Raw genomic sequence first — 42,739 nt, 5'->3', positions numbered from 1 at the left:
GGCAAATTCACTTTTTCGCCGTTTGCCAGGGGTGGTTGGGGTGTGACTGACCCTGGCAAATGCTCTTTTTCGCCGTTTGCCAGGGGTGGTTGGGGTGTGACTGACCCTGGCAAATGCTCTTTTTCGCCGTTTGCCAGGGGTGGTTGGGGTCTACCCGACCCTATCAAACGACAATTTCAACATCTATCTAAAATGCCTACATAATGCAAAGCAAACTGCGCCGCCAACGCCAAATCATGCGGCGCTCCGCCTGCAAACCGCGCCGCCAGCTTCACACCAAGCGGCGCTCCACCTCAATAGATAGCCAACAGAATGATAAACGGTGCTGCACCTATAAGGAACAAAAAGAGCCCGCCAACGGCGTGTGCCGTTGGCGGTCTCTTTTCTCTGGCTTTGCAAGCCTCGTTTTGTTAGTCGATGTTGTATTTCTTCTTAAAGCGTTCGACACGACCGCCACGTTCTGCTGTCTTCTGTTTGCCCGTGTAAAACGGATGGCACGCCGAACAAACGTCTACACGCAGCTCTTTCTTGGTTGAACCGGTCGTAAACGCGTTACCGCAAGCGCAGGTAACCGTCGCGTTGTCGTAATACTCCGGGTGAATGCCTTGTTTCATATAATCACCTCTCTTTGTACAAATTCCAGTGCATAGCTTTATGAGTATAGCATACGGGAAATGGTCAAGCAACACCTTGATTTACTTTGCTTCCTTTTTTCTTCTCTTCAGCAGGAAGAACAAGAACCCTGCTGTGCAGAGAAGAACAATCCGAACAAGGAGATTTACGACATCTCCTGTTTTGCTCTCCGCACTCTGCCCGTTGCGTGCCGCATTGTCCTTTGACGACGTTGCCCCGTTCGGATTGCCGGCATCAGAGGAATGAGCAGATCCAGACGGCGTGCTTTCCTCCGGCGGATTCTCTGTCCCGTTGGCATCCGTACCTGCTCCGGCGTTCTTGGAGTCTCCGGCTGAAGAAGGGAGCAAGGTTCTCCCCTTCCTTATGTCATAGTCTGAACGAATACGCCCGTAAGCTTTTTCGGCGATTTTTGGATGGAGAATGTCCTACCGAGCTGACCGAAGTAGTTCGCAATTCCTTCGACGGTAACAAGCACCCGTGTTTCCGGCGAAGGCGGTACATCGGTATCCAGCATAATCTCGAATACGGAGCGTGCACTGTGATCCTCGGCTTCCAAAATCAGCCGAACCACACCGTTGTACGGTGGAAGAATCGTCACGGCAGCATTGCCTTTTCCCTGGACATTTTCCAATTCCGCAACCAAAGCCGGCGTTTTATATTGCTTGCTGTTCAACACCGCTTCGCTTAGCGCTTCGCCATTTACGGTCAACGATTCGAGACCATCCGTCGAGAAAAGATCAATGAAACGCGCAAAGGATGGTGTCAAACAAAACTTTTGCTTCTCGTACGAGGGAAAAATGACGCATCTCACGCAAATTGATACGCATTTTATCCGGCAGAATTTCTTCTATATAGACCTTTTCGGGGTCCTCAACGCCTTCTAACTTGTCGTTTTCGTTGCGATAGGCAATGCTGCAGCGCGAGGTGAGCCCAGCTGGCAACAGCAAAGTCGCCCACATTTCAGGCGTATATCGAGCAACAAATTTCGGTACTTCCGGACGAACGCCAACAAAGGTCATGTCGCCCCGAAGGACATTAAAGAGTTGTGAAAATTCATCAAAATGCAGCCGGCGAAGCACCTTGCCGACACGGGTAATGCGCACATCGTCACTTTTGGTGACGGCGGCTCCGATTTTATCCGCATTGGCAACCATGGTGCGAAATTTATAGATATAAAAATGGCGACCGTACTGTGTCACGCGCTCCTGTCGGTACAGCACAGGTCCCGGCGAATCCAGTTTGATTGCTAAAGCGGTAACCAGCAGGAATGGCGAAAGCAGCAAGCAAAGAACCAGCGCCATCAGCACATCCAAAATGCGCTTCAGCACCAGCTGGAATTGTTTTTTCGCTAAAAGGTCATAATAGGGGCGCACTTCTTCCTGTTGAAATACCGGAGGAAGCGCCGCAAAAGGTTTTACTCTCATGGTCTCGTTTCTTACTGTTATTTACGCATGGTGTCGTTTACCCGACGAAACACATCGATCACGTATTCCACATCCGCATCTGTCAGCACGGTGTTCAGTGGAATAGTAATCTCATTCTGATAAAGGGTGTCTGCATGAGGGAAATCCGCGATGGAAAAACCGAGATTGCGGTAGGCGCTCATGCGCGGAAGCGGCTTAAAGTGGACATTGGTTGCCACGCCATATTCCGCCATTTTCTGGATAAAGGTGTTGCGCTCCTCTACGCCAAAGCCGGGCAAGCGCAACAGATAAAGATGTGCGCTGGAGCGATGATTCGCACCGGTATGTGCCAAATCAAGACAGCCCATTTCCGTGACAAAGGCTTCGTGATAACGGGAAACCAACTCGTGACGACGAGCCATCAATTCTTCATAACGAGCTAACTGAGAAACGCCTAACGCCGCTAAGGTATCCGGCATATTGCATTTATAGCCGGGCATAACAATGTCATATTCCCATGCGCCCAATTTTTCTTTTGCCAGCGCATCCTTGTTTTGCCCGTGAAGGCTCCACAGCTGAAGGTCGTGATACAGTTCTTCCGTGGCAAAGGGCAGACCTTTTCGCCAAACGAGCGCACCGCCTTCCGCCGTCGTTAAATTCTTGACCGCATGAAACGAAAAACACGTAAAATCCGCAATGGCTCCGGCACGTTTATCCCCCTGACGTGCGCCTAACGAATGCGCTGCGTCGGCGATGACCGCAATGCGTCCCAGCGCTTCCTGTCTCGGTGAAGAAGGCACAAACAACGCTTTCTTGTCTTCGACAATGCGATAGACCGCATCATAGTCTGCAATAATGCCTGCTAAATCGACGCTGATAATGGCTTTCGTGCGCGAAGTGACAGCAGCGGCAATGCCTTCCGGGTTCATAAAAATGGAATCCGGCAAACAATCCACCATCTTGATCGTTGCGCCGACATGCGCTACAACCGATGCCGTCGCCGTATAGGTGTAGGCAGGAACAATCACCTCGTCGCCGGAACCAATGCCTAACACGCGAAGCGTTAACTCTAAAGCCGCCGTCGCAGAATTTAACGCCACCGCACGCTCTGCACCGGTATAGGCTTCCAGCTTATGTTCAAAGTCTTTCGTCACCGGACCGGTGGTAATCCATCCCGATCGAAGCGCCTTGATGACCTCTTCGATGTCCTCTTCCCGAATATCCGGCGGAGAGAAAGGTATTTTCTTTGTTTGCTCCATATATTCCTCTTTTCTGCCCCTTACGTGGACAACGGTGAAATGTTGCCTCCCGGTGTTAAGAATGCTCGTTTCTTTCCCTATGTGGACAACAAACTACTCCTGTTCCGGCAGGTGATCGTACTTGTGTGTTTCTTCCCGCACTCGCTTTTCCAGCGCTTCTTTCCCCTCTTCTTGGTACTCCTTGTAGTCGATGGGGATGCCTTCGACGGGAACCTTAAACGTATCCACCATCTCTGCGACGGGATCGTAGACATTCGTTCGTTCATCCGCCATAAGCGCTTCGAGACCGTCCAATTGCTCCTCAAAACGGTCGCGGTCAAAACGCAACGGCTCTGCCACGCGGATGCGACGATTCTTGGTTTCGTGCAGTCCCTCTTCACTCATCAGCACTTCTTCATAGAGCTTCTCGCCCGGACGCAATCCGGTAAAGACAATTTCGATGTCTTCTCCGACTTTGTATCCCGATAAACGAATCAGTTTTTTCGCCATATCCAAAATGCGCACCGGTTCGCCCATATCCAATACAAAAATCTCACCGCCCTTTGCAAAACAGCTCGCCTGCAGAACCAGTGAAACCGCCTCCGGAATGGTCATAAAGAAACGGACAATGTCGGGATGCGTGACCGTAACCGGCCCGCCCTCCTGAATTTCTTTTTTGAACAACGGAATGACAGAGCCACTGGAGCCCAGAACGTTTCCGAAGCGAACGGCAACAAAATCTGTCTTCGAGCGATCCGCATAGGCTTGAATAATCATCTCGCAAATGCGCTTGCCTGCGCCGTAAATACTCGTCGGATTCACCGCCTTATCGGTAGAAATCAACACAAAACGCTTTACGCCGTATCGATCCGCCGCCCAAGCAACATTGCGCGTGCCGATAACATTGTTCTTGATGGATTCATGGGGCGAGGCTTCCATCAAATGTACGTGCTTATGCGCCGCCGCATGGAACACCATCTCCGGACGATACGTAGCGAAAATATCTTCCAGTCGTTTTTTGTCCCGAATAGAGCCAATCAGAATGCGTACATCGACTTCCGGATGATGGCGTTTAATCTCCATTTGCACATCATAGGAGCCGTTCTCGTTCACATCGAGAATAATAATCTGTTTCGGCTGAAAACGGGCAATCTGACGACAAAGCTCGCTGCCAATCGTTCCGCCACCGCCGGTAACCAAAACGCATTTTCCCTGGAGGTAGTTTGCCACTTCATACGTATTGATCTGAATGGCTTCTCGTCCCAACAAGTCATCCAAAGATACGTCTCGCACCTTGCTGACCGATACTTCACCAGTAATAATCTGGTAGATGCCCGGAACAATCTTCATTTTGGCTTCTGTACGCTGACATATTTCGAGAATCTCACGCTGCTGCTGGCGCGAAGCGGATGGCAGCGCCACAATAATTTCTTGAATACCGAACTGGTGAACGACCTCTTCAATCTGCTCCCGACCGCCATAAATTTTGACTCCCTCAATCGTGCGACCATGCTTTGTCGCATCATCGTCGATGAGCGCAACCACATTGTTTCGTACCTTCTCGGAGACATTCATTTCATGAATCAGCGTGCGTCCGGCTTCTCCGGCACCCACGATAAGCGTCGGTATGCTGTTGTCGTCATTGACTGTTTTTTGCAAGGTACGCTCCATGAGCTGCTGGAAACGGTACAAAAAGCGATGCGCGGTTACCCCGGTAAACAGCAGGAAAAACTCAATCAGATAGAAACCTTTCGGAATCCAAATCCCGTCGAGGGTGAGACGCATGGTGGCGAATTGCACGAAAACAAAAAGGAGATTCGCCAAAAAGCTGCGCACGATTTCCGGAAAGCCGACATACGCTGCCAACGATTGATACAGCTTGAACACCCAGTACAGAGCAAGCGCCAATACCGTAAAGAGCGGCGCCAACTTGATCAGCTCGGTACTCAGTTGATACGGAATGAGACTGTAGCGAAAATCAAAGCGTATCCACATCGAGCCAAAATAAGCGATATTAATAAACAAAATATCCAATACGATGGCTGCCAGCCGCCGCCAGGAAAAAGTACTTATCGGTTTCACTTTCATGCGTTCTCCTTGTTACGCGCGCTTGGCACGAATTTCCTTCGTCAGGCGAAGCAACGTAGAGGTAATCTGTTCAAATTCTTCGTCCGTCATATAGGCATGCATGGGAAGACTTAACACGCGCTGGCTTTGTGAATGGCACACCGGCAAATCTTCCGGCGCATATCCTAACTCCGTAAATGCGCGCTGTTCGTGCATGGGAATCTGGTAATACACCATCACCGGCACACCATTCTTCGGCATTTCCTGCAGCAAGAATTCCCGTTCTTCTGCACTTTCGGTCAGGATGGTATATTGGGCAAGCGAGGTGGTGCGTCCCTTGGGGATAATCGGCGTAGAGAAGGTATCTTTTAATACCTCGTCGTACCGTTCGCGCAGCTCGTTCTTCTTTTTGACTTCCTCGTCGAAAAGATCCAATTTGACCAGCAATATCGCCGCTTGCAGGGTATCTAAACGCGCATTGATTCCAATACGCACATTGTCGTATTTGGAAGCGCCATGTCCATGGACACGCAGCGAGTGCATCAGTGTATAGAGCTCTTCATCGTCGGTAAAGATGGCGCCGCCGTCGCCGTAGCATCCCAGCGGTTTTGCCGGAAAAAAGGATGTCGCCGACACGTCGCCGAACGCACAACTCTGTTTGCCATCCAACGTGCCGCCAAACGCCTGCGCATCGTCCGTTAACAAAAACAAGTCGTATTTTTGAGCAATCGCCTCGATGCGAGGGTAATCGCACGGCAAACCGAAGAGATCCACCGTCATGATACCGCGCGGACGCAATTTTCCCTCCGCGATTGTTTTTTGAATGGCTTCTTCCAGTTTATCCGGATCCATCAAATAGGTTTCATCCGAATCGATAAAGACGGGCGTAGCTCCGGCGAGACGAATGGTTTCCGCGGAAGCGAAATACGTAAAGCTCGAAACAAATACCGCATCCTCCGGTTGTACGTCATACGCAAGAAGGGGAATATAAAGGGCACTGGTTCCGCTGGAACACGTCAGACAGTACTTGCGTCCGACATAGGCGGCAAGACGTTTTTCCAGCTCTTCCACCTGCGGTCCCATAATAAAATGGCGTTCATTCACCACGTCGTGAATCGCCTTATCAATGCGTTCTTTTGCGGATTCGTATTGCCGCCCTAAATCAATGAATTGCATGGATTCCTCCTCATGCCTGTATTTCTTTTAATCCTTCGCCATCCTGCTCCAGAAGCCTTTCGCATTCCGGGCAACGGTACCTGGCCTGTTCATCCAAATCGGTATCGTAGAAAATATGTCCGCAGGTACACGCCCAGCCGATGCGTTTTGCCGGAACGCCTGCCACCAGCGCATGAGCAGGCACATCTTTGGTTACCACCGCACCTGCCGCAACCATGGCTTGGGTGTGCAAGGTATGACCGCAAACCACGGTACAATTCGCTCCCAACGTAACGCCCTTTTCGAGATGCGTCGGATGATAACCGGCGCTCCCCTTTGGATATGCCGCACGCGGATTCAAATCATTCGTAAACACGCAGGATGGGCCGCAAAATACATCGTCATCCAGCTGAAGTCCTTCGTAAAGCGAGACATTGTTTTGCACTTTTACACGATTTCCCACCTGCACGCGGTTTCCGACGTTGACATTCTGTCCGAAACTGCATTTTTCACCGATGCGCGCGCCGGACTGAATATGACAAAAGTGCCAAATTTTCGTCCCTTCGCCAATCTCGACGTCTTCGTCGATATAACTCGATTCGTGAACAAAATAGTCGGGCATACGCTCTCCTTAATTCGCTTCGACCACCGGCGCATTCGGATCGTATTGCAAAGAGCCTTCCCCGAACATGCCTTTCATGTCCGTGGAGGCAAAATCGGTAAGGGGCAGCTTGACCGCCTCTCCCGTTTTTTGGCTCTTATAGATTGCTAAGACCAATTCAAGCGCACGTCGTCCGGCATAAGCATCGACATAGGGCGCGCGATCTTCGCGAATGGCTTCGATAACATCCCGGAAGAGCATCGTATGCCCGTTTCCGTAAATATTGGACGTGGGCTCTTTCATACCGACCAGCCCGTCGTCCTCTTGACGGTGGTCAGCAAAATTCCACACCTCGATATCGGTAGTGGATTTACCACCCACCTTCACCGTACCGGTTTCGCCGAATAAAAAGAGGGATTCCTCTAAGTTCTGGGGATAAACATTGGTTGTTCCCTCAATCACGCCAATAGCGCCATTTTTGAAGGAGACGATTGCCGTTCCCAAATCTTCCGCTTCAAGGTAGTCGTGGAACTGTTGACGGGTGCGTCCGACGACTTCTACCACTTCGTCGCCCAGCATCCAGCGCAACAGGTCGATGCCATGAATGCACTGGTTCATCAATGCGCCGCCGTCTTCTTCCCATGTGCCGCGCCAAGGAGCTTGTTCATAATACCCGCGATTGCGATTCCAGCGCACATGAATAGTTCCATGGGAGAGACGTCCGAAGCGCCCTTCCTCCACCGCTTTTCGCACATGCTGAATGGCGACATTGAACCGGTTCTGGTGGCACGCTGCCACTTTAACGTGTTTTTCCTCTGCCAACGCAATGATGCGGTCGGCATCGGCAAGCGACATCGCCATAGGCTTTTCAATGATGACGTGGATACCCCGACGGATACATTCCAACGCAATTTCCGCATGATAGCCGCTTTCCGTCGCAATGGAAACCAGCTCAATTTCCGGATGTTCCTCCAGCATTTTCTTGTAGTCCGTATAATGCGCCACCGAGGCAGGATCCAATTCTCCGCGCGTTAAGAGCGCATCCATCTTCTCTTCGCGCACATCGCAAAGCGCAACAAAATGCAGACCATTATTCTTCACCGCGTACACGTGATTGATGGCAATCCGTCCGCAGCCGATTAAGGCGTAATTCATTTGATCCTTCCTCCGTTCGATACAATTTCTACAATACGATCGCCGGCATCTCCATTTCCGTAATAAGAGCGATATGCCTCCTCATTAACTTGCGTTTCTACTGTTTTTTGCACAATATCGGCAGCAATCGGTCGTGAAAGAATATTCAGGTTTCCGCCCAGCGTCTCCACCCATTCGGTCTGTTCTCGTACGGTCACGCAGGGCGTACGCAAGATGTACGCTTCTTTCTGTAAACCACCGGAATCCGTAACCACCTTGTCCGCATATTTTGTGAAAAATAGCATTTCCAAATACCCGACCGGCTCCACCAGCACAGTATTGCGAAAGCCTTCCTCTTCACTCAGTTTCACGGCAACTTCTCGCACCCGCGGATGTGCCGGAAATAGGACCGGAACCGGAAACGCCTCAAACGCTTTTAAAATCTCTCGCAGTTTTTCTGGCGTATCGGTATTTTCTGCGCGATGAATGGTGGCAAGAATCCAATGTCGCATTCCTGAAACGGAACCCCGAATCACGCGTAGGGAAGAAAAGATATCCTGTGCATTTTTCTTTTCCATGGAAGAGGTATAAAACAAGACCGCATCACACATCACATCTCCAACAGAAAAGACGCCCTCTGTCCGTCCTTCCCGAGCCAGATTATCTACAGCTGTTTGCGTTGGAGCAAATAAGAGTGTTGAGAGATGATCGGTTACTACACGATTTTGCTCTTCCGGCATGGAACGATTGAAGGAGCGTAAACCGGCCTCCACGTGATATACCGGCACCAATTGCTTCGAAGCGGCTAACGCTGCAGCGAGAGTGGAGTTAGTGTCTCCATAAACCAACATGGCATCCGGCTTTTCTTTCAAAATAAGATCTTCAATTCCTGTCAGCATAGCGGCAGTTTGGCGCGCATGGCTTCCGCTGCCTACGCCGAGATTGTAATCCGGCTTTGGAATTGAAAGCTCCGTAAAAAAAACATCCGACATATTGGCATCATAATGCTGCCCCGTATGCACCAGAATCTCTTGCTGTTGTTGGCGAATTTTACGGGACACGACGGCCGCTTTGATAAACTGCGGACGAGCTCCCACTACGGTCATGATCTTCATATTTCTCCTCCATCTGACCACCATTGCTGTCTTATTATACCTTATTCCACCTCATTCGTTCTGCAGCGACGTCGATAGATATAATACGCAACGTATGCTGTGCTCAATAAGCCGGATATAATGTAGATCGCTGTTGTGGCATAGGCGGCACCAATCGATCCATATTGTTTTATCCAAAAATAATCCAATATCACATTAAGCACGCCGGAAATAACTGCGACAACACTATTCACTTTAAGCCTATGCAACATTACAAGAACATTACCGGATAAAATGCGAAACGTTCCGGAAAAGAAAAATCCAATGGATAAAACCCTGAAAATCGGAATCGCATCGGTATAGCCCGAAAATAGAATGGCAAAAATCCAAGGCGCAAAAAAATAGAGACCGAGACTGATTACGCCATTGACCACTGCCATAATGCCATACAATTTGGTCACATTCTTCTTAAGCCATGGAATATCTTCGTGATGGCTTGCTACGTAGGGATACACATAGGTAATAATAGCGGAAGGAACAAAGGTCATCGCAAAAGGAATGAGCGTTGCCGTATGATAATCCGCTAATACCGTGGAGTCCGCAATAATGGAACCGATGAGCCAGCCGTCAATGATGTAAAGCAGGCTGGACACGCTGTTATTGAAAAGCGCGACAAAGCCAATAGAGAAAAAGTCTTTTTTCTCTGCCTTTGTCAGTAAGAGTTCTCCTCTTTCTTCCTGTTCTTTTCGTTTTTCCTTTCCACAAGAAAACGAATTATCAGGGAAAAGAAACGGTGGACGTGTCAACGCGACGGTAGCAAAAATCACCAAAAAATAGCCTACGTAACGAAGTCCCACCAAAACGGTCAATTGATTCGATAAAGCCCCAAGGATCAACATTACAGAATTGGCGAATGCAATTCCCGTGCTCAAATAAGAAAACCACTTGTTATAGAGATGGATGCGAAAATAGATTTGAATGGTTTCCACCGTAAAATAGACAAGCGGCATACACGATAAAAGAAGCAACACCTTTTTCGCTTCGGGGATGGGAAACGAAAAGAACTGGCAAAAAAGAAGGATGGCGAAAAACATCCCGAAATTAACGATCATGCCGAAACGATAACTGAATTTCGCGAATTTCTCCTTCTTTTCAATATCATTTAAATTTTCGCTGCCCAGCTGAATCAAAGCAGAAGAAGCACCAAAACCACTGAAAATTAAAAATGTACTCAAAATATTCATTGCATAGGAATACACGCCATACAATTCTTTCGAAAGAAAATTAACGACAATAATCCCACTGCAGGATACGATGATTTTGTTTAATACTTCCGAGGAAAAAATATGTAAAAAGCCCGTCGAGGCGAGCTTTTTAATGGCTTTGCGCATGTAATTTTCTCCTTTCGATCACATTTTCGTTTTCAAAAGGGGGTGCCATCGAAGCGAAAAAGGCAATCCATGTAAGCGGCGAAGCGAACGGATGATAGGAGGAAAAGAAAAGTAGGTAAACCGCGTAACACCCCAAAAAAGAGAGTACAACGATATTCTCAACTGATAAAGCGGAAAACCGTCTGATTCCTCGTAAAGATTTTTTTGCTATATTCCCCATTAACAATAAATAACCGACCATGCCAAAAACACCGGTAGAATACCATATCTGAAGAACCGCATTATGCAATAACATACGACGATGCTCATATGTCCTTACGTATACACGTTCATCCAAATGCCCAAAAACAGACATTTTTTTTATTCCCGCTTGCCAAATCCGTATTCTTCCGGAACTCACGTCCATATTATCCCCTGCGCCCTTCATACTCTTTTGCAGCAACAAAGATAAAGACTCCTCAAAAGTAATCTCTTTTCCGTCTTGCTTTTCCAATTGTTCTTTATACGCAGGATTGATCAACGGATAGATGGCGTGTGCGGAAATAGGCGTCCCATAGGAAAGAACGAGATATAAAATCAAATAGCATAGAACATTACCAGCGATGAATTTGGATATTCTTCTTACCACCACTTCTTTATGAACCAATAGATAAGCAATATACATCACATAGACCCAAAACATCATCACCATGCCCGTCCGAGAACGTGAAAATAAGATCAATGTTGTGGCGATAATAGAAAAAATCACATGTCGTTCTTTTTTCTTTGTTTTTTCTACATGATATAAAAACAAGTTACTAATGATGGCCATCACGCAAATCATTGCCAGATCGTTCGGATCACTGTAGATTCCTACATACTGACTTTCCGTTAAGGGAGACAACACTAGTGAAATAGCCAAAACGGCTATAAAAAAACGGCATAAAGTAATGCAAAATCGTTTCAGCCACAAGTAAAACACGTCACGCTTTAGCACACTTCGCGCAAAGGGAAAAAGAATCAACCAAACCAACGACAATAGTAGATACGCCTTCCCCCGAACCACGATGCAGGTGGCTAAACTTCCTATCCCCATAAGATAATAGGCAAAAGTCCAAAAGAGATCTGGTGAAGCCGGTTCAGGATTCGGTTCACAAAAGAGAGACAAGGCGAGAAGAAGCGTGATGCTATGCAACAGCAATCGTAAACCAAGAGAAAAACCATAAAAATTGGCGCCAACCGTGTAGAAGAGAAACAGAAAATAGAATGTGAGATCCAATATGGATTCGCGTTTTTCTCTCCATTTTGCCGGAATATATCTTGCGCAGAAAACCTGCAGTTTTCGATTTTGTCCTTCGTGAAACTGAATGATACGATTCACACATATCTCCTTACTACTTGTCCGTCCAACGGATTGTCGAGCACCATGGGGTTATTTTTACCGATTTTGAACCATGGCATAAAAGTCGCGATAGTTTTTCTCTGCGCTACAGTTCTTTTCCCAACTTTCACGGGCTTTTCTACACATTGTATTGCGCTCTTCGTCCGATCGCACCATCATATCTCGAATGGCATTCGAAAGCGCAGAGGGAGCAACATCCTTAGGCAAAAGGGTTCCATTCAAACCCGAAGTAACAATTTCTCCTGTTCCTCCCACTTTTGTTGCTATGACCGGAATGCCGAACGAAAGTGCCTCCATGATGGAAAGCGGTACGCCTTCCGTCTCGCTGACGTTAAGGAAAACATCAACATGATTTTCTTTGTAATATTGCAAAACCTCCTCGTTTGGCACATGTCCCTTAAATATATACTGCACGGACGTTTGCGACAAAGTGTCTTTGGCCTGATTTTGCAACGTCGACATCAACGGACCATCGCCAAAATGAACCCATTCCACCGGTTGTCCGATTTTCGATAAAGCGGCAATAAGAAGATGAATCCGCTTTAGAGGGATCATGCTCGAGCAGGAGACGAGGCGAAACGGCTCGCCTTTTCTTTTAGGGGGCGTAGCGCCCTTCTCCAACGTACCCAGACGATGCAAGGATATCTTTTGCTTCTCAAGGCTTTCCGCATAGGTTTGCTCGAGGTAGTGTACCCCATCTGCGCTGATGGGGCAAATCGCATCCATCGAACGGAAAATAAAGTCGCGAAAGGGAAGATATTCTCCCGGATAGCGATATTCGTAAATATCATAGCCATGGCATCGCGTTAAAATACGCATGTTTGGCACTTTTCGCTTAACCAGCGCACAGACCATCGCATGGGTGACCATCCAATAGGAGTACATGATGGTATCCTTGCGCAACAGATTTTCGCTCTTCATCCATCGATATATTTCACGATAGCATCGTTTGGCATAGGCGTAGTAGCCGAGCATCACCCCTATATTATGAAGAGAAAGCTTGCGATTTTTTCTCATCCAGCCCATTTCGTGCCATACCAAAGGATCTCCCAGACCACGCAATGCCCATATCGCCATAACAAAGACATTTCTTTTTTCTGCGATACGAATGCCGCGATGGCGACTTTGATTCTCCTCTTTTGATGGATGCAATGCCAAATAGATCAGTTCTTCCGGAGCATAAAGATCCTCGGAAATCAAAAATGGTTCCCCTCCAAACGGGTACCCTGCCGTTAACGTTAAAATCATATCCGCCCTCTTGTATTATTTCTCAATCCAAATAATTCTTATAGTAGGAAATAATGGAAAGAGCTAATCCGCGATCCACAAAGTGTGCGCCCTGCTCGAATAATTCACGCACAATGCCTTGCATCTCTTCCTCCTGTATCGCCGAAACAGAGTCTCGATAATATCGGATGAGTTCTTCTCGAATCTTGTCTTCTGTATTCCACCAATAATCCAACGGATTCATATCATTCGTTATCGGCTTTCCCTTCCTCTTCGCGCGTAGCAAAGATAACGCCGTATGGATTTTTCGTTCTATGACGTGCCATGGATAAAATTCACGGGATAACGGTAAACCCGTTCCGGAATGGGGATACCTTACGCTCATCGGGAATTCCCGTTTCAGCCAACGCATCTGTATTTTATCATAAACGCGCTGTTTCCACGGAATGTCGAACAAGACCTGTAAAAAAGCGGAATCCGCCAAAGGCATTAAAGGCTCGGTATAGTACTGCCGAATAAAATTAGTAGAGGCTGCCGCCAAAAAACCGCGCGTGAAAAACCAAAACCGGTCATTGGTAGAAAAGCGACCGATCTCTTCATTTTCCTTTGTCGGAAAAAGCGGAAAATGTCGGGATAAGCGGTATCGTTCCATGTCTTCCTGCGGAGCCTGCTCTGCATTTTCTGTCAACATGGCGCCTTCATGAATATCGCCTGCAATGCCCGTCCATTCCACGCCGTAATGGGATAACGCCAAATTTTGCAACATCTGTTTTCCGCCAGTTATTCCAAAATAATAACTGACGCCATTATTCATCAGCATCAGCGTGTCCACTTCGGTCAGAAACTGAGGCGAATCTAACGGCATAAAATGCCAAGGCGTGTTCGCATCCTGCGCAATTTGTTTGGCAATCGTATGATCTCGGCTCCCCTTTTGCGCATAGGTCAACGTCTCAAACGACTTCGGAGCGAGGTGTTGTAAAGCGAAAAAGATGATCCTCGTATCCGCTCCACCACTTAAATCAACCAAGCCCGTATACCCATGCCGTTGATTCCAAAATACACTATCCTCTAAGCTCGATAGGAATACTTCATGAAGAGAAGTGATCGCCTCATCGATATTTTTATCCGGAAGATTTTTTTCCGCAAACGTGATATACGACTTTGTTTCGACAAAGTCAGCACGTAAGCACAAATAGTCGCCGGGGTAAAGACGGCGAACGCCTTGCACACCCGTATGCGTATCGGTGAAAAAGCCGAAGTTAAGGAAGTTTTTAAGTCCCTGTTCATCGGGAACACGAGGAATTCCAAGACGTTTCATGGTGTCGGTGACAAAGTTCATTTGCGAGCCGACAATGACACGTTGCTTTTCGGGATCCAGCCAATAAAATACCGCACGATCCCCTGTGGGAGACGTATAAATCGTCCATTCTTTCGCTTTTCGATCCCATATAGCACCGGAAAAAGAACCGCAGAAGCGCTTAAAGAACAGAGGATCTGTCTCTCGTTGATCACGAATCCATCCACCCAACCCTTCCGGATGTTCCAAGACGCCTAAATGATGCGCGTTCGTTATGATGCCATCTGTCATCACAAGGATATCGGCGTCTTCAAAAAACACTTTGTGTTCGCCAAAACGATCCAACACATCGCGAGAAACAACCCAACCATCTACCATGGAATCATCATGAAGAAGGGGCATCGTCCCTAATTGGCGAAACACAGTGGATGCATTTTTTTCATTTGTTATAAAAAAGCCCGGCATTCGTTTCTTTCTCCCATTTACCTTGCTGTGTGTAGTAGTACAATTCTACAGGATGTTGTTTAATCTTCTCGGATTGCAGTACCTGCAGATGGAAATTCGCTTCTCCTTCCTGCTTTTCCATGTCATATACTTCGTTTCCCGAAACGAGATACGCATACCGAACGTTCTTGGTGTTCAGGGCAATGGAAAAGGAAGTAGAATGTTCTTGTTCCATCATACTATCGGAGACCACACGATTCTGCAGATCCGTTTTTTGATTGCGCAACGCCTGCGCCGTCATCGCCGGCGGAAAATCTACTTTCGTCATTTTTTCTTCCGGAAAATAATAATCCTCTACGGTGTATTCCGCCAGTTCAAAAACGACTGCTTCCGGTTGAAACAACATCATATAATAGGGAAGCCGAAAGACATTTTGATAATCGTGTATGCCCATACATTCTCGCGTATTGGCAATGATAAACTGATTCCAGCTATTCAGATAACTCCCCTGAAAAATCAGCGTTTTCGGTAACACCGCTGCGCGCTTGTTATCATTGATAAAATAATGGAAATAGGGAAAACGCGAATCCACTTCCACCTCAGGCTGATACGATTCTGTTAAATTGACAAAAGGTTCTTTTAAGTCGATGTCCGGAATCTCCTCCTGAATGGGAAAGTGCATCCCCTGAAGAGATGTCTCCTCATGTGACCCCAATAAAAAGAAATCTTTTGGCAAGGGTTTGACCGCCGGAAAGGCAGCGTTCATCTGTTCAAAAAGATGGTTCATCCCATAATAAGCGCCTAAGTCGTTCCAATGACCGGCGTTAAATTTCACATTAAATACGCGCTGCGTTTTTGCTTCCTGTTCCAGTACTTTTTTATTATCAACGACACAGATGCCTTTTTGCTTCATCTTTGATAATAATGTATCCACCCACTCATCTTGATAGTTCACACCGATGGGCAAATCTTCACAATAGGTAGAAATCTTCTCCGGATCAAACTGGAAATAAAAGGGAATACCTCTCTCTTCGCAATATCTTCGCATTTGATCGACAAAGGAAACGAAGTGGTCATGATACGCAGTATATTGGATATTGGGGTGCATTTTGAAAAACACCTCTCCCTTTTTTCCATACGTATACAAGGGATGCGTTAATTCATGGAACAGCCTATCATTCAACCACATATATCCCATGATCATTTGCTCACGCCCGCCGATGCGATCGTTGATATATTTGTACTTTGTCAGCCAATCCGCTCGATCGCCTATGCCGTTTGTCCAATTTGTCAATTTCCGATTATCGATCTCGGAAACATAATCCTTTTTGTGATTCATTGTCATCGCTGGCAGACACAATAACAGAAAGAAACAAAAGAGGAAGACAATTTTATGCCGTCTCATTCCACTTCCCTCCTTCTAAAATTGAAAATACAAAAACGGACGATAACTGGCGTTAATCATAAATAGTACGGAAACCACAAAAAGTGCCAGCAATACTATCGCCTCTGTCCAATAGCGTAAAGCCGATCCGTCCGCTCTCTTCCATCGCCGACAAATTTGTTCTCGCCACTGCATAGGCATAAACGATCCGATCATCGCGATGATAAGGAAAAACATTGTACGACCGGTGAGGAAAAACGACCATTGAAAGTTGATGTTCTCAGCAGAATAAGGAGAATGAAAGAGCAGGCGAAAATATTCCATCGCATTCCCAAAACTCGGTGCCATGAACAACATCCAGGAAAAGTACACAAAAATCATGGTCATCAGCCATGCGAAAAAGCGGGGTAGTTTCTCCCGTTGCTTTTTCCATTTCCGTTCTACGATAACAGCAAGACCGTTCAAAATCCCCCACGCCACCATATTCCAGTGCGCTCCATGCCAAATTCCCGTAGCGAAAAACACAACAAAGAGATGAAAATACACATTCCCTTTACGGCTTCCGCCAAGAGGGATATAGAGATACTCTCGAAACCAACTTCCTAAGGAAATATGCCATCTTCTCCAAAACTCTGTCACCGAAGTGGATAAATACGGATAAGAAAAATTCTCTTCCCATTGAACGCCCAACAAGTTGGAAATGCCCAAGGCGAAATCCGAATAGCCGGAAAAATCAAGATAAATCTGAAACATCATACAAAAGCCAAGCAATAGCATGGTCTGTGAATCTACGCCTTGCGGAATATTGCTGGTAATAAGAGCAATAGTAGCACCTAAGCTATCCGCTATGATGACTTTTTTCGCCATGCCGATAATCATGCGACGAATTCCTTGTTCGGCTAAATCAACCGACTCTTGACGGGCATTCCATTTTGCGTGAAATTCCTTCCATGTGATGATCGGACCGGATAAGATTTTTGGAAAAAAAAGCAGGTAAAGTCCAACGGATCGAAATGAGCCGGGGTCTTCACCACGATAGACATCCACCAAATAGGACACCACCGAAAAAGTGATAAAAGAAATTCCCAGTGGGGCAATAAGGGTTCCGGCAGAAAGTGAGCTATGAAACACTGTATTGATTGTCGCCAAAATAAAATTAAGGTATTTGAAAATAAAGAGCGGTAAGAAGGCTACGGCAACGAAGAATAATAGTTTGCTCTTCGTTTTATTTTTTAATCTCGCCAGAATTTTACCAACGAGCGCTGTCATTACGCATACGACACCTAAAGCGACTCCTGTTTTCCACCCTGCGCCCACCGCATATAAATTGAGCACATAAAAGAGAAAACTCATGGACAGCACAAAATAGTCCGAAAGAAGCGTGTTTTTTTTCGGAAAACAGCGCAATAAAAAGTATACGCCACAAAAAAGAGGAAAAAAGAAAAATAGAAAGACAACCGTTGTAAACGACATGAAAACTCCTATCTGTTTTTCCCGTTTAGATTTCCAAGTGTGAAAAGCACTTCTTGGGCACGCGCTTCCCATGTGTTCTCGGGCAAAAATCGTTTGATGTTCTCTTTTTTCTCGATAATAGACGGACGATCCACAATAATACTCTCTAATACTCTTGCCATATCTTCCGCGTTATCTTTGCAGACCCAGCCTAAACCATTCTCTTGAACGATTTGTGACATGGCTTCCAAGTCCGTACAAAGTACGGGTTTCCCGTATCCAGCATATTCAAACAGTTTGACGGAGATGGCAAAGTCCGTATAGGCGTTTTTTCGCAAAGGCAATACGGAAAAATCCACTTGTTGATACAGCTCTTCTAATCCGTCACCAAAAGACACATGGCGAATGGTCAGCCAATCCCATTTCTCAATCGCATAGTGTTGTTGAAAATCAAGCCATTCTTGCGCACGACAGGCAACCGTCAATCGTAGACGAAGTTGTTGTTGGTTAATGGTTTTGACGGCATCCAGCAAGATATCAAAACCATACCGCGGTGAAAGTCCGCCAACAAAAAACAGAGTGAGCACTTCCGCATTATGAATTCGATCCATTTCCGAAAAGTCCGAAGACCCCAATTCGCTCGCATCCGCACCGGGTGGCAGAATGGCAAATGGCACCTGAAAATCGGCAATGTTTACCATCTGCATCGTCGGAAAATAAAATAGCGATACCGTTTTTTTGAAAACGGCAAGATCCCGCCGTTGTAGGCACTGAATGAGAAAGAATTTCAGCGGATTGATTTTCGTATATTGGCTCTTAAATCGCCAGTAAATATCACGATAAAAAAGACCGATGGGTACGCCCATTTTATGAAGCTTTTTAAGCAGCATCAAATCTTCACGAACAAAAAAAGGTCCCGACGGTGGCTCGACATAACAATAACGAACTTGATGGGTATCCAACCATCGCATCACTTCTTTTACATGCGCACGACGTTCTTTTCGCTTATTATGCCAACCGTCCAATACCTTCATGCTACAGCCAATCTTCTGAAAAGCATGAAGCATTTGCTGCGGACGAACGCTGGAACCCGAATTCGCTGGTTCGTTCAGATCTACAAAAGCGATATATAGTAAATCCACCGTATCCATCCGCAACCTCTCTTATTTGCTCCCCGTAATGCCTTCTAAAAATTGCTTTGCTAAATGCGGATACAAAAAAAACTCCTGCATAGCATTTTTCCCGTTCGTTCCCATTTGTGCCCGCCGTTCCTTGGGCAACTGAATCAACTCGCAAAATCCTTTGGAAAGCGCCTTAGCATTTTCCGCCTCCACACTGATGCCACAATCATACTCTTCAATCCAGTTATTGGGTGCATCCACCGCATATAATACCGGCTTCTCCCCCATCATGGCATCCATGAGCTTATTCATGCCAATACCAAAGCGAAACATTTCATTGCGAATCGCTGCAACATAAGAAGCGTCCGAATGCTCTAACAACGTCGGAATGGATCGCTTCCCAATACGGGGTAAAAAACAATATGCATTGGAGTCCAAGCCCATTTCTTTTGCCTTTTGAATGAGCGTCTCTTTGTATCCACCTTCTCCTACAAAAGCCAAGAAAAATGTGGAAGGATCCAGCATCTTGGCCGAATCCAGCAGCGTGTCCAATCCGTAAGACGGTGTATGACTTCCAAAAAAAGAAAGAATAAATCTATTCTCCTCTTTGGCTCGCTTTAATGCGTGAGCATGTTCCTCCGGCAGCGGTTCAGGATGCTCCCAGTCCGATGAGGCGATTCCATTCGGAACATAGAGAAAATGATCCGCCGCCATGCCATGTTCCACAAAATAATCTTTAGCATTCGGTAATACGGATACGACAAAGTCTGCATTTCTACAGAACGAATCTTCTGCTCTTTGCAAATAGCGAATGACCGGATTACGATCCGAAAGGTGATAAAGCTGCTTCGGTGTAATCGGCCACATATCATGTACTTCATGCACCAAACAAGCATCGATCCCCATTTCCTGTGCTATTTTTTTCATTTTCTGCGCGGGATACGTGTCCAACGGATAGGTGGAGGAAGCGATGATGATGTCCGGCGAAAAGTCCCGAACGATTTCCGCGGCATGACGTCGCAACTGGAATAGAAATTGTGCAACATTCCACAAGCGTTTTATCCCGTTTTTCGGATACGGCGTTGTCTTGATCCATTGAAACTCCACCCCATCAATAGCTTGGCATTCCAAGGCGCCAGATACGGTAGGATTCGCTTTTCGCAGATGTGAATAATCTGCGGCAAGAATTCGAACGCGATGTCCCCACTTTTGCCATTCTTTAGCAAAATAATAAGGGCGAAACTCCATTCCCATGGAACTGGAGCCGGCATAATGATCGATATATAAAATATTCATCGGGCTGTTCCTTTTTCTTTTTCGAATTCGCCCCATAGTCAACGACCGGTCTTTCCGGATGCTATATCCTTAGAGCGTCTCGACGTTTTCGTACTTCTCCGGCTGCGGAATCGCGTTGCGGGCGTCGAAAATCGCCTTGGCATTCTGCAAAATCATTGGATAATCGTATGCTTGATGCGCCGTAGTAATGACCACCAAATCGGCTGCCGTCACATTGTCTGCGGTGAGAGAGGTCATTCCGGTATATGTTTTACCCTGATGGCGGAAGGAAGGAATATAGGGATCAAAAAACTGTACATCCGCACCACGTGCTTTGAGAATATCCAGCACATGGATTGCCGGACTTTCCCGATAATCATCAATATCATTTTTATACGCCACGCCAAGCACCAGGACTTTGGAACCGTTCAGCGGTTTCTTATGCCGATTGAGCACCTGCGCCGCGCGATCCACCGTGTACTCCGGCATCTTGTCGTTGACCATCATAGACGACTCGATCATGGAGGTATGGAAACCGTACTCACGCGCTTTCCACGACAGATAATACGGATCTAAAGGAATGCAGTGGCCGCCTAAGCCTGGTCCGGGATAAAACGCCTGGAAACCATAGGGTTTGGTTTTCGCCGCATCAATCACTTCCCAAATAGAAATACCCATGCGATGGCAGAGAATGGCAAGTTCATTCACCAAGCCAATGTTCACATTGCGATAGGTATTTTCCAAAATCTTTTCCATTTCGGCTACCGCCGGCGAAGAAACGGGATACACTTCCCCTTCCAGAACGGCGGAATACATTTTGGCAATCACCTCGGTCGCGTCTTTGCCGATCGCGCCGACAACCTTCGGCGTATTCTTTGTCTTAAACTGTTTATTGCCCGGATCTACCCGTTCCGGCGAAAAGCCGAGGTAAAAATCTTCACCGCAGCGAAGCCCGGATCCCTTCTCTAAAATCGGTTTGACCAGTTCTTCGGTGGTTCCCGGATACGTGGTGGACTCTAAAACAACCATCGTGCCTGCTTTTAGATGTTTGGCAATGTTTTCGGCAGAAGTTTGTACGTAGCTGATGTCCGGCTGCTGATGCGCATCCAGCGGTGTCGGTACGCAAATCGCGATAAAATCCACATCACGAATAAAGCTGAAATCCGTCGTCGCACGCAGCTTTTTCGCTTCGACTAACGCCTTCAGGTCATCATCGACAATATCACCAATGTAGTTGTGACCGGCGTTAACGAGGTTGACTTTTTCATCCTGCACATCAAAGCCGATGGTTTCGAATCCGGCGCGCGCTTTTTCTACTGCCAGCGGCAGACCGACATACCCCAAGCCGACCACGCCGACACGGATGCTGCGCGTCTCAATTTTTTGCAACAAATCTTCTTTTAATCCCATGATGGTTCTATGCTCCTTTTTCTCGACTTTCGGCGGTATTCGTCGTTATACATACTCTCTTACTTTGCAGTCTATTTTAACATAGGAAAAGGGCGAATGCCCGTCGCCTTCGCCCCAATCCGGTTTTTATTCTCTTTTCTTTTCGATGCCGATTAATAGCCGTTGAGTCCTGCATTGCGAATAATCGACGGATAGTCTACAAACATCCAGTTGGCATCAAGGTGATACGGAAAACCGTCCTTTTTATACTGAGACGTGAACTGCCACATGCCGTACTTTCCCGAATAGGATGGCTTGTTGACACCGTAGTGCGCCACCCAAACGTCATAATTCTTCAGGCGAGACATATCCAGTTTCTCATTCAACCAAGAAGAGGAAGCATAAATGCCTGTATAATAGCCCGCTTTTTCCATCTCCTTTAAGAATGCCAATGCCGTATCGGTCATTGTCTTTTTGTCTGTTTTGCGCTGATGATATTCATCCTCGGTATCCCAGTAAACCGGAAGCGAGAATTTCTTGCCGGCAATCGCCTTTTGGAAGGCCTTGGCTTCCGCTACGCCCTCCTTGACTTCGTTCGCGCAGGAATACCAGTACGCACCGATGGGAATTCCTCTGGCGTTGAACTCACGATAAAAACGCTCGAACTCCGCATCTTTATCATAATAGTCGCCTGTACCGTAACCGGTGTACCCGGCACGCAGGATGACGCCGGATACGCCCTTCGCAAACGTATCAAAGTCAAAGTTGTACGGCTTCTGGTGTGTGGAAAGGTCAATCACCAAAAGACGCGACGTTTTGTGCAGAATGCCCTTGCTGTCTGCATCGTATCCTTGGTCATCGACCAGCACGAATTGGTTGGTCAAAATAGCCGACTGCGAACCAATGTAATAGGAATTACCCTGCCAATGGAAAACACCCTCCACATTGCGCCGCTCGTTGTTCCGCGCCGGGTCGTAGAAATAATAGTTGTTCCCGACCTGATGAATGCCGGAAGTCGTCGCACCATCGCCGTCCATATAGTAGTAGACGTTGCCGAAACTAATCTGCTGATTCTTAAAATACGTGCCGTCCACTTTTTCGTAGTAGCGCCGACCATTCTTTTCCACCCAGTGCCCACTGTCCGAAATGGTACCGTCCGGACGAACATAATACCGTCTTCCATTAATGACATGGTAGCCCGGCGTATATTTCATCAATTTTCCCGACAGCGGATCCAGCGGATACAGTGCGCCTTTGAAGCGCGTCAAGCCCGTTTTTTTGATTCCGTCTTCGCCCATTAAATACGCCGTGTCACGCCCAAACGTAATGAAGCGGTTGCGATAGAGAATGCCTTGGGCATTGGGGAAAATCCATCCACGTTGGGTCTCCACCCATTTATTGTCGTTGGTACGAACCCCGTTTTTATGGAAATACATCAAGTTTCCATCCACTTCCTGAAAACCCGTAGCAAACGTACCGTCGTCCTTCATGTAATAGGCGACCTTCGTTCCAAATGTGATAATGCGATTGCGATAGAGAATGCCCTGCGCATTCGGGAAAATCCATCCGCGCTCAGTCTCCACCCATTTATTGTCGTTGGCGCGAACCCCGTTCTCGCGAAAATACATCAGGTTGCCGTCCACTTCCTGAAAGCCCGTGGCGTAGGTGCCATCACTCTTCATGTAATAGGCGACCTTCGATCCAAACGTGATGATGCGGTCATGATACAGCTTGCCTTCGGCATTCGGAAATACCCAGCCGCGTTCGGTCTTTACCCATGTATTATCGTTCGCGCGGATACCATCTTCCCGAAAATACATCAGCCATCCGCCAACCGTTTGGAACCCCGTGGCATACGTGCCTTCATGATTCATGTAGTAAGCTACCTTCGGACCGAACGTAATAATTTGATCTCGATATAATACGCCTTGGGCATTGGGAAAATAGTATTTTCCTTGATACTCCACCCACTTGTTATCTTTGCGCAGATTTCCCTGCTCGTCATACAGGTAGAGCTTGCCATTGATTTCCCGAATACCGCCCAAACTTCTGCGCGGTGCGCGCTGTGCTTTTGCCGGCGCAGGAGCTTCGCTCTTCTGCTCGGCGGAACTTTCCGGAGCATTTTCCGGAAGAATCGGCTTTTCTTCCAAACTATCGGAAGGATTCTGTTTCGATGCTTCCCCTGGCTGCGAGGTTTCCCCCTGCGAAGTCTGCCCTTTTTCCTCTTTAGAGGAGCCATCTTCTGCAGCGGCTTCACCGGACGAGGCCGATGGGCTTTCTTTCGTTTCTGCTGCACCTTGGCTATTTTCCACGGGAGCCGTTGTTTCTTCCGTCGCGCTTTCGGGCGCACTTTCCGGCTTCTGTTCCACAATCTGTTCGCCGGAGGTCTCCTGCGCGTACACCGTATTCGTAACCGGTTGTAACGTTAACGCCATCAGCAGGGCAGCCGAAAGAACGCCGAATTGCGTTTTTCTCTTCTTGTTCATGGCACTTCCTTTCTCTATTCCTTGAGGTCTCTTTATGGGGGCTTCTTGGCATCTTCTTTAATACACCGTAACCGCACTTCCTGTATAAAGGGCATCATACACACGAGGCATCACGGATGGCAGTACGTTCACACAGCCATGGCTGCCCACCCACGTATACGATTCACTGTCTTTGTAGAAATTATCTCGGTATTGCCACGGGGCATCATGAATGCCGTAGTCGCCATAAAACGGAACCCAGTAGTCTACCCATGAACGCCATGTCGGACCGGTTAAATAGGTTCCCTTCGTCATTCCTTGCACGTAAAAATTGCCGCGAACAGTCGGTGTGGATGGCTTGCCGGAAATAATCGGCGTGGCAACCGCCAGCTCTCCGCCACTGAAAACCCACATATATTGATGACGTAAACTGACGACGGCAAAATTCTCGCCCACAAAGCGATCGGAAACCGCCGGGCCAGTCAGATAGCCACCAGTATAACTCCATTCACCGGCAACTGAATAGGTCGCCTCTTGCGTTGCGCGCCCATAGGCATCGAACCGATATCCGCGTCCGTCAATCGTTCGTACCATATTTTTCAATGCGCTGGGATACTTCGCTTGCGTATCGAAATAGAATAAATCGCCGTTCACCTTCTTCCATCCTCTGGTCAGGGCGAACGTTGTTCCGCTGTGATATACTTCGTTGTTTATCTGGAATAAGCCGTAATTGCGCAAAAGATTGCCAGTATTGGTATCTGCGTAATAAGCGTTGTTCTTGCCTGCGCACAAGCCGTACTGCTTTGCGCCATCCTCGCCCATGTACATGGCATAGGAGGGACCAAAGGTCAGCACCTGGTCGCGATACGGCATTCCATCCGGTTTAGCGAAATAGGTTTTGCCATTGTAATCGTAGGATGAGGATTCTCGTACCAACTCGCCGCTTGCGTCTAAGCGGTACACCGTTCCCTGGAAAGGAACCATGCCGGTCTGACGACTGCCATCCTCGCCCATCAAATAGCGAACCTTCCCAAAAGAGATGAAGCGATTGCGGTACGGTTCACCCTTTTCATTCGCAAAGTACCATTTTCCCTGGTACACATAGCTGTGCGGATACATCTTAAGCAGGCCATTGGACTCCACATCATAGACCGTCCCATTGGCTTCGACCATGCCCGTCTGCAAGATGCCGTTCGGATTCAAATAATATTTTTTGTCTGCTCCGAAGGAAATGAACCGGTTGCGATACAAAACGCCCTGCGCGTTAGGAAATACCCAACCGTTCTTGGTGTTGACCCATTGATTGTCTTTCGCCAAAACACCGTTCTCGCGGAAATACATCAAATTGCCATTGATTTCCTGAAAATCCGTGACATATGTGCCGTCATGCTTCAGGTAATACGCAACCTTCGAACCAAAAGTAATAAACTGGTCGCGATAGACAACGCCCTGCGCATTCGGGAAAACCCATCCCCGATTGGTGTTCACCCATTGATTGTCTTTCACCAACAAACCGTTCTCGCGGAAATACATCAATTTTCCGTTGATTTCCTGAAAACCGGTTACATACGTACCGTCATGCTTCAGGTAATACGCAACCTTCGAACCAAAAGTAATAAACTGGTCGCGATAGACAACACCTTGCGCATTTGGGAAAACCCATCCTCGATCGGTACTAATCCATTTGTTGTCTTTCGCCAATACACCGTTCTCGCGGAAATATATCAATTTTCCGTTGATTTCCTGAAAACCGGTGCGCATTCGACCATTATGATCCAGGTAATACGCGACATGCGAACCAAAGGTAATCAGCTGGTCACGATACAGAACGCCTTCGGCATTCGGGAAATAATAGTTTCCTTCAAACGAAACCCAAGCGTTGTCCTGACGAAGCGTTCCGGTCTCGTCGTACAGATAGAGTTTCCCGTCCTTTTCCTGCACGCCGCGCGTATACGACGATTGCGCAGCCGGACTCCGATTGGGGGCTTTACGGTAAGAGGTGCCTTCTTCTTCGACCGAGGATTCTTCTGCCGAGGATGCTTTCTTTTCCGAAGAGCTTTCCTCTTTGTCCGTCTCCTCATTTGAGGAGGAAGTTGCTTCATTGCCCGTGTTTTCCGTAGAGTTCACCGTGCTTTGTGTCTCTACTTGCTCTTTTGATGGCTCTGCTGCACGTGCTGCTTCTGTTTGCAAAAAAAGCGCTAATACCAAGCTCGCTGAAAGCACGGTCAGGCGTGCCGTCAATCCCTTTCGTTTCATGGAACCGCCTTCCTCTCATCCTGCTCATACGTTGGACAATCCTTTTCACAGCCTGTCCAACACACTTGCTTTTCGGAACTCTCGTTCCTCTATGCCGATTTTCTCTATCTCGTATCAATGTAACAAGCCGGTTTGCATCTGTCAACGCTATGTCAAGTGATAAAAAAGCGGCGCAAGTCGCGTCGCTTTTCGCTTTCTCCTTACTGCAGAGGAAAATCAATAACTAAAGGTATAGGTCAACGGGTCGTGCGCTTCTTCCATGCTGCCGCCCGTGCGCACTTCAAAATGTAAGTGCGGACCGGTGGAATCGCCCGTCGATCCCATTAAAGCAATACGTTCTCCTTCGGCAACGTGCTGTCCTTCGGCGACGAGAATTTCACTGAGATGAAAGTAATTGGTGAAATAGCCGTCATCCCCACGCATCTTTACATAATTGCCGAGCGCGTCATTGTAGCCGGTTTCGACAACAACCGCATCATGTGCCGCCTGAATCGGCGTTCCCCAATCGCCCGGAATGTCAATTCCTTTGTGCATACATCCCCAGCGCCAACCGAACGGAGAAGAAATTTCGGTTTCTCCCTTTACAGGCCAAAGAAAATCGTAGTTTCGTACTTTTTCCACCGTACCCGCCTTCACATCGGCGATGTATTCTGCGCCGCCGACGGTTACGTGACCGTCCTGGCGGCTGCCGTCCTCACCCATCAGGTACTTCGTATCGCCAAACGAAATGACTTGACTGCGATACGGTTCTCCCTGCGAATTGGCGAAATACCACTTCCCTTTATACGTATACGATCCGCTTTTTTGAAGAAGCGCGCCGTTTTCTCCCGTCATGCGATACACCGTTCCCTGCGCCGGCACGATTCCCTTCTGAATCGTCCCGTCGGTGCCCAGGTAATACCGCACTTTTGTGCCGAAAGAAATGAACTGATCGTGATAGACTTCCCGCTGTTCATTCACAAAGAGCCAGCCTTTGCTGCTGGAAACCCAGCCGCTGTCGATGGCCATCTGATCCTTCTTTTCTCCGGATTCATAAAAATAGCGCAATGCGCCGTTCATCCGGACTAAACCATTTTGACGCTCGCCGTTTTCGTTAACATAGTACGAAGTCTGATCGTCAAAATGCAGAATCACATGTCGATAGGCTTTCCCCTCAAAATTGGCGAAATAGAACTTTTCCTGATAACGCACCCAAGAATTGTTGTGCATACGGCGACCCGAATTATCGTAGAGAATAATATCGTCTCCTTCTCGCTCGATACGCGTGGCAACCGGAATGGTCTGCTCTATTTTTTGAGGTCCTACCTCGACTGCATGGGCTTTCCCCGGAAGGGCGCACAACAGCAGTCCAATCAGTATGTATGCCGCCGCCAACAGGCGGCGACGGTGTATTCCGTCTTGCTTCATTCTTCTTCCTTTGCTCTTATTCGTTACGTACTCTACTTTGCCGGCTACTTGGTGTACACATCAAAATGATTGCCGGTGGTTCCACGGTCATAAACTTTTCCAAAATAGCCAAACGGCGTCGGAATGATGGTTCCCTTCGGTGCATCATTCGCCAGGACAATAAAGCCATCGCCGTCCGCAACATAACCGTCTTTATTGACATGACGACCCGGTATGCGAAGTCCCGGCCCGGGCAGAACGCTTTGCGAATAATACGTGAAGAGATAACCATTCCAGCGGATAACGCCCTGGAACTGCAAATCACGCAGCAGATAGAGCTTTGGCGCACCGTCGCCGACGGATTTCACCGTATTGGTCTCTTTCTTCTGAATCGCTCCTGTCGCCGGATCGACCGTATATTTATCTTGTCCGAGTGTAAAATTTTTATAGTAACGCGCACCATCTGCGCCATGATAATACTGTTTACCATTTATGGTAATCAGGCGATTGCGCACCGGTTCGCCGTAGCTGTCCGCATAAAATACTTTGCCTTCCGCAGAATATTCGCCTTCCTGCACCAGGCGCGCGCCATTCTTGCCGGTCATGCGGTACACCGTGCCATTCACGTTCACCATACCGGATACCGCAACACCATCATTTCCCATATAATATGCCACGCTCTTGCCGAAGGTAATGAATTGGTTTCGATAAACCTGTCCTTTTGCATTGGGGAAGATCCAGCCTCGTTCGGTCTTTACCCAGGCATTGCTGTTGTCGCGCAATCCGTTTTCTTTGAAATACATTAACATGCCGGAAACTTCGCGGAATCCGCTTCCCTTTGTACCGTCGTGATCCATGTAATATGCCACTTGCGAACCAAAGGTGATTACCTGATCGCGATATACAAGACCATTCGCATTTGGAAACACCCATCCGCGATCGGTCTTTACCCACGCATTGCTGTTGTTGCGAACGCCATTGTCGTTAAAATACATGAGCGCATCGCCGACTTCCCGAAAACCGGTGCCCCTGGTGCCATCATGATCCATATAGTACGCCACCTTTGAACCAAAGGTAATGACACGGTCGCGGTATACAAGACCATTCGCATTCGGGAAAACCCATCCGCGTTCGGTCTCTACCCACGCATTGCTGTTGTTGCGAACGCCATTGTCGTTAAAATACATGAGCGCATCGCCGACTTCCCGAAAACCCGTGCCCATCGAACCGTCATGATCCATGTAATACGCCACCTTTGAACCAAAGGTAATGACACGATTGCGATACAAAACACCTTCTGCGTTCGGAAAATAATACTTGCCTTGAAATTCCACCCAAGCATTGTCACGGCGCATCACGCCTTGCGCATCATAAAGATACAGTTTTCCGTCAATTTCCTGCACTCCGCTTTTCACCGGTGTGCGGCGTGGCGCACGCAGCGGTTGTCTTTTCTGTGCCGGTTGCTCTTCCGGTTGTTCTTCCGATTGGTCTTCGACAGAGGATTCTTCTGCGGACGATGCTTCTTCCGATTGAATTTCTTCCGCCGATTTCTCTACGGATTGCGCCTCTACGGCTTGCGCTTCTGCCGATTGTTCCTCTACCGCCCATGCAGGCTGTGTATAAAGGACGAACGCAAGCAGCACACTTAAGGAAAGCCATAACCAGCTTGTTCTCTTATTGCCCATTCTTTAAGCCGCCTTTCTTTGTCCCTTTGGTTCGCGCAAAGTTTCCTTAATTTGTTAGGAAGTCTTTTCGGAACAACAAAATGGACACCAAAAGATAGTTTTCATCATTTTGTAACGATTGACGGTCTAAATGTAACAAAGCGGTTACAAACTGTCAACTCTTTTCTTGTCTTTTTCTGTCCTTTGTATATCTATTTCGGTTTCTTTTTTGTTTTCCGAAGGTTTTATCCCGTCTTTAGACGCTTCGCACCCCTTCGTATTGTTTCGCGTCTCTCCGACACGGCGGCTTTATTCGCGCTTGAAAAATTGACCGGAGGCTTCCCCAATGCATTGCTCACCTATATAGATTGCGCCCTTGGTGACAACAATAGTTTTTCCGTTTTTCAACACTTCTCCGCGCGCATAAATTGTTTCGCCCAACCGCGCAGGATGGAAGAAACGATACTGCAAATCCATCGTAACGACCGCAGAACCATAGGAAGATGCTGCCGCGCCCATTGCCAAATCCATCATGGACAACAACACGCCACCATGTGCAATGGCCTGTGAATTAAGATGGTGTTTCTCCACCGTAAGCGATACCTCTGCCTTGCCTTCTTTTTGTTTAACGAGCTGCATTCCGATATATTGCCCAAATTCGGACGTATTGTTTTCCATCTTTCTGTTTCCTCTTTCCTCGCTTGCGCAAACCGTGATGTATTGTTCCTCTCCTGCGGCAACTGCTATAATCGAAAGACCGGAAAGGAGTACACATGAACCCCTATAAATTAAACCCAAGCGAAACGTTCGTTCTTTTTATTGATCTTCAGGAGCGGATGCTGCCCAGTATGGCAGATGCAGAGCGTATAGTCAAAAATGCCAAGGTGCTGTTGGAAGCCGCAAAGGCTTTCACCCTGCCTATGATCGTTACGGAACAATACCCTAAAGGTTTAGGTGCGACCGTTTCGGCGCTGCAATCTGCCCGTGAACAAGTGGATACCCAATACGCCGAAAAAACCGTATTTAACGCCATTACGCCAACTATTCACGAAGCGATGAAGAAAGCGCCCTTTGCAGGAAGAAAACAAGTCGTGGTAACGGGAATTGAAGCGCATATCTGCGTATTCCAAACCGTACGCACGCTTCTTGCCGAGGGGTATCAGGTATTTGTTCCTGCCGATGCCGTCAGCTCCCGTGATACGCAGAATAAAGAAATCGCTTTGGCGCTTTTCGCTCAAATGGGCGCAGTGGTCACATCTACGGAGTCCTTGCTGTTTGATCTTCTGGAAGATGCGAAAACCCCCCATTTTAAGGCTCTGCAGGCATTGATTAAGTAATAAGGATAAAAGAGAAGGCGCATTGGTTGCGGAAAACGTAATGCTTGCGCTATAGTGATGAGCAGAGGTAACGGCATTCGCCGAACAAAATAAATTTTGCCTTGTGCAATAGAAAGAGCATGTTATGTCCACAAAAACCAGATTTTCTCGTGAAGAGATGGGTCCGTCCCTTTCTGCGATGAGCGCTCTGCGCACGATCGTGGAAACCCCGTTTTACGGCAACAACGTTATCGAGGTGAAGACGCTTGCAGAGGCCTACGAGATGGCTAAAAATTCCATCGGTACGGTCGTTACGGATCTTCCCATTGAGCAGCCGGAAAAATTAGGTCTTCCTGCCGATGCAAAAGTGTTGCTGTTTAACGACGGCTCGGTGACCGGCAGAACTGCCGCTGCTCGCCGCATTGTCGGCGATGAAGGGGTTGACAGTGCCGACTTGAACCGCAAGGTGATGAGCGCCGTGTACGATACGCGTTGGAACACCATGTATCACGCACAAGTATTTGTCGGTCTGGATGAAGATTTTATGGTTCGCGCACACTTGCTCATCCCCGAAGGCGAGGAAAACATTCTGTATGATTGGATGTTAAACTTCCAGCCCTGCACGCCGGAATATGAAGCGTTGTATGCGAAATCTAAAGCCATCGACGGCGAAGGCGATATTTACGTCTTCTCTGATCCGCAATGGGCGCATGAGGAACATCCGCTGGGATTGACCTATTTTGATTCCGCACACAATTGTGCTGCCTTACTGGGCATGAAATACTTCGGTGAACATAAAAAGGGCACGCTGACTTTGGCATGGTCCATTGCCAACCGTCATGACTACGCCTGCTGCCACGGCGGATGCAAAACATTCAATCCGGACAGTGCATCACCATACACGCTGGCGGTATTTGGTCTTTCCGGTTCGGGAAAATCCACGTTGACCCATGCGAAACACGAAGGAAAATACGATATTCGCGTATTGCATGATGATGCGTTCATCATCTCGACAAAAGACTTCAGCTCGGTCGCTCTGGAACCGTCCTACTTCGATAAAACCGCGGATTACCCTGCCTCGTCTCCGGATAATAAATATCTGCTGACTGTGCAAAACTGTGGCGTCACGCTGGACGAAGACGGAAAAAAGATTATTGTTTCCGAAGATATTCGTAACGGCAATGGCCGCGCGGTGAAATCCCGCCTATGGTCGCCGAACCGCGTAGACGTGCTGCATCAGCCGATGACGGCGGTCGCTTGGATTATGAAGGATCCGGTTCTTCCACCGCTGGTTCGCGTACATGATCCGCAGGTTGCGGCACTCATGGGAGCAACCCTGTCTACAAAGCGCAGCAACGCTGAACGTTTGGCAAAGGGTGTTGACCCGAACAAGCTCGTCATTGAACCCTACGCCAACCCGTTCCGCACCTATCCGCTGAACGATGACTTCCGCAAATTCTTAGCGCTTTTTGAGCAGGGTGTGGACTGCTACATTCTGAACACCGGATTCTTCCTCGATAAAAAAGTGCCGAAAGAAGCCACCATCGCCGCTATCGAGAGCCTCGTAGACGGCACAACTGCCTGGAAACCGCTAAAAGCGATGAAGGGCTTGGAATATGCCGACATCGAAGGCTTTGATGTTCCGGATGATGAAGACTACCGCGCCAAAGTGCATCACAGCCTGGAAAACCGCACGACATTCCTCCGAGAACAAAAAGGATTAAATCGCCTTCCGGATGAAGCCATTGCTATGCTTTTAGACTTAGAAAAGTAAGAAATGTTCGGGTCGGCAAACCGCCGACCCGATTTTTCTCTTTTGCGTTTTCTATCGCCAGTGGAAAAGGCACGCTCGTTGCCGTTTGCCATTCGGTGCGCTTTATCGTACTGCGCACCGGTCTTACCAGATGATTTGAAAAGACGGATTCTTCTAAAGAAAGGAGGACAATGTGGATAAAAACACGTCAGAACATACGCCATCCCCATCGGTGTGCACTCAAAAAGAGTCTCTCCCCTTAAAAAAACGCGGGCGAAAGCGTACCAAAATCAAACGTGTCTTCATCGGACTCCTTCTGAACTTGCATAATCAGGATCTTCTTTATCGCGCGTCTTCGCTTTCCTATGACCTGTTGATGGCAAGTATTCCCTTGCTGCTGCTATTCATCGTCGTCGGATCGTTGTTTTTTGCCCAACCGACCGCTTCACTCTATGCGATTGTGCGCCTTTTGCCGCAGGTGGTAGCGGATATTCTTTCGGATGTCCTCAACGTTCTTTCCCAAAACGTCAATGCCGGCACCGTCGGATTCGGTTTGGTCAGTGCCGTTTGGCTCGGCTCGAACGGCTTTAATAAGCTCATCTTGGACGTGAACACCTCTTTAGGATTTCGTCTGCGGGGAAAAAGCATTGTGCGCCGTACCTTTGCTATTATCTATACCGTGCTGTTTTTAACCGCCATCGTCCTTCTGTTGGTTCTGGTCGTCTTTTCCCGCAGTCTGATTTTGGTAGCGGAGCGCGCCATACACGATTTCGGCGTTCGGGAGTTAGAAGCGCTTGTTCGCCTTCTTAATTCCTTCCTCGGACGCTATTTGCCCCTCTTCTTTTTTCTGTTCACTCTGGTGCTTTTCTATCGCACAGTACCATTGGTCAGTCACGGGCATATAAGCTGGCGAGAAGCCGCCTTCGGCGGAATTATTGCCGGTATTGGCATCTTTTTGCTGACGGTTATTTACGGTTACGTACTCGACCACGTTTCTCGTCTATCGCTTTACTTCGGCTCTCTTGCCGGTTTTCTCGGTATGTTCTTCTGGCTGAAATATACTTGCCTTATTCTCATCATCGGCGCAGAGGTCATTGCCGAAATTCGCAAAGTACCCATGAAAGAAGCCGCCCTCTCTCGTTAGCGTGGGCGGCTTTTCTTATTCTTTCCTTTCCCTATCTCACGTTATTCCGCGCGAAGGGACGGCGGTGTGAAGTTCGTAAAGGTCATTTTTTCCGTTTTCTTTTCTTTCCCATGGTAGTACGTCACATCCACCGTGTCGCCTTCTTTATACTTGAGAAGAAGGGTTTTTAAGGTGTTCATGGACTCTACCGGCTCGTTATTGATGGCGACAATAATGTCATACGCTTGAATGCCCATGGCAGCGGCAGGCGAACCGGCTACCACGTCGCGCACAACGACGCCACTTTCTGTCGGCAGTCCTTCCACGCCACTTGCCGCGACTAATTTGGTATTCGTGCCGTTGATGCCCATATAAAGCGGAGTGTATGTGCCGTCGGAAAGAATCTTCTCTACGATGGGTTTGACCGTCGAAACTGGAATGGCAAAACCGATGCCGTCCGCCGAGGCAGGCTTAGCCGTGTTAATGCCAATCAGCTCCCCTTTCGCATTCAAAAGAGCGCCGCCGGAGTTACCACCATTGATTGCCGCATCGGTCTGAATCAGTCCGTCCATGATGTTCCCGTCCTGGAGGGTGATCGAACGATTCAGACCGGAGATATAGCCGGATGTTAACGTAGACTGCAAATCCAAACCGAGCGGATTGCCGATAGCGACAGCTTTATCGCCTACCTGCACCTTGTCGGCATCCCCAAAAGTAATGGCGGGCAGGTTCTTCTTTTCCACTTTGATGACCGCTAAATCCAGCGTGGGGTCTGCCCAAAGGACATTGGCTTCTGCCTCTTCGCCATTCGACAAGCGAACTTTCACCGTTTTAGCATTCCCCCCGTTCACGACGTGAGCGTTGGTTAAAATATAGCCGTCGGGAGAGACAATAACGCCCGATCCCACCGATTCACTATATTTCGGTGTCCCATAAAGGAACGGATTTTCGCTGAAGCTCTTGGAAACGGTGGTTATGCCGACAATGGACGGAATAGTCTTCGCCGCGATGGCATTTTCCACCGTTGTACTTCCTTCTTTTAAGGAGATGTTGACGTTGCTCGTCGTTGTGGTACTCGCCTTCGGCTCTTCCTGTTTGGGCAGGGATACATTTCCGGAAGATACCAGCGCCGCACCGCCGCCAGCGCCAAGCAGCGCACTGCAAAGCACCAGCGCAAACGCTCTAGCAACGCTTCCTTTCGGACGATAATTGCGAGCAATTTCTTCGCGCACGATACGGCGCGTAGTCGCTTCTTCCCGTTCCGCATTTCGATTTCCTTCTCCGGTTTGTTCAAAACGATCTTGTTCGATCATGGTGTCCTCCTTCTATTGCGGTGGGCAGCGGAAGGCTTTGCCTTTCCTCTTCCTTCCCTTCGCTTTTCCTGTTTGTTTGGTAGCGTAACGGAGGGCTTTGAAGAAAATATGTTCCATAATCACTACATAACTTCGTCGTTTTGTCCGGTGCACCAGGCGGAATGAGGGTGGTAAAGACTCGTGCGGTCCTTCAGTCGTCTTGCCCGGTGCGTGCGAGGCGAAGCAATTCGCGACTCATGCGACGACGCAGACGATACAAACCGTCCAAAAGGCGATTGGTCTGTTCCAGCAATGGCATCATCGTGCGCGATACGGTATAGGCGTTATCCTCTTCGTCGGGAAGCGTCGCTTCCGGAATTTCCCACTCGCCCATGTCGGAAACGAGGTCACGAAAGACGGGATGCCGATGGATTTCCCCTAACACGGCTTCCAGCTTTGCCGAATGACGGAGCATCCGCTTGTGCAATAAACGTTGCCTTCCGGCATGGGTCAGAGGGGACAAATGCGAAAGATCTCCCCGACGCGGACGATCCAGACTTTCCTGTAGACTCTCTACCTCGCGACGCAATGCCGCGATAAGCGCGTCCACTTCATCCAGACGGTCGGCAAGCCAGACCTTCTCATCGCGCACTTCCGCATGAAAACGCATCAGATCCTGATGCCGTTCCTCTTCCTTAGCACGATTCGGGATACTGCGGACAATTTGTTGCCAACGCCGGTTCGGGCGATTCGTTGTTCGATTCATCGGTTCCTCCTTCTTCTTTTCCGCCTGGCAAATTTCTCTCGCAGACGGGTTTCTCTCCTCTCCCTGTCAAAATCAGCAGCCTGCGGCGGCTTCATCGACAATAAGCGTCACGTGTGGATGCATAAGGGCAAAGGTGACCGGACAGTCGGTCGTTAGGGTATGCCCATCCAGCAGACGGGAAACGGCGTCGCGCTTATCTTCACCATTCGCCAAAATCAAAAGATGACGCGCCTGTAAAATAGTTCCCATACCACTGGAAACCGCGTGCGTCGGCACTTCCTCTACCGAAGAGAAGAATCGCGCATTCGCTTCGCGCGTGGACGGTGTCAGCGTCACCCTCGACGTGAAAAAGGCAAGCTCTTCTGCCGGTTCATTGAAGGCAATATGTCCATTGCGTCCAATGCCCAAGACCTGCAAATCGATACCGCCAGCACGATGAATGCGTGCATCGTAGGCTTCGGCATTTTCCTCTATTGCGTCATAGTCCTCGTCGGGAAAATGAATGTGTTCCGGAGAAATATTGACATGCTGAAAGAGGTTCTCTTCCATGAACGTATGGTAGCTTTGCGGATGCTCTTTCGGCAGATCCAAATATTCGTCCAAATTAAAAGTCGTCACGTGCCGGAAATCCAGACCATGCTGCTGATGAGCTTTCACAAGATGCGCGTATAAACCAAGTGGCGTAGAGCCCGTCGCCAGTCCTAACACCGCATTCGGCTTTTGGCGAATCAGCCCTTCTGCAATGACACCGGCAACATGACTCATTTCGGCATACTCTTTGGTTTTAATGACCTGCATAGCATCCTCCTTATCCTGTCGTTTCTGCTTCGTTTACTCCATGCAATGCGTCAAAGGGGAAAGAACCTTGACAATGGTTCCTCCGCCCAGTACCGTATCCCCTTGATATGCCACCGCTGCCTGTCCGGGTGCAATGGCACGCTGCGGTTCATCGAAAAGAACCTCTACGACACGTTCCGCCGTTTCCTCACAAGCTATCTCCTTCGTGCGCAATACGGCAAGGTCATCCAAAGAGACATCGCTTTTCGCCGCCTCGTCCATAGAAAGCACACGCAAGGTCGCCGGCTGGTCTTTTGCGTTATAGCGAATTTTTACCGTAGCGCGAATCGGTTCTTTCGGCACTTCGCCAATCCAGTTCCAATCCATCGCAAGAAGCCCTTTCGCCAGCAAATGCTCCTTTGTGCCAACGCGCACAAGATTCTTGCTCATCTCCTTATCGACCACGTATAGCGGTTCTTTTGCTGCAATGCCCAAACCGCGTCGCTGACCGATGGTATACCCAATCGCACCGTGATGTTTGCCGATGACCTTTCCCTCGGTATTCACTAAATTGCCTTCGGCATACGTCTCGCCAGTATAACGGGAAAGAAAAGAGACATAATCTCCGTCCGGCACGAAACAAATATCCTGGGAGTCGTGTTTGCGTGCATTGATTAAGCCATGCGATTCGGCAATCTCCCGTACACGTTGCTTTTCATATACCCCCACCGGCAGCAACGTATGCGCCAACGTATCCGAATCGAAGGAATATAGCGCATAACTTTGATCTTTATGGGTATCCACGCCGCGTTTCAGGCGATAAACGCCGTTGTCTTTCACCACGCGCGCATAATGGCCTGTTGCCACCGCTTCACAATCGAGCTCACGGGCGCGTTTGAGAAGATGATCAAATTTGAGATAGCGGTTGCAGTCGATGCAGGGATTCGGCGTCCATCCCCGTTCATAATACCGAACGAATTTCTGAATGACCTTCTCCTCAAATTCCGGAGAAAAATCAAAAACGTAGTATTCCATCCCCAAGGTATGCGCGACATGGCGGGCGTCTTCTACGTCGTCCAGACTACAACAGGTATGACCGGAATACGCTACCAGCTCATTTTCATAGAGGCGCATGGTTACGCCCACGCATTCGTAGCCTGCTTCCTGCAACAGTACCGCCGCCACGCTGGAATCGACTCCACCGCTCATCGCGACCAAAACACGCTTTTTCATGCCTCTCTCCTTGTACAGCACGCACGAAGCGCTTCTACTACGTATTCGACTTCTTCCCTCGTGGTTTTTGCGCCAAGGGAAAACCGTAAGGCGCTGCGGCGAAGCGCAGGCGCTACGTCCAGAGCGGGAAGCACATGGCTTTCGACGTTCGCCCCTGCCTGACAAGCTGAGCCGGAAGAAACCGAGATGCCACGTCTCCCCAATTGAGCAAGCAAAACATCCTGTGAAAAACCCGAAACGGTCACATGGACAATGCTCGGCAGACAGTTTTCTGAAGGAACCGTCCGCGTCACGCCGGCAATGGACGTGAGCCCTTCTGCCAGAGCACTACCCAGCGTGTGAAGGCGCGCTTCTTCTTCACGACGATGAAGGCGGCTGATTTCCAAGGCTTTTGCCATACCAATGAGACCGGCAACATTCGTCGTACCTGCACGCAATCCGCGCTCCTGTGCTCCCCCACGCAAAATGGGCGTCGGAAGAACTGGTTGACGGACAATCAACAAGCCTACGCCTTTCGGACCGCCGAATTTATGCGCCGAAATCGACAGCATATCCACATCCCATTGTTTCGCATCGATGGCAAGATGCCCTGCCGCTTGAACGGCATCGGTGTGAAAAAGAATGCGCCTTTTTCCCGACCAATTGCGGAGGGTCTCGGCTAATTCGGCAATGGGCTGAATCGTACCCACTTCATTGTTCACCGCCATGATGGAAACCAAAACCGTTTCGGGATGCAGTGCTTCTTCTAACGCAGCAGGCGTAATCACCCCAGAGGAACCCGGATGCAAAAGCGTAACCTTCGCCAGTTTCTGTTTCTCCAGAAAACGGAGAGGCGCAAGAATCGCTTCGTGTTCCATTTCCGTAGCAATAATATGCGGTGTTTGGGTAGGCGAAAGAACGGTTTTGGCGTAACCCAGTCCCGTCCAAATTGCCTGATTGTTTGCCTCGGTTGCGCCGGAAGTCAGTATCAATTCCCTCGGTTCTACGTTAAAGAGAAATGCCAGTTGTTCCCGTGCTTTGACCGTATCCCATTGGATCGCGCCTCCCATGGGGTGCGTACTGCTGGGGTTGGCGAAACGCTCTCCAAAATAGGGGAACATCGCCTGCACCACCTCTTCTGCCATGGGAGTAGTCGCTGCGTAATCCATATATATGGAAGGTCTGCTCTGTTCTCGGCTCATGATTATCCTTTCGCGCCCATAGAAAAACGGAGGCGATTGCCCGCCTCCGTCCGCTTCCTGTCCATCGGTTCTGCTTATTCTTTATCAACCAATTGCTCTTGGTTGACCGATTCATCGTAATGCACCGATTATTCTTCTTCGGCTTCTTTCTCTTCTTCACCGACAACCGGAACATCCGCCGCATCGGTGGATTCTTCCTCTTCTTCCGCTGCTGTTTCTTCCTGCGGCTCGCTGAGGGAGGCTACCGGCTCGCTCTCGTCGATAAGTACGTTTACTTTGTCGTTCTTTGCCACATCCAAATCTGCTACAGTAATCACGTCGCCAATTTGCATGTTCTCGACATCGACTTCGGCCTGTGCCGGAATATCGCCCGGCAAGCACTCGATTTCAATTTCATCGATCATCTGCAGCAAGATAGAAGGCTGGACGCGAATTTCATCGCGGTGAAGCAATACGACCGGTACCATCAGGCGAACCGCTTCATCCATGCGAACCCCCTGAAAGTCCACATGCAGCACTTCGTTGCGATACGGATGTCTTTGTACTTCTTTAATCAGCACTTTTTTGGTCGCGCCATTGAGCGCCAAATCGACCAAACTGGACGTACCCGCTTTGCTATAAACATGAGCAAATTCCAGGTCTTTCACCTGAACCAGCTCATTTTCTTCCCCTTTTTGGTAAATGACCGCCGGGATTTCCCCCGCCGCGCGTAATTTATCCACCCGGTTTTTACCGGATCCTTCACGCTTCGTCGCGTTTAATTTATATTCCGTCATGCTTCCTCCTTAAAATACTACACATATAGCGTCATTATAATGCGAAAAACGGGATAGTTCAACATTTCTTCCTTTTCCCCGACAGATTGACTATCCGTATCGGCAAAAATCCTGCTGTATACGCTGTCCAACTCTTTGCTCACCTACCGGTCATTCCTGCGCACTGGTTTGGCTTGTTTCTTTCGCTGAGGGTTGTGAGGCATCGTCCTGTTTTATGGATTCTTCTCCTGTGGCTTGGGCAAGCGCCGCGCGCAGCGCATCGCGAAATCCTTCACTGGTTCGCGTCGCACCGGAGATGGTGTCCACCTCCGCCGTATTTTCTTTCGTCGCCTGCTCTACGAGTTTATCCAGCGCTTTTCCGCCAATTTGCGGCGTCTCCTGATGCTCCAGAATCTTCATCTCATAGATTTTGCCACTTTCATCAATAGTGACTGATAACCGAATGGGCGTTTCTTTTGCATTTCCCTGTCCGGTCGCTTCATACGTGCCTGCTTTACGTGTTTTTTCTGTACCGCAGGAGGAAAGAAGTACCGTAAGTGCCAGTAAAGTGAGACCAATGAACCGTTTTTTCATTCTTCTCCCCTTTCTGAGGACGTTATCGAGCGTGAAAAGGTATTTGCTTCCCGTGAAGCTGTATCACGCGGATTGCCTTCCCGACTTCCATCACGACTGAAGCCTTCCCGCGCCGGTCGTCTTGTTGCCGGTGTTATGCGTCTGCGCGTAGCGGATGCCGCTGCCGAGTTGCCAAGGATAACACGGCAAAATTCTTCATTGGTTTCCGTGTTTTTCATCAGGCGTACAAACTGTTCCATTACAGCGGTCTCGTCCGCATTGCGTCCTTGTTTTCGCACTTCCACCATGGCATTTTGCTCTTCTTTAGTAAGCAGCAAATCTTCTCGACGTGTGCCGGAAGAGAAAATATCAATGGCAGGGAAAATGCGCATTTCGGAGAGATTGCGGGAAAGATGCACTTCCATGTTGCCCGTTCCCTTAAATTCCTCATAAATCATGTCGTCCATCCGTGAACCGGTGTCTTTCAAACAAGTCGCCAGTATGGTCAGGCTTCCAGCATCCCGAATATTACGCGCTGCGCCGAAAAACTTTTTTGGTGGATACAGCGCCACCGGATCCAATCCGCCGGAAAGTGTGCGTCCGGAGGGCGTCGTCGTAATATTGTATGCACGCGAGAGGCGCGTCAAGGAGTCGAGCAGAATCATAACGTCCTGACCGCTCTCCACCAGGCGCTTTGCGCGATCCAGCAGTTCTTCTGCGGTACGGGTGTGATTCTGCGCTTGTTTATCAAAGGTGGAGGCGACCACTTCTGTACGGATGGCATCGTCCGCTTTACGCATTCGATTGACACTCTGCTCAAAATCCGTGACTTCTTCGGGACGCTCGTCAATGAGCAAAATGAACAAGTACACTTCGGGATAGGTGAGTTCTATCGCTTGCGCAATCGACTTGAGCAGCGTCGTTTTACCGGCTTTTGGCGGCGATACAATCAATCCACGCTGTCCGCGTCCCACCGGAGCAACTAAATCGACAATGCGATTGGAGATGCCTTCCGGCACGGTTTCCAGACGCAGTCTTTCGTTAGGATAAATCGGCGTAAGGTCGTCAAATTCCATGCGACGAACATAGCTCGTCGGGCTGGTTCCATTCACCGCATTGATGTAAATGATGGGCGCATATTTATCTTTATCATGGGCATCGCCAACGATGCCTTCAATAATATCTCCGCTTTTCAAGTTGAAGCGCTTGATTTGTACCGCCGGCACATAGTAGTCCGCACGGGTGCCATCCTCTTTTTCTCCGCGCAAAAAACCGTACCCGTCCGACATGACTTCCAACACGCCGGTATCCGCAGGAAGCTCACGACGTGGCTTCTTGCCGTTTCCTTCCGCCATGTACTGCGTAGTCTCTGTCGCCTCGTCCGCACAGGTACTTTCTGGCGACATCGTTTCGATGGTCGGTTCTTCTGTTTCCGTCGGTTCTTCTGTTTCCGTCGGTTTTTCTGTTTCCATCGTTTCGGCAGATGCCGTTTCGAACGGCGCTTCTACTATGAATGCCGTCTTGGGCATTATCTCTTCCCCATCCGAAGTCCTCGCAGAGATCTTTTTCGTCAATCGCTCTTGTGCCGTGCGCTTCTTCGATGAGGCTGTTTTCGTCGTTTCTTCTTCCTCTACGCCCGAAAACAGGGACGTTTCCGACGTTGTCTTCTTCGTGGGTTTTTCTAACGTGCGCTTTTCCCTTGTCGACTTTTTCTGCGGAGACTCTTCTTTCGTCGGCTTTTCCTTTGTCAGCTTTTCCTTCGTGCGCTTTTCCCTCGTAGGCTTTTCTTTCTTGGGCTTTTCTTTCGTTGCCGTCGCATCGGCTGACTTTCTCGTGCGTTTTTTCACAACGGTTGACTTCTGTTGGCTCGTTTTTGTCTCTGTGTTGTGCTCATCCTGTTCTTGAAGCCAGGAAATCAAATCAATCTTGCGAAAAGTATACACCCTTTTTAAGCCACGCGCTTCCGCCAGCTCCTTCAACTCTGTTCTCTTCATCGAATAATAGTGATCCAAAGGTTCCTCCGAAAAAAATGAATGAAATCAAAGCGTGCTGCATCCTCTGCACGCGAAATCTACCGTCCTAAGTATAGCACGAAAACCGCGCAGACAAGTGTTCGTTGTCGTTTTTTATTGCTATACTCCTATTCTTTTCTGTAGAAAGGCGCGTCGTTTTTTTTGTAGATGGCGCAGTCGTCCTTTTCTGGAGATGCCTGTACCGTAAGGTTTTTCTATGGATGGCAATGTCATAATCCTCTTTTGGAGATGAATGTGCCGTAATTCTTTTCTATGGATGTCGGTGTCGTAAGGAAGAGCGTTATTGGAAATGCGATGCGCTTTGGGGTAAGCGAGGTGCGGTGCTGAAAATGTGATGCGCTTGGGGCAAGCGAGGTGCGGTAAGCTATCGGATCGCACTAATATAGCAGAGAGAAAAAAGTGGTGCGGCGCCCAAAAAACTGTTGGCGGGGGGGATTTTTTTTGTTAGGTATTAAAGACCTTTCAATAAAAAAAGAAAGT

General features: G+C 48.5%; 35 protein-coding genes. 3 read left to right on the top strand and 32 right to left on the bottom strand.

Annotated elements, in window-relative coordinates:
* Positions 1-410: 410 nt before the first annotated feature.
* The 24 genes from rpmE to RDL68_RS01565 all read right to left on the bottom strand — a co-directional run bounded on the left by rpmE (position 411) and on the right by RDL68_RS01565 (position 30,135).
* Entirely contained in the window at positions 411-614 is a 204-nt protein-coding gene (gene rpmE, locus RDL68_RS01680; RefSeq protein ID WP_308539937.1) for a 50S ribosomal protein L31, read from the bottom strand.
* Positions 615-695: 81 nt separating this feature from the next.
* Positions 696-980 (bottom strand): hypothetical protein, encoded by a 285-nt coding sequence (locus RDL68_RS01675; protein WP_308539936.1) that lies wholly within the window; start codon positions 978-980, stop codon positions 696-698.
* A 14-nt stretch (positions 981-994) separates the two neighbouring features.
* On the bottom strand, positions 995-1,399 hold the full coding sequence (locus tag RDL68_RS01670; protein WP_308539935.1) for a hypothetical protein: 405 nt from the start codon (positions 1,397-1,399) through the stop codon (positions 995-997).
* Positions 1,371-2,057 carry a sugar transferase gene (locus RDL68_RS01665; RefSeq protein WP_308539934.1) on the bottom strand — a complete coding sequence of 229 codons (687 nt, stop codon included), beginning with the start codon at positions 2,055-2,057 and terminating at the stop codon, positions 1,371-1,373. The genes RDL68_RS01670 and RDL68_RS01665 overlap by 29 nt, the downstream gene beginning before the upstream one ends.
* A gap of 17 nt (positions 2,058-2,074) precedes the next feature.
* Positions 2,075-3,295 carry a DegT/DnrJ/EryC1/StrS aminotransferase family protein gene (locus RDL68_RS01660; RefSeq protein ID WP_308539933.1) on the bottom strand — a complete coding sequence of 407 codons (1,221 nt, stop codon included), beginning with the start codon at positions 3,293-3,295 and terminating at the stop codon, positions 2,075-2,077.
* A 93-nt stretch (positions 3,296-3,388) separates the two neighbouring features.
* A complete protein-coding gene (locus tag RDL68_RS01655) occupies positions 3,389-5,362 on the bottom strand; it encodes a nucleoside-diphosphate sugar epimerase/dehydratase (protein WP_308539932.1) in 1,974 nt (657 codons plus the stop codon).
* A gap of 12 nt (positions 5,363-5,374) precedes the next feature.
* Entirely contained in the window at positions 5,375-6,517 is a 1,143-nt protein-coding gene (locus tag RDL68_RS01650) for a DegT/DnrJ/EryC1/StrS family aminotransferase (protein ID WP_308539931.1), read from the bottom strand.
* A gap of 10 nt (positions 6,518-6,527) precedes the next feature.
* Positions 6,528-7,118: a DapH/DapD/GlmU-related protein gene (locus RDL68_RS01645; protein ID WP_308539930.1), complete on the bottom strand. Its 591-nt coding sequence runs from the start codon at positions 7,116-7,118 to the stop codon at positions 6,528-6,530.
* Positions 7,119-7,127: 9 nt separating this feature from the next.
* Positions 7,128-8,252, bottom strand: a complete 1,125-nt coding sequence (locus RDL68_RS01640) for a Gfo/Idh/MocA family oxidoreductase (RefSeq protein ID WP_308539929.1) — start codon at positions 8,250-8,252, stop codon at positions 7,128-7,130.
* On the bottom strand, positions 8,249-9,346 hold the full coding sequence (gene wecB, locus RDL68_RS01635; protein WP_308539928.1) for a non-hydrolyzing UDP-N-acetylglucosamine 2-epimerase: 1,098 nt from the start codon (positions 9,344-9,346) through the stop codon (positions 8,249-8,251). The genes RDL68_RS01640 and wecB overlap by 4 nt, the downstream gene beginning before the upstream one ends.
* A gap of 41 nt (positions 9,347-9,387) precedes the next feature.
* Positions 9,388-10,716 carry an oligosaccharide flippase family protein gene (locus RDL68_RS01630; protein WP_308539927.1) on the bottom strand — a complete coding sequence of 443 codons (1,329 nt, stop codon included), beginning with the start codon at positions 10,714-10,716 and terminating at the stop codon, positions 9,388-9,390.
* The gene (locus RDL68_RS01625; RefSeq protein ID WP_308539926.1) at positions 10,700-12,076 is read right to left on the bottom strand and encodes an O-antigen ligase family protein; all 1,377 of its coding nucleotides are present in this window, start codon (positions 12,074-12,076) and stop codon (positions 10,700-10,702) included. The genes RDL68_RS01630 and RDL68_RS01625 overlap by 17 nt, the downstream gene beginning before the upstream one ends.
* A gap of 57 nt (positions 12,077-12,133) precedes the next feature.
* The gene (locus tag RDL68_RS01620) at positions 12,134-13,345 is read right to left on the bottom strand and encodes a glycosyltransferase (RefSeq protein ID WP_308539925.1); all 1,212 of its coding nucleotides are present in this window, start codon (positions 13,343-13,345) and stop codon (positions 12,134-12,136) included.
* Between the two features lie 22 nt (positions 13,346-13,367).
* Positions 13,368-15,044: a hypothetical protein gene (locus RDL68_RS01615; protein WP_308539924.1), complete on the bottom strand. Its 1,677-nt coding sequence runs from the start codon at positions 15,042-15,044 to the stop codon at positions 13,368-13,370.
* A 16-nt stretch (positions 15,045-15,060) separates the two neighbouring features.
* Positions 15,061-16,470, bottom strand: coding sequence for a hypothetical protein (locus RDL68_RS01610; protein WP_308539923.1), 1,410 nt, complete (start codon positions 16,468-16,470; stop codon positions 15,061-15,063).
* A gap of 15 nt (positions 16,471-16,485) precedes the next feature.
* Positions 16,486-17,802: an MBOAT family O-acyltransferase gene (locus tag RDL68_RS01605; RefSeq protein WP_308539922.1), complete on the bottom strand. Its 1,317-nt coding sequence runs from the start codon at positions 17,800-17,802 to the stop codon at positions 16,486-16,488.
* Positions 17,803-17,930: 128 nt separating this feature from the next.
* Positions 17,931-19,052, bottom strand: a complete 1,122-nt coding sequence (locus tag RDL68_RS01600) for a glycosyltransferase (RefSeq protein ID WP_308539921.1) — start codon at positions 19,050-19,052, stop codon at positions 17,931-17,933.
* 12 nt (positions 19,053-19,064) lie between these two features.
* Positions 19,065-20,318 carry a glycosyltransferase family 4 protein gene (locus tag RDL68_RS01595; protein WP_308539920.1) on the bottom strand — a complete coding sequence of 418 codons (1,254 nt, stop codon included), beginning with the start codon at positions 20,316-20,318 and terminating at the stop codon, positions 19,065-19,067.
* Between the two features lie 69 nt (positions 20,319-20,387).
* Entirely contained in the window at positions 20,388-21,707 is a 1,320-nt protein-coding gene (locus RDL68_RS01590; protein WP_308539919.1) for a nucleotide sugar dehydrogenase, read from the bottom strand.
* A 152-nt stretch (positions 21,708-21,859) separates the two neighbouring features.
* Positions 21,860-24,172 carry a GH25 family lysozyme gene (locus RDL68_RS01585; RefSeq protein ID WP_308539918.1) on the bottom strand — a complete coding sequence of 771 codons (2,313 nt, stop codon included), beginning with the start codon at positions 24,170-24,172 and terminating at the stop codon, positions 21,860-21,862.
* A gap of 57 nt (positions 24,173-24,229) precedes the next feature.
* Positions 24,230-26,407, bottom strand: coding sequence for a L,D-transpeptidase family protein (locus RDL68_RS01580; RefSeq protein WP_308539917.1), 2,178 nt, complete (start codon positions 26,405-26,407; stop codon positions 24,230-24,232).
* Between the two features lie 216 nt (positions 26,408-26,623).
* Positions 26,624-27,814 carry a peptidoglycan DD-metalloendopeptidase family protein gene (locus tag RDL68_RS01575; protein ID WP_308539916.1) on the bottom strand — a complete coding sequence of 397 codons (1,191 nt, stop codon included), beginning with the start codon at positions 27,812-27,814 and terminating at the stop codon, positions 26,624-26,626.
* Between the two features lie 44 nt (positions 27,815-27,858).
* Complete coding sequence (locus tag RDL68_RS01570; RefSeq protein ID WP_308539915.1) at positions 27,859-29,478, bottom strand: hypothetical protein; 1,620 nt, start codon at positions 29,476-29,478, stop codon at positions 27,859-27,861.
* Positions 29,479-29,766: 288 nt separating this feature from the next.
* Positions 29,767-30,135 (bottom strand): PaaI family thioesterase, encoded by a 369-nt coding sequence (locus RDL68_RS01565; protein WP_308539914.1) that lies wholly within the window; start codon positions 30,133-30,135, stop codon positions 29,767-29,769.
* A gap of 95 nt (positions 30,136-30,230) precedes the next feature.
* On the opposite strand from RDL68_RS01565, the gene RDL68_RS01560 reads away from it, so the two are divergent.
* From RDL68_RS01560 to RDL68_RS01550, 3 genes are all read left to right on the top strand, one after another.
* Positions 30,231-30,794, top strand: coding sequence for an isochorismatase family protein (locus tag RDL68_RS01560; RefSeq protein ID WP_308539913.1), 564 nt, complete (start codon positions 30,231-30,233; stop codon positions 30,792-30,794).
* Positions 30,795-30,918: 124 nt separating this feature from the next.
* The gene (locus RDL68_RS01555) at positions 30,919-32,547 is read left to right on the top strand and encodes a phosphoenolpyruvate carboxykinase (ATP) (RefSeq protein WP_308539912.1); all 1,629 of its coding nucleotides are present in this window, start codon (positions 30,919-30,921) and stop codon (positions 32,545-32,547) included.
* Between the two features lie 301 nt (positions 32,548-32,848).
* On the top strand, positions 32,849-33,670 hold the full coding sequence (locus tag RDL68_RS01550; protein WP_308539911.1) for a YhjD/YihY/BrkB family envelope integrity protein: 822 nt from the start codon (positions 32,849-32,851) through the stop codon (positions 33,668-33,670).
* Between the two features lie 41 nt (positions 33,671-33,711).
* On the opposite strand, the gene RDL68_RS01545 is transcribed toward RDL68_RS01550, so the two are convergent.
* The 8 genes from RDL68_RS01545 to rho form a co-directional block, all read right to left on the bottom strand.
* Positions 33,712-34,962, bottom strand: a complete 1,251-nt coding sequence (locus tag RDL68_RS01545; protein WP_308539910.1) for a trypsin-like peptidase domain-containing protein — start codon at positions 34,960-34,962, stop codon at positions 33,712-33,714.
* A 190-nt stretch (positions 34,963-35,152) separates the two neighbouring features.
* The gene (locus RDL68_RS01540) at positions 35,153-35,707 is read right to left on the bottom strand and encodes a hypothetical protein (protein WP_308539909.1); all 555 of its coding nucleotides are present in this window, start codon (positions 35,705-35,707) and stop codon (positions 35,153-35,155) included.
* A gap of 72 nt (positions 35,708-35,779) precedes the next feature.
* Positions 35,780-36,505 (bottom strand): glucosamine-6-phosphate deaminase, encoded by a 726-nt coding sequence (gene nagB / locus RDL68_RS01535; protein ID WP_308539908.1) that lies wholly within the window; start codon positions 36,503-36,505, stop codon positions 35,780-35,782.
* Positions 36,506-36,538: 33 nt separating this feature from the next.
* Entirely contained in the window at positions 36,539-37,717 is a 1,179-nt protein-coding gene (gene mnmA, locus RDL68_RS01530; RefSeq protein ID WP_308539907.1) for a tRNA 2-thiouridine(34) synthase MnmA, read from the bottom strand.
* Positions 37,714-38,865 (bottom strand): cysteine desulfurase family protein, encoded by a 1,152-nt coding sequence (locus RDL68_RS01525; RefSeq protein ID WP_308539906.1) that lies wholly within the window; start codon positions 38,863-38,865, stop codon positions 37,714-37,716. The genes mnmA and RDL68_RS01525 overlap by 4 nt, the downstream gene beginning before the upstream one ends.
* Positions 38,866-39,026: 161 nt before the next feature.
* The gene (locus RDL68_RS01520; RefSeq protein WP_308539905.1) at positions 39,027-39,674 is read right to left on the bottom strand and encodes a 50S ribosomal protein L25; all 648 of its coding nucleotides are present in this window, start codon (positions 39,672-39,674) and stop codon (positions 39,027-39,029) included.
* Positions 39,675-39,824: 150 nt separating this feature from the next.
* Positions 39,825-40,247, bottom strand: a complete 423-nt coding sequence (locus RDL68_RS01515) for an FMN-binding protein (RefSeq protein WP_308539904.1) — start codon at positions 40,245-40,247, stop codon at positions 39,825-39,827.
* Positions 40,244-42,238 carry a transcription termination factor Rho gene (rho, locus tag RDL68_RS01510; RefSeq protein ID WP_308539903.1) on the bottom strand — a complete coding sequence of 665 codons (1,995 nt, stop codon included), beginning with the start codon at positions 42,236-42,238 and terminating at the stop codon, positions 40,244-40,246. Before rho ends, RDL68_RS01515 begins: the two co-directional genes overlap by 4 nt.
* Positions 42,239-42,739 lie beyond the last annotated feature (501 nt).

The organism is uncultured Murdochiella sp., from assembly GCF_902488755.1.
In the GTDB taxonomy this organism is placed as follows: Bacteria; Bacillota; Clostridia; order Tissierellales; family Peptoniphilaceae; genus Murdochiella.
Note: the sequence above shows the minus strand (reverse complement) of the source record. Positions and strands in the feature narration are given on the sequence as shown.

What these genes read in the sequence shown, in the direction of transcription:
- rpmE (WP_308539937.1), bottom strand. Translation starts at nt 614, where the DNA reads ATGAAACAAGGCATTCACCCGGAGTATTACGACAACGCGACGGTTACC.
- RDL68_RS01665 (WP_308539934.1), bottom strand. Translation starts at nt 2,057, where the DNA reads ATGAGAGTAAAACCTTTTGCGGCGCTTCCTCCGGTATTTCAACAGGAA.
- RDL68_RS01660 (WP_308539933.1), bottom strand. Translation starts at nt 3,295, where the DNA reads ATGGAGCAAACAAAGAAAATACCTTTCTCTCCGCCGGATATTCGGGAA.
- RDL68_RS01655 (WP_308539932.1), bottom strand. Translation starts at nt 5,362, where the DNA reads ATGAAAGTGAAACCGATAAGTACTTTTTCCTGGCGGCGGCTGGCAGCC.
- RDL68_RS01650 (WP_308539931.1), bottom strand. Translation starts at nt 6,517, where the DNA reads ATGCAATTCATTGATTTAGGGCGGCAATACGAATCCGCAAAAGAACGC.
- RDL68_RS01645 (WP_308539930.1), bottom strand. Translation starts at nt 7,118, where the DNA reads ATGCCCGACTATTTTGTTCACGAATCGAGTTATATCGACGAAGACGTC.
- RDL68_RS01640 (WP_308539929.1), bottom strand. Translation starts at nt 8,252, where the DNA reads ATGAATTACGCCTTAATCGGCTGCGGACGGATTGCCATCAATCACGTG.
- wecB (WP_308539928.1), bottom strand. Translation starts at nt 9,346, where the DNA reads ATGAAGATCATGACCGTAGTGGGAGCTCGTCCGCAGTTTATCAAAGCG.
- RDL68_RS01630 (WP_308539927.1), bottom strand. Translation starts at nt 10,716, where the DNA reads ATGCGCAAAGCCATTAAAAAGCTCGCCTCGACGGGCTTTTTACATATT.
- RDL68_RS01620 (WP_308539925.1), bottom strand. Translation starts at nt 13,345, where the DNA reads ATGATTTTAACGTTAACGGCAGGGTACCCGTTTGGAGGGGAACCATTT.
- RDL68_RS01610 (WP_308539923.1), bottom strand. Translation starts at nt 16,470, where the DNA reads ATGAGACGGCATAAAATTGTCTTCCTCTTTTGTTTCTTTCTGTTATTG.
- RDL68_RS01605 (WP_308539922.1), bottom strand. Translation starts at nt 17,802, where the DNA reads ATGAGTTTTCTCTTTTATGTGCTCAATTTATATGCGGTGGGCGCAGGG.
- RDL68_RS01600 (WP_308539921.1), bottom strand. Translation starts at nt 19,052, where the DNA reads ATGGATACGGTGGATTTACTATATATCGCTTTTGTAGATCTGAACGAA.
- RDL68_RS01595 (WP_308539920.1), bottom strand. Translation starts at nt 20,318, where the DNA reads ATGAATATTTTATATATCGATCATTATGCCGGCTCCAGTTCCATGGGA.
- RDL68_RS01590 (WP_308539919.1), bottom strand. Translation starts at nt 21,707, where the DNA reads ATGGGATTAAAAGAAGATTTGTTGCAAAAAATTGAGACGCGCAGCATC.
- RDL68_RS01585 (WP_308539918.1), bottom strand. Translation starts at nt 24,172, where the DNA reads ATGAACAAGAAGAGAAAAACGCAATTCGGCGTTCTTTCGGCTGCCCTG.
- RDL68_RS01580 (WP_308539917.1), bottom strand. Translation starts at nt 26,407, where the DNA reads ATGAAACGAAAGGGATTGACGGCACGCCTGACCGTGCTTTCAGCGAGC.
- RDL68_RS01575 (WP_308539916.1), bottom strand. Translation starts at nt 27,814, where the DNA reads ATGAAGCAAGACGGAATACACCGTCGCCGCCTGTTGGCGGCGGCATAC.
- RDL68_RS01570 (WP_308539915.1), bottom strand. Translation starts at nt 29,478, where the DNA reads ATGGGCAATAAGAGAACAAGCTGGTTATGGCTTTCCTTAAGTGTGCTG.
- RDL68_RS01565 (WP_308539914.1), bottom strand. Translation starts at nt 30,135, where the DNA reads ATGGAAAACAATACGTCCGAATTTGGGCAATATATCGGAATGCAGCTC.
- RDL68_RS01560 (WP_308539913.1), top strand. Translation starts at nt 30,231, where the DNA reads ATGAACCCCTATAAATTAAACCCAAGCGAAACGTTCGTTCTTTTTATT.
- RDL68_RS01555 (WP_308539912.1), top strand. Translation starts at nt 30,919, where the DNA reads ATGTCCACAAAAACCAGATTTTCTCGTGAAGAGATGGGTCCGTCCCTT.
- RDL68_RS01545 (WP_308539910.1), bottom strand. Translation starts at nt 34,962, where the DNA reads ATGATCGAACAAGATCGTTTTGAACAAACCGGAGAAGGAAATCGAAAT.
- RDL68_RS01540 (WP_308539909.1), bottom strand. Translation starts at nt 35,707, where the DNA reads ATGAATCGAACAACGAATCGCCCGAACCGGCGTTGGCAACAAATTGTC.
- nagB (WP_308539908.1), bottom strand. Translation starts at nt 36,505, where the DNA reads ATGCAGGTCATTAAAACCAAAGAGTATGCCGAAATGAGTCATGTTGCC.
- mnmA (WP_308539907.1), bottom strand. Translation starts at nt 37,717, where the DNA reads ATGAAAAAGCGTGTTTTGGTCGCGATGAGCGGTGGAGTCGATTCCAGC.
- RDL68_RS01525 (WP_308539906.1), bottom strand. Translation starts at nt 38,865, where the DNA reads ATGGATTACGCAGCGACTACTCCCATGGCAGAAGAGGTGGTGCAGGCG.
- RDL68_RS01520 (WP_308539905.1), bottom strand. Translation starts at nt 39,674, where the DNA reads ATGACGGAATATAAATTAAACGCGACGAAGCGTGAAGGATCCGGTAAA.
- RDL68_RS01515 (WP_308539904.1), bottom strand. Translation starts at nt 40,247, where the DNA reads ATGAAAAAACGGTTCATTGGTCTCACTTTACTGGCACTTACGGTACTT.